This is a genomic window from Alcaligenes sp. SMD-FA (assembly GCF_025960365.1).
GTDB lineage: Bacteria > Pseudomonadota > Gammaproteobacteria > Burkholderiales > Burkholderiaceae_B > Alcaligenes > Alcaligenes aquatilis.
The window spans coordinates 2,570,989-2,627,734 of sequence record NZ_CP110108.1; the positions used below are offsets into that span (position 1 = coordinate 2,570,989).

The following is a 56,746-nucleotide window of genomic DNA, read 5'->3' on the forward strand; positions in this document are numbered from 1 at the left end:
ACCCCGCTCTGCAGGTTTGAATTCAGTAGTGATACGCAACGATGTGGTGTTCAGGCGAAAAAAACCAAACCAGACTGCCAGGGTGTGCCGGCACTCGGCACCAGAACCTCGCAAGCAGGGTTTGTCTGAACGATGAGCGTGAGCCTGCCATCACCGCGCGCTCCCAATAAACTACACACGTCAAACCCAGACGTGTCCTGTTTCAAGCTCACCCATTCCTTCGGGATGCACCCTATTGATCCTGCAAATCGTGCAACTTGAAACAAGGGGCAGGCACCCCGCTCTGTTGGGGTGCCCTTGGAAAAAGCCTAGGAGTTTTAATGACTTGATGTGCGAACCAATCTCTCGAAACGTAAACAAGCATGTCCACATTTTTTTCGTGACAAGCCGGTAACTGTCAGGCCCGCTCTGGCATCATGCGCATTTTCTCGCTCTATACTGAGCACGCTTTAGCGCATGCCCAAGCATGTGCTCCGTTTCTTTTTGGAATGATTTTGTGTTTCAAGCCACTGCCCTCGTCTTCGCTCTATATGTCGCTTGGCGACTAATCAAACCTTTACCGATCAAACCCTGGATCAAGTGGCTGTTAAGTGCCTTGGCCATTGCCGCCACCCTGCACCATTACACCGTCGCCCTGTTTTGGGGCACCCGCGCTTCTCCAGAAATTCCCGCCCCAGTCATCATGGTCTTGGGATGGGCTTTTGGAGCTGTCTTGCTGGCCACCTGCTTGACCTTGATCACCGATCTGGCAGGTTTGCTAATGCGCGTCCTGTACAAACCTGCCGGACAAGTGCTGCTGCGCTCCCCCACCTTGCGCGGTGTGCTAGGTATCGCCGCTGTCAGTCTTTCCGCATTGGGCGTGTGGCAGGCGGTGCAAGTCCCGGAAGTAAAATTCATCGACGTAAAGGTCAATGGCTTACCCCCTAGCCTGGATGGTTTCAAGCTGATGCAACTGACCGACCTGCACGCCAGCCGTCTGCTGCAAGGGCCGTGGGTACAGGCCATCGTGGACAAAACACAGGCCTTAAAACCGGACTTGATTGCAATTACGGGCGACTTGGTCGATGGCACGGTGAAAGCTCGTCGCGAAGATGTCGCCCCCTTGCAAGCCCTGTCTGCCCCCAAAGGGGTTTGGGTCATTGCAGGCAACCACGAGTACTACACCCAGTATCAGCCCTGGATAGAACACTTCAACAGCCTGGGGCTACGTTTGCTCCTAAATGAGCACAGCATTATTGAGCAAGGCGATGCCGCTTTTGCCTTGGCCGGCATCACGGACAAGTCAGCGGCCGTGCATGGGCAGCCCACGCCCGACGTGGCTGCGGCGGTCGCCGGCATCCCGGTCGGCATGCCCATCATCATGCTGGCCCATCGCCCCGATACCGCCAAAGAAAGCGCAGCGGCCGGCGTGGCTTTGCAACTGTCCGGCCATACACACGGCGGCCATATCTTAGGCATGCACAAGATCGTGCAAATGGCCAATGACGGCTATGTAGGCGGACTGTATCAAGTCGATGATATGCAGCTCTATGTCAGCTACGGCGCCGGGCTGTGGCCAGGTTTCCCCCTGCGTCTGGGGCGCGCCTCGGAAATCACCTTGATTACCTTGCGCGCCTCCTGAACCTGAAACGCAAACCGGAGCATCAAGATACGCTGCGCAGTGCCCGTCGACACAGGCGCTGCACAGCCGCATTATCCGGTGATTGCACCTGCCATTGAGCACATAAATCGCGCACCCACTGTGGCTGATCCTTGGCTGCATCATTCAAGAAGTTGGCCACCGAGTCTTGCACATACACACTGTCATCCCGATACAAGGTTTCCAGAATCGGCAACATGCGCTCCGGTTTCTTTTTCAGAATAGCGATATGCGCGCACCACACTCCCCGAGGGCGCAGGGCTTCACACGCAAACCGGCGCAGATACTCCGAGTCTGAACGCGCCCACTGCTGCAAGGTCTGAATCGATACCTCCAGCTCGGCCACCAGTTGAGGCCGTACCGCCATCCAGGCCCATTCGCGCACACCAAAATGCGGATCATCCGCCAAGGGACGCAGTGCGTCCAGACGCTGGGAGACACTTAGCGGCTCGCGCGCTCCCACCATAAAGCAAGCCCAGCCACGCACCACATCGGCCGGATGATTCAGGCAACGCATCCAGGCCATCTCACCATAGGTTTGCAGCAAATATTCCCCTATGGCTTTCATGCGCTTGAGAATGCCCAATTCGGCCAGGGCGTCGATGTGCTGCGCGCCCTGCTCATCCAGTTCCGGAAAAACAGTGGCCACCAGCACACGCTGATCAATCGCCAGCGACTCCGTCAGGGTAGCGCCCTGGATTTCCCCCTTGGACAGGGCCAACAAAATATCAGCGGGTATGTCCGCGACCCTGGCATAACCCTTGCGGTTTTCTGTACTCATGATGCTTGTTCTCCTGCGGCCGCTTTGTTCAACAAGGCGCTTAGCTGCGCGCATTCCGCCTCGGACAAATGCCCGAACAGATTGCCTATCCACTGGGCATGGGTCCCTACCAGGGTCTTGGCCAGCTCCTCCCCCTGAGGACTGAGTTTCACCATGACGGAACGCCGATCCGCCTCGGCCGCAAAGCGTTGCACCCAACCCGCTTTAAGCAGTCCATCCACCAAGGTGGTGACCGTTGCACGCGTAACACCTGCCCGCTCAGCCAGGATATGCGAGGGCATGCCCTCGGGTGCCTCTTTGAGCAAAAACAAAAGCACAAAACGGGCTTCGCTCAAGCCATAGGGTGCCAACAAGGCGGCGCAGTCTCGATCAATACGAGCGGACAAGGACAAGAGCTGAAAACAAAGAGACATTCCCTGTACGTTAACGTCCTGGTGCTGCTGTGCATGCGAGAGCAAGGCCTGATATTTCGCTTCCAGTTTCATAGTTTGAGATCAAATTATTTGATATCAAATCTTAATAGTGGATTCCATCAAAAACAAGAAAAATAAAAGAGACGTACTCATCCGAAATGAAGGTACACGGATTTCATATCATGCCAATCCAAACCACAAAGCGAAATATGCTCAATGGTAAGGAACCTATCCATAAATACAGCCGATCTTCTGACAAAAAGAGTGTCGCCAAAACTCGACAATGCCACATTTTAAGCTTGATGCTTACCAAGCGAGCCCCTCGCATGCGGTAAGGTAGAAGGCTGGTCAGGCATCAGCCCTGCCAACTATCCTCTGCAGCACACATGGAATCCGAGTACCAGCATCATGAATAGCATCAAGAAATCGAACAAATTGGCGAATGTTTTGTACGATATTCGCGGCCCCATCATGGACAGGGCCAAGCAAATGGAAGACGAGGGTCAGCAACTGATCAAGCTGAACATCGGCAATTTGGCGGTATTCGGTTTTGATGCCCCGGAAGAGATCCAGCTTGATATGATCCGCAACCTGCCCAATTCCTCGGGCTACTCGGACAGCAAAGGTATTTTTGCCGCGCGCAAAGCCGTCATGCACTACACCCAGGAACAAGGCATCAAGGGCGTGACGCTGGAAGACATTTACCTGGGCAATGGTGCTTCTGAACTGATTGCCATGGCGACCAATGCCCTGTTGGATGACGGCGACGAGTTACTCTTGCCCATGCCCGACTACCCGCTGTGGACGGCTGTTACCAGCCTGTCCGGCGGTACGCCCGTCCACTACCTCTGTGATGAAGCCAATGGCTGGATCCCTGATCTGGACGATATCCGCTCCAAGATCACCCCACGCACCAAAGGTCTGGTGGTCATCAACCCGAACAACCCCACCGGCGTGCTCTACCCCGACTCGGTGCTGCAAGCACTGATCGATATTGCCCGCGAATTCAATTTGGTGCTGCTGGCCGACGAGGTCTACGACAAGGTCTTGTTTGACGACATGAAGCACACCGCGATGGCCAGCTTGTCCACCGACGTGCTGACCTTGACCTTCAACTCCTTGTCCAAAAGCTACCGCGCCTGTGGTTACCGCGCAGGCTGGCTGGTGATTTCGGGCGACAAGCAGGCTGGCGCTGACTATATCGAAGGGCTGAGCATGTTGGCCAATATGAAGCTATGCGCGAACGTGCCCGGCCAATGGGCTATTCAAACGGCCTTGGGTGGTTATCAGAGCATTAACGACCTGGTTTGCGAAGGCGGACGCCTGCGTCGTCAACGCGATCTGGCATACGAACTGATCACCGCCATTCCCGGGGTCAGTTGCGTCATGCCCCACGCTGCTCTGTACATGTTCCCGCGTCTGGATCCCGAAATTTACCCCATCAAGGACGACCGTCAGTTCTTCCTGCAACTGCTGGAAGCCACCCGCGTGATGCTGGTGCAAGGTACGGGCTTTAACTGGCCTCATCCGGACCACTTCCGCATGGTGTTCCTGCCTCACGAGCCCGACCTGCGCGAGGCCATCGGCCGCATGGCCAAGTTCCTGAAAGACTACCGTATCAAGCACGGTACGGAACGGCCTGAGTTTGTGCAAGCAGCCACTCCAGCCGTCCACAGCGCCGAAGCTGAATAAAAAATCGGACTCAATGAAAAAAGCCAAGGATTCACTCTCCTTGGCTTTTTAATACAGCACTCAAGATACTTGAGATAATTGTTCCGTCACCCAATCAATAAAAACACGCAGCCGAACATTCGTATGCTTGCTGCGATGAAACGCCACATACAAGGGCATAGGGTCCATAGTCCAGTCGGGAAATAGCGCAATCAAGCTCACTGCTTGCACCGCTTCCTTGGCCAGATACTCCGGCAAGCAAACCAGCCCCAAACCTGCTTCGCCCGCTGCCAGATAGGCATTGCCATCATTTACGGCCAAGCCATAACGGCCTGGCAAACAAACCCGCTCTTTCTGGCGACGCAAGGCATAAGGAAACGGTTTGTTCTGATGCTCCCACAGGTATCCCACCATTCGATGCGCAGATCCTTCCAACTCTTTGGGATGCTCAACGGTACCAAACTGCTCCAGATACGACGGCGCAGCATAGATGGCCAGATGCAATTCCCCCACTCTCTTGGCGATCAAGGACTGATCCTGAATCTGGCCACCCCGCACTACACAGTCCATGCTTTCATCCAGCAAATCTACCGTCTTGTCGCCCACCCCCATATCCAGCTGAATATCCGGGTAGCGTGCATAGAACGAAGGCAGGGCAGGCACCAGCACACGGCTGGCTAAAGGGCTGGGCACATCCACCCGCAAGCGGCCACTGGGCGAAGCCAGGGCCTGGGCCAGATCCCGCTCACTGTCCTCCAGATCAGCCAGCAATTGCAAGACACGCTCGAAGTAAAGTGCTCCAGCACTGGTCACGCTGACCTTGCGTGTCGTGCGATTCAGCAAGCTCACCTGCAGGCGTGCCTCCAACTGCTGTATCAGATGCGTAGCCCTAGTTCGATTGATATGCAAAGCCTGAGCCGCCCTGGTAAAGCTGCCCGTTTCCACCACTTTGGCAAAGGTACGCATCGCTTCAAAACGGTCCACGTATTGTCTCCAATCGGTAGCAGGGATTGTTTTGATTATAGAAATAGTGTTGTCTGCCATCCAGCGTTTATCTGCTCATGCCCAGAGCCTACAGTGAATAGTTCAATGAACTTCGCCTGCCCAGCAGGCACAGGAAAGCATGATGACACCCCTACGCCTTGCGGTATTCCCCACCGAACGCCAAGCTTTGTATGAGCGCGGGCATTACTCACCAGCGATTCGCTCCAACGGCTTCTTATTTGTTTCCGGTCAAGTCGGCAGCCGCGAAGATGGCTCACCGGAGCCGGAGCTGGAACAACAAATACGCCTGGCCTTTGAGAACCTCAATACTGTGCTGGCCGCAGCAGGTTGTAGCTTTGCGCATGTGCTGGATGTAACGCTGTTTCTGGTGAATCCGGAGGCAAATCTGGAAACCCTATGGAAAGTTCTGCCGGACTATTGGGGCGACGCTCCCTACCCGGCACTGACAGGCGTAGGAGTGCCTTGGTTGTCAGACTTTCAGTTTGAGATCAAGGTGGTGGCACAACTGCCGGAACAAGCCTGACACGCGAACTATTCAGATAGCTACTTGAATACTGATTACGCGAACTCCGAGTTCATTCACCTCCCCTGCCCTCTGCACAGGGGAGTATTCGGCCGGACATTTCAAGCCTTTCACAGTCTCAAAACGCATGTGTTTAGAAAACGCTTTGAATATGTCGAACCATTCCATGAACGCCTTGTATCGCCTTTCTCGATAGGCCAATCTTTCTAACTGGACTCACTACCAGGCAATGCGGCCAGAACAGCCGCCTGCATACTTTGCGTCAACGCGGTATCACCCATGGCCCGGCTGATCATCCCTGTCCCCAACATGGCGGCAAACAAGAGCATGACTTGCTCTTCGGACTGCTCGGCACAGGCTTGCAAGGCAAGGCGGCGAAACTGCTCAAACAAGTGCTCTACCCCTTCACTGTAAATTGCCGTGGTCTGCGCATCGGCAGACAGGCCGCTAGCCAGGGAAGAAAAGGCCAAAATCGGGCAGCTTTGAGTTTGAGGACGATGCTTGAAGTAACGTCGCATCAAGGCTTGAAAACCTTGTACGGCATCTTCTTCATAGCGTTGGTTGATACGCTGCCAGGATGCCGAAGACTGCGTAAAGGCAAAACGGGAAGCCTCCTCAATCAAGGCCTCTTTGGAGGCAAACTGTTTGTAGAAGGCGCCAGCCGTCAGACCCGCATCGTTCATGATGTCCCCGATCGAGACCCCTTCCACCCCATGTTTGCGAAACAGCCGGCATGCCGTTTCCAGCACCCGTTCGCGGTTGCGTTCGGCCTGCTCGCGCGAGACACGCCCCATTCAAACCTCCGGACGACGAAAAGCAATCAGCTTGGCAATCAAGCGCTGACACACTTCATTATTTTGATTCATGGTGTGAGACTCCACCGTCACCATCCCCCTGTCCGCTTTAGAGCGAGAGGGCTGAATGTCGATGATTTTACTGAGCACATGCAAGACATCACCAGCACGCGTGGGCCGCGGCCAGTCTATCTGCCCGCCGGCACCAATAATTCCCTGACTGAATTCCAAGCTGTCCACCAACAGCTTCATGGTGATGGCAGCAGTGTGCCAACCGCTTGCAGCCAAACCTTGAAAGAACGTGTCCTTGGCCGCTTCCGCATCCAGATGGAAAGGCTGCGGATCAAACTGGCGGGCAAAGCTGATAATTTGCGCCTCATCCAGAGCATGCTCTGCGCTGCGAAACTCCATCCCCAGGGCCAGATCGTCAAGATAAACAACTGCGGTAAGACTCATCCGACTATTCTCCAGAAAGTGTGCGAGTGCGTATTGCTGCCTACATAAATAGATTATGAATAGCAGCTATCCTTGCACAAGCTTTTCTGAAAATCAACAATAGATTACAGTCATACTCTATTTTGAAAATGGTGATTACTCTGCTTTGTTACCTGAAAGCCATTCAGTAGAGCGTTTGAGAAAATGCGCCTTGAATAGGGCATATCGCCCCACAGACCAGCAAGACATAAAGGAAAGCCACCCTTTGCTAGCAGACTGCTCAAGGGGCTGCCTTCATCTGCTGGGCTTTAGCCTGCTAAATCCAGTACCAAGGTCTGCGACATCAAAGACGAGCCTTCACGCAAAGGCTCAGGTTCACCGCTAGGCGAAAAACCATACTTCTTATACAACTGGACGGCTGCCGCATTCGTCAGAGTCACACTCAAACGTATACAAGCCGCCTGCTTACTGTTTGCCCATTTCACTGACGCATCCAGCAGGCCATAGCCTGCCTGTAAGCCACGCGCGGAGGGTGCCACCCACATCTGATAGATATCAGCCACGGCAGGTTCCGAGGCAGACAGCTTGCACCAGACCAGACCACACGCTTGCCCCTCCTTGTCAGCTAACAAGACATGGTCTGCCTCGGATGCACAAGCGGTTTGGATCCGCTCCTGCCAGAAATGCTCAGAATGTGCGGACTCCACGGCATAGGTACTCCCGAAAGCATCGGGAGAATCACGCAAGGCACTGAGGCGCAATGCTTGATACGTGCGCCATTCATGCGCCTGAACCGGACGAATAGAGATCACAACACATCCTTTATAAAGAGAGTCAGGTTCCGATCAGGGACCACAACGCTTAATGCAAGGGCCGCAACAGCAATACAGCGCACAAAGCCAGCATGAAAACAGCGATGCTGGCATCCAGCACACGCCATGCCAAAGGCTGACGAAACACAGGTTGCAACAATCGCGCCCCATAGCCCAAGGCCAGAAACCAGCTAGCACTGGCTGCACAGGCCCCCAAGGCAAAGGCCCACTGCAAGTGGCCAGGATACGGCGTAGACAGGCTACCTAGCAGCACCATCGTATCCAGATACACGTGAGGATTCAAAAAAGTAAATGCCAGACAAGTGAGCAAGATACGACGACGGTTGCGCTCGCTACCCTGCCCAGCCATCAAGCTGCCCTTGCCCGTCCAAGCCCGTTGTGCGGCCAACAGCCCATACCAAGCAAGAAAAGCCGCGCCGCCAAAGCGCAGAACTTGCAGCAAGCCTGGCCATTCCTCTACCAAGGTACCAATGCCAGCCACGCCCCCTAGAATCAAGACGATATCGGCCAAGGCACAGATAGCGACCACCAAGCCCACATGCCTACGCTCCAGCCCTTGCCGCAAGACAAAGGCATTTTGTGTGCCTATGGCCATGATCAGGCCAGCACCCGTCAAAAAACCAGTCGCAAGCACAGAGAAGAACATGCCATCCACCCACGAAATTCAACAATTGCGATAGGATGCTGTCATTTACGATTTAAGAAAAGCTAATTATTCTTTACTTAATTAAGAATTTCTAAATATATAGGCGAATCATGGATCTGTTGCACCCGCAATTAAGAGCGTTTACGGCAGTTCTGGAGGAAGGCAGCTTTGAAGCGGCCGGACGCAAGCTATACATCACCACGTCGGCTGTCTCGCAACGTATCAAAGCGCTGGAGGACAGACTGGGACAGGTTCTGGTCCTGCGCCAACCACCTTGCCGTCCTACACCAGCAGGCGAGTTGCTGCTGCGTCGTGTACGTCCCATGCAAACCCTGGAAGCAGAGGCTGTCGCCGATTTTCTGCCAGAGCGAACTGGCTCACGTAGACCCATCGCCATTGCGGTCAACAGTGACTCGCTGGACACCTGGTTTCTGCAAGCCCTCTCCCAACTAAGCCAGGAACATGGCTACCTGTTTGATGTGCGCGTGGATGACCAGGACCACACGCTGGAACTGATACGCAATGGCTCCGTACTAGGTGCCGTCACCGCCGAACCGACACCCCTGCAAGGTTGCAAAGTTCAAGCACTGGGCATCATGCGCTACCAAGCCATTGCCTCTCCAGAATTTGTAGCCCAGTACTTCAGTTCAGAAGTAGACGCAGGCTCGTTGGCCCAAGCCCCCATGATTGTCTTTAACCGCAAGGACGAATTGCAGTGGCGTTTTATACGTCAGATCACCACTGAATCTGTAACCCCTCCCATCCACTATCTGCCCACCTCTACCGGCTTTGTGAAAGCGGCGGCTTTGGGCCTAGGCTGGTGTCTGGCACCGGACTCCATGGTCAGCAATGCCTTAGCCTGCCAGGAACTGTCCTTGATCGCCCCCGGCCTTTGGCTGGATGTACCTTTGTACTGGCAACATGCCGCTATCCGCTCCGACACCTTGCACAATATGGGCAGGGCCCTTGAGCAGGCAGCCAGCACCTCATTACTGCCAGTTCCAGCGTAATGAGCTCTTTGGCGTCCTTCGCAGGAAAGCAATGGCCAGGGTTTGCCAATCGCAGTAGATGGTAAAAAAGCGGGCTCACGCCAGCTTTTGCAACAGACTTATCAAGAGAATCGAACTCAAGGCGTTCTTTTGGTCTTGGAAGGTCGAGCCTGCTCAGAAATAATGCGCGCCAGTTTCTGCGCCGCTTCCTTCATTTGCTCTGGACTGAACGCACTCAGGCCCAAAATCAGCCCTGGGGGCCCCTCACCGGCGTGATACATGGCAGAGACAGGACGCACGGCCACGCCCTCTTTCATGGCCCGCTGCGCCACCGCCACATCGTCAATCTGTGCGGTCAACCACAAGACCGAGTGCATCCCTTGATCGCTGGGTTGCAGACGCGTCAAATCACCAGGCAAGACATCACGCACAATCTCAAAAAGATGGTTGCGGCATTGCGTGTAGACCCCACGCATACGCCGAATATGCCGCTCCAGATGCCCCTCTGCAATAAAGCTGGCCAGGACATGCTGGTCTGCACTGGGCGGATGCCGATCCAGCAAGACTCGCGCTCCGCAAAAAGCCTGTACCAACGGTGGCGGCACAATCGCATAGCCCAGACGTAGCGAGGGAAACAGCACCTTGCTGAAGGTTCCCAGATAGATCACCCGCTCCGGGTCCAGGCCCTGCATGGCAGGAAAAGGATGGCCGGAATAGCGGAACTCGCTGTCGTAATCATCCTCGACAATCCAGGCGGATTTATCGCGTGCCCAGGCCAGCAAGGCATTGCGTCGCGCCATGCTCATGGGCATGCCCAAAGGGTATTGATGCGAAGGAGTCACAAAGGCGACCCGCGCATCGGCTTGCAACCGTATACCCGCAGCCACATTCAGCCCCTCTTCATCCACAGGCACACGAACCATACGTTCCGGCGAACCTACCGTATTCAAAATCGCGGTAATACCGGGATAAGCCGGGTTCTCTACCCAGGCAAAATCCTGCCTGCTCATCAAGACCAGACAAGCCAGAAACAAACCTTGCTGAGTGCCCGTTGTCACAATTACCTGCTCGGCCTCACAGCGTACCGAGCGGGAACGGCGCACGCATTCCGTGATGGCTTCCCGTAAAGGCAAGGCACCCTGAGGATCACCATAGCCACCTGGCGCGCCCTGACCATGTGCCCGCAAACGATTTCCCAAGCGTCGCCAGATAGGTCCGGGTGCAGCAGCACCCAAGGGAATCGACACAGCAAACGGGGCTGACGGCAAAGGCTGGAATTGAGCCGCAACCGTATTGAATGGCTGGGCAGCGGGTGGCGCAGGCTGGGCAGGCAGCGATGCCGCCCTGCGCTTCTTGGCGGCATCCTTGGGATGGCCCAGCGACGGGGCGATATAAGTGCCTACGCCCGGCAAGGACTCCAAAAAACCTTCGGCAATCAATTGCTCGAAAGCTTCCACGACCGTGCCACGGGCCACACCCAAGGATGCCGCCAAGGCTCGCGTGGACGGTAAGGATTCACCCGGTTTGAGCGCACCGTTTTTTACTGCTTCGCGCAGCTTCTGCGCTAGCTGACGCCCCAGGGTGCCTGCGTTTCGATCCAGCTCACCAAGGGAAGGAATCTTCGGATTATGGGCGGTACGAGACATTGTTTGTGGTCCATGAAAATAGCACCAAACTGGCACAGTTCAATGAGCCAGAATAGACCAATAATAGACACATTGATCCTCAATCCCAAGCCCAGACAGACGACGATGTATATCCCCGCACACTTCAATGAATCCCGACCTGAACCACTGCACGAGCTGATCGCCCAGCATCCGTTGGGCATTCTGGTCGCCAATGGCAAAAGTGGTTTAAGTGCGAATCACCTGCCCTTCATGCTGCATCCTAAAGAAGGCGCACAAGGGGTATTGCACTGTCACGTCGCCAGAAACAACCCCGTATGGCAAGACCTGGAGAACGGCGACGAAGTGATGGTGATATTCCGAGCAGGGGACGCCTATATCTCTCCGCAATGGTTTCCCAGCAAGCTGGAAACACATAAGCAAGTCCCGTCCTGGAACTACATCGTGGCCCATGCCTATGGGCAGGTGACGATACGCGATGAGGAACGCTATGTTCGCGGTGCCGTGGCGCGCTTGACCCGCATCCACGAAGCCAGCCAGCCCGTGCCCTGGAAGATGACGGATGGGCCCAAGGACTATATCGACGCCATGCTCAAAGCCATCGTCGGGATTGAAATTGAGATCACTAGCCTGATCGGCAAAACCAAGCTGAGTCAGAATAAAGAGGCTCGGGATGTGGAGGCGGCATCAGCAGCCTTAATCCGCCAAGGGGACGATTTCATTGGCAGCGCGATGCAGGCGGTGGCAGCAGAAAAACAGGTGCAGGAGAGCAAGGCCTAGAAAAACCGCTCCCCTGCAACGAATAAGCTTAGGTTTATTGTTTGAGCCCTGAATGAGCCTGTGAGACTCCCCAAGGTAGCAACGTGCTCAGGCAGCGGCCTCGGCCACGGCCTTACGCACAGCCTCGCGCGCGCCAACCCGCTCCAGATAGGCACTTAGTTTAGGGAATTGGCTCATATCAACGGCATCCCCCTCCAGCCAGCCACCCACGGTGTACAGATACGCATCGGCCACACTGAATTGCTCGCCCAACGCCCAGGGACCAACAATCAAGGATTCCAGATAAGCCGCACACGCCGTCATGTTTTGCGGAACCTTAGCGCGCATGGCTTCTTCCACAGCAGGATCATCGACCCAACGAGAGCCACGACGCTTGTGCGCGTGGGCCACGTGCACCGTAGATGCCAGGTAGCTGTGCAGCTCCTGCATACGGGCGAATGCAAAAGGATCATTCAACGGTGCCAGCTTGGCAGCCGGAAAGCTCTGTGCCACAAAAGCCAGCAAAGCCGGGGTTTCTGTCAATGTTCCCTGCTCTGTCACCAGTGCCGGAACACGCCCCTTGGGATTGACACGCAGAAACTCCGGGCTTTGCTGTTGATTGGCACCAAAATCCAGCTTGACCACATCAAAGTCTGCCCCTGCTTCATGCAGTGCAATATGGGTTGCGAGCGCGCAGGTCCCTGGCGCGCAATAGAACACCCAACGAGACATATTGATCCCCTCTTGTGTTGTAAATGAAGGGATTATTATGACCCTAAAGCGTTGTTGAGCAAGCAGAAAACAAAAAACCCAACAGCCGTTACGCTGTTGGGTTTCTTGGGATTTCTTGGTGGAGTCGGGGGGAATTGAACCCCCGTCCGCAAGCCGTCCACAGACAGTTCTACATGTGTAGTCAATTAATTTTAAGTTTTAACCTTGGACTATGCCAATTGACAGGCCTTTCCTTGGCGATCCACTAAGTTTTAGAACCGGACTACGTGGCACAGGCCGATTCGATTCTTTGTAAATAACACTGCTGTAGGTTGCCCTACCTAACCCAAAGACAAATTAGTGCAGTGGCCCAGCCTTAAGCGGCTAGAGCGAAACGCTCGTCGTTGGCGTTTGTAGTTTTCCAGTGGATTTACGAGCGTACTGGTGCTCGACACGCCCTGTGCTGCTTCTTGACCCACGTCGAAGCCATGTCGACCCCATGTGGATTAGTAACCATACCACATCGGCTACAAAATGTATAGCGCCTGGTGCTAGAATAACCGTCTTCCGCGCTCTGGCTGAGTCCTCGCCAGGGCGTTTTTCACGTACGTCACACCTACCCTTTTGTCTGGAGTCGCTTTCCATGACCCATCCCGCCAGTCAAGCCAGAGGCCCGTTAGGCTTTATCCTGCACGGCAGTCTTGTTACTCAAATTGTGATCGGTTTGATCGCCGGTATTTTGTTGGGGCACTTTGCACCGGCAGCTGCGCAGTCGATCGCCTTGCTGGGCCAATTGTTTGTCTCTGCCTTGAAGTCGGTAGCACCGATTCTGGTGTTTGTGCTGGTGATGTCCTCTATCGCCAATCAAAAAGCCCAGTCCTCCAGCCGCATGGGCCCTATTTTGCTCTTGTACGTGATGGGCACCTTTCTGGCCGCACTGGTTGCCGTGATCGCCAGTTTCGCCTTCCCCGTCAAACTCAAACTGGATCTGGCCGACACCACACTGAATCCGCCCAGCGATATCACCGAGGTGCTGCTGGATCTGTTGACCAATATTGTGGTGAACCCGATTGATGCCTTGCTTACCGCCAATTACATGGGCATTTTAGCGTGGGCCATTGCCTTGGGCCTGGCCTTGAAACATGGTTCACAAAGCTCTCGTGACCTGCTCACTGATATGGCCAACTCGGTCTCTTCCCTGGTACGACTGGTGATTCGCTTTGCGCCGTTGGGGATCTTTGGTTTAGTGGCTGTAACCGTTGCAGAGTCTGGCTTTGATGCCCTGCGCCAATACGGCCTGCTGCTGATCGTGCTGGTAGGCTGTATGTTGGCGGTGGCCCTGATCGTCAACCCCCTGATCGTATTTGCCAAGTTGCGTCGCAACCCCTACCCGCTGGTCTTTACCTGCCTGCGTGAAAGCGGCATCACGGCTTTCTTCACCCGCAGTTCTGCCGCCAACATCCCCGTGAACATGGCATTGTGCGAACGTCTGGGGCTAAATAAAGACACGTACTCCGTTTCAATTCCATTGGGTGCCACCATCAATATGGCTGGCGCTGCTGTCACAATTACGGTGCTGACACTGGCCGCTGTACACACACTGAACATTCAGGCTGACTTGCCCACTGCCCTACTGCTCAGTCTGGTGGCCACGGTTGCGGCTTGCGGTGCTTCTGGCGTGGCCGGTGGCTCGTTGCTGCTAATTCCATTAGCATGCAATATGTTCGGCATTACCGACGATATCGCCATGCAAGTTGTGGGTGTCGGTTTTGTGATTGGGGTGGTGCAAGACTCAGTCGAAACGGCGTTGAACTCCTCGACGGATGTGCTGTTTACTGCCGCAGCCACACTTGAACCTGGCCGTGCCTGATTTGACACCTTGACGCACAAGGGGCCAGCCAGTCAGGCTGGCCTTTTTTGTATGTAATCCGAACCCGATTGCCTCAGCCCAGACACCAGTCACCGTACTTTGGGGTGTGGGCATCTGCCAGATGCTTGCGCAGTCAGGCGCTTATCAAGGAGTCTTCGTGGATGTAGCCAGTCTTTCTCTGTATATCGTTGCCGTCGCGGCTGTCACCATCATTCCGGGACCAACGATGCTGCTGGCCCTGAATAATGGCGCTCATGGGGGAAAACGAATCGCGGCCTGCGGTATTGCGGGTGCAGCGCTCTCGGACCTGATTCTGATCGCCGCCGTAGGCGGTGGACTGGGAGCACTGCTGCTTGCCTCTGAACAACTCTTCTCGGTCGTAAAATGGATCGGTGCGGCCTACCTGCTGTACCTGGCCTATGGACTGTGGCACGCCCCTGTCCGAACCATCCAGACAGGAGCTCCCTTGAGCAATACCCTGTCAGGTCGCACCGCCTTCCTACGCTCCTTGCTGGTGGCTTTATCCAACCCTAAAGGATTACTGTTCTTCTCGGCTTTTCTGCCACAATTCATCCGCTTAGAAGAGGCCATTGCAGCCCAGTACATCACACTGGCACTGGTCACGGCCCTCATTGATATTGCCCTGATGACGGTATACGCCGTAGGCGGTCATCACGCCATGCGGCTGCTTTCTGGCCAGGCCATGCGTTGGTTAAACCGGGGCTGCGCAGGCATGCTGGCAGGTCTGGGGATTGCTTTGAGCTTGTATCGACGCAGCAACTCCAACTAAGGCTCACAACGCTTTGCAAGGCAACAAGGGACCTGAACTGGTCCCTTTTTCTTGTGTGGCAACCCGGCCTTGCCAGCTACGAAGCGGCCCATCACCATCCGTGACGCCGCAGCAACAGGCAAAACGACAAAGCACAAAACCGGACCAGATACCTGCACCCAGCACCATGTTCAGGCCGATGGGATCGTATATCATCATTCAGGTGGCCACCCCGAATGCCCTGCTACGGTTCAATATCGCCATATCCTCACGAACTCCGGTATACCAAGGCTTAGCGCCTGGACCGGCATAGTTTTCCACTTAGCCCGATGCAACAAGGAGTCAAGATGAAGCGTATCTATTTAGCGGGTCCTGACGTGTTTTTCAGCGATGCCGCCGAGCGTGCCACACTGCACAAGCAATTGGTACGAGACTTTGGCTTCCAACCCTTGCATCCCGTTGATCAGGAAGAAATCGAAGCCTCCTCCATCTATCATCACAATATCCGCCTGCTGGATCAGGCCGATGCAGTACTGGCCAATATCACGCCCTTTCGAGGTGCGGAAATTGATACTGGCACCGCCTTTGAAATTGGCTATGCCGTGGCTCAGGGTTTGCCTGTTTTCACCTACCGTTCTACCGCCGATACGGTTCTGGATACCGTGCGCGAACACTACAGCCCGGTCGTACTGGACCCGGCCACCCAGATATGGCGCGATCGTAATGGCGCACTTATTGAGGATTTTGGCCTGCCCTCGAACTTGATGGTGGCAATCAGCACGGAGTTTGTACATGGCACGTTTACCGATGCCTTGATCGCTGCGCAGGACTATTTCAAAGCCATCGGCTGATTCACACGCAGAGAAAGTTCTGCTTAGCAATCAAGGACAAACTCTCAAACAGGTTTGAAATTAAACGAACCCCATCGAAATTAAACGCCGTAGATTCTCTGGTAGGATGGGGCCTTGAGATCTTCAAACAATACCTACAAGCTGCATAATAAGCCCCCCCGCATCACCCGCTTTTCTTGAATCAAAAAAAAACAGGGCCACGCCCAGTACCATGCCAGACACCAGCAACCTCTCTTTTCTTGACCGCGTACGCGCCATCCTTAGTGACCTCCCCGCTTCCGAGCGACGTCTGGCCCAATTCACACTGGATTTTTCGGGGGATCTGTCCAGCTACAACGCCTCGGAGCTGGCCAGCCTGGCCCAAGTGTCCAATGCCACGGTCACACGCCTGATCCGCCGCCTGGAATACGCCAACTACGAAGCGGCACGCAAACAGATTCGCTCGGAAAGAACAGATGATTCTTTCACCCCCGTCAACTCGCCTCTGTCTCCGGGTGAGACAACCTTGCACTCGCACCTGCAGGAAAGCTATAGCAAGCTGGGCAACACCTACCGGCATCTGTCCCAGTCGGCACTACTGGAAGCCAGCCAGGCTATCAGTCGTGCGCGGCAGGTTTGGCTGATAGGTTTGCAGGCAAACTACTTTCTGGCCGGGCATTTCCACTGGCATTTGTCCAAATTCATGCCGGGGGTCAGACTCATCCCCGGAGCAGGTCAGACAGTCTCCGAATACCTGACTGACATCCAGCACCAGGATGTGCTCATTATTTTTGATTTGCATCCACGCGCCAGCCCAATGCCGGAGCTGATCCAGCACCTGGAAGCACGCTGTGCGGACATCGTGCTGATCACCGACCAGGATTACAAACAGCGGCCCAAGACCCGCTGGTCCCTGCCCTGCCAGCCCGGACGTGAACAGTTACCTGATAATTCGGTGGCCGTTGCCAGCCTGTCCCATCTTCTCCTGTCCGAAGTACTGAAAGTGCGTGGTGCCGACCGCCGCGATGAATCGGCACAAGAGCTTGCCGCCGCTGAAGCGCTGTTTTGAGCAAACAAAGCGCGTTCTTTTGAATCTCTGCGGCCGACTCAGAGCAGAATAGACAAATCTTGTACCTGCAAGGATCCTGCGTCATTTACTTCCCCTCGCCGATTGAAATATCGCATTCTTTTCGTCACACGATATAAGACCACCTTCCTCCCCAAAAAAACCAGCATCGCTTGTCGATTACGGCGCAATGCCGTGCCGTCATCTAGCCAAATCAAGGCTCCGAAACCAGAGCCTTCGCCCCCCATCTACGACCAAAGTCGCCTATTGGGAAACGTTGATTCGTTCTATACATGCTGTACACAGAGCGCCCGCAAGCGCCAACTCTCTGTACACGCCGTGTTTAGAGAGCCTCGATGCCAAGAATCATCAAACCCCATAAGGAGACATAAGAATGAGCTCAGCCAATACTGTCGTGACGGCAGTCACCAAGCACCCTGCCTATCAAGAGCTGCTTAGAAAACGCAACCGCATGAGTCTGATCTTTTTCGGCTTGACCGTGATTGTGTACGCCGGTTTTATCCTGACCCTGGCCTTTGATCCCGAACTGTTCAGCCGCTCCGTTGGCTCCATGACCATGACCATCGGCGTACTGAGCGCTGTCATTGTGCTGCTGAGCGCCGTCGTGCTGGTGTCCGCCTTCGTCTACATTTCCAACAAGGTGTATGACCCCTTGCTGGCTCAAATCATGAAGGACGTGACATGAAGACATTCCTTCTGAGCCTGGGCCTGTTCAGTCTGGCCAGCAACAATGCGATGGCCGCCTCGCCCGGCCAGGCCAATACCTCTGCCATTGTCATGTTCCTGATCTTTATTGCCGGGACTATGGGCATTACCTGGTGGGCGGCCCGCCGCACACGCACCACGTCGGACTTTTATACCGCCGGTGGCGGTTTGACCGGCTTTCAAAACGGCCTGGCCATTGCCGGGGACTATCTGTCCGCCGCCTCCTTCCTGGGGATTGCAGGCATGGTGTACGTCAGCGGTTTTGACGGCATGATTTACGCCATCGGTTTCATGTTCGGCTGGCCGGTTGTGATGTTTCTGATTGCCGAGCGCCTGCGCAATCTGGGCCGCTACAACTTTGCTGACGTGACCTCGTTTCGCCTGTCCCAGAACCCCATGCGGATTCTGGCGGCCAGCGCCTCGCTGCTGATCATTGCCCTATACCTGATCGCGCAAATGGTAGGCGCCGGCAAACTGATCGTGCTGTTGTTTGGTCTGGACTACAACGTGGCCGTTGTGATCGTAGGCTCGCTGATGATGATTTACGTCACCTTTGGCGGCATGACGGCCACCACCTGGGTACAAATCATCAAAGCTGTCCTGATGCTGTTCGGTGCGACGCTGATGACGATTCTGGTTCTGGCCGCTTTCTACTGGGATGTCGATGCCATGCTGGCCGCAGCCGTGGAAACGCACCCCACCGGGCACGCCATTCTTGAGCCCGGCGCTGCCGTCAGCAGCAACCCGCTGAACGTGCTGTCCCTGGGGATTGCGCTGGCCTTCGGTACCGCTGGCCTACCCCATATCCTGATGCGTTTCTTCACCGTGGCCGATGCCAAGGAAGCCCGCAAATCCGTGATCTACGCCAGCAGCTTTATTGGCTACTTCTACCTGCTGACCTTCATCATCGGTTTCGGTGCCATCGCCTTGCTGGTCAAGCACCCCGAGTACTTCCAGACTGGCCCGGATGGCTCTTTCAACATGCTGACCAATCTGATTGGTGGCACCAATATGGTGGCGGTTCATCTGGCCAATGCCGTAGGCGGCAACCTATTGCTGGGCTTTCTGGCAGCAGTAACCTTCGCAACCATTGTGGCTGTGGTCGCAGGCTTGGCTCTGGCTGGTGCCGCAGCTATTTCGCATGACTTGTACGCCAACGTCATCGCCAAAGGACGCGCGACCGAAAAAGACCAGATGCGCATTTCGCGTATCTCCACGGTGGTGCTGGGTGTGCTGGCGATTTTGCTGGGCATTATTTTTGAGAACCAGAACGTCGCCTTCATGGTGGGCCTGGCCTTTGCCATTGCCGCCAGTGCCAACTTCCCGGTTCTGGTGCTGTCAATTGCCTGGCGTGGCTGCACCACACGAGGCGCCACGATTGGCGGCTTCCTGGGTCTGGTCACCGCCACAGTGTGGGTGGTCTTGAGCAGCACGGTGTGGGTGGATGTATTCGGTTTTGCCGAGCCCATCACGCCTTTCCCTAACCCTGGCATCCTGTCCATCCCGCTGGCTTTCTTCTCGATCTGGCTGTTCTCGACCCTGGATAACAGCGCCCGCGCTACCCAGGAACGAGAAGCCTTCGAGGCTCTGACCGTACGCAGTCAAACCGGCATTGGTGCTGCCAGCGCCAGCGCTCACTAAGGCTTTTACGCTGATTTGATCAGCATGCAGGAACAGAAGACAGGGCATTTCGGTGCCCTGTTTTTACGAATGTGCAGCTCATCCTGACAAGCACTATGACAGAAACGTGAACATGGCATAATCCTCACATGAATGAACTGCTCATTGCTGACGATCACCCGCTGTTTCGTGAAGCATTACGAGGCGTCGTAGCCAGCCTGTTTCCCGGCACCACCATTTACGAAGCGGATCGCATCTCCAATTTATACCCCCTGGTCGACGACCATCCGGACGCCGATCTGCTCTTGCTGGATCTGGATATTCCAGGGGCAATTGGCTTTAGCGCCCTGGTTCATTTACGAGCGACCTATCCCTGCCTGCCCATCATTCTGGTTACCGCCCATGAACAGGCCCGCTTCATGCGCCGCGCCATGGATCACGGCGCCATGGGTTTCATCCCCAAATCTATTGACTCTCACACCCTGGGCGTGGCCTTGCAGGTAGTTCTGGACGGCGGCACCTGGCTGCCAGAAATCGGCTCTTGTGCCCCTGGCATCAGCCTGGACGAACGCGAAGTGGCCGCGAAATTGCGCGAACTGACCCCACAACAATTCCGCGTGCTGCAAATGCTCAGCACAGGCCAACTGAACAAGCAGATTGCCTACGAGCTTAACGTCTCGGAGGCCACCATCAAGGCTCACATGACGGCTATTTTGCGCAAATTGGGTGCCTCCAATCGTACCCAGGCCGTCTTGATGGCCAGTCACCTTGGCCTGAACCAGGACGAGCCCCAAGACGCTAATACGTTTTAATTTGGGCGGCCAAAAAAGCGCGCAACGAAGCGGGCTTGACCGGTTTGGTCAGCACCAGGTAACCATATTGCCGAGCTGCCGCTTTCAACTCATCACTACCATCGGCCGTCAACAAAGCACCTTGCGCATGGGGCAAATGCAAGCGCAATAATTGCAGTGCCTGCAAGCCGTCCAATCGATCATGCAAGTGGTAATCCACCAGCAAGACATCGGGATGCAAGTCGATTTTTTCCAAAGCACTATCGACCGTATTGGCGGTAATGATTTGCGCTCCCCACCGACCCAACAGCACTTCCATACCCACCATAATATCCAGATCATTATCCAGGCAAAGTACCCGCAAGCCCGTCAAGGGCAGGCCGTCTGCAGGCTTGCTGGACTCGTTATTTGGATAGCTGCCAGGTTCGGTAGCCTGGCTCAAGGGAACACGGATGGAAAACATGCTGCCGCGCCCCACTTGGGATCGCACATCCAGCGTGTGTCCCAACAGGACGGCAATACGTTGGCAGATAGACAAGCCCAACCCAAGGCCACGACCATCCCAATCGAAGGCTTGCTCATAGCGATGAAACTCTGCATAAATCTGCTGAATATGATGAGACGGAATGCCCTGTCCTGAATCCCAAACCTGAAACTCCAGTTCCTTACCCCGAACCCGCACACCAAACACCACCCTCCCCTCCTGCGTATATCGCAAGGCATTGGCCAGGAAATTTTGCAGCACCCGACGCAGCAAGCGATGGTCGCTATACACCTGCAAAGGTCGTGCATGAACCCGCAGTTGGATACCACGCCGAGCCGCCATGGCCGCATATTGATCCGCCAAATGCTGCAGCAAGTGCTGAACATCGATCACGCCCAAATCCGGCTTCAAGGCCCCAGCATCCAGACGGGAAATATCCAGCAGACCCTCCAGCAATTCTTCCGCCGTACGCAAAGAAGTGTCGACCCGCTCGGCCAGATTAGGCATCTCTGCAAGGTCGTGAGTATCGCGCAATGCCGAGGCAAACAGACGCGCCGCATTAATCGGTTGCAGCACATCATGGCTGACCGCCGTCAGGAAACGGGTACGGGACTCCTGGGCTTTTTCCGCCTCTTGTGTACGCACCGCAACGCGCTGCTCCAGGCTATCATTCATTTCGCGCAATTCGCGCTCCACGCGCTTGTACTGCGTGATATCGCTATAGCTGGTGACGTAACCGCCCCCCGGCAAAGGTCGCCCCCGCAGCTCGATCACCTGCTTGTCATTCAACATGCGTTGAGTCACATAGGAAGAGCCTTCGCGCATGAACTGAATACGACGTTCTATGGCTTGTTCCACCCCTATGCTTTCCACGCCATCGACCTTGCCCCGCTCGGCATTAAAGCGAATCAGGTCCGCCACAGAGCGGCCCACATACAGCATGCTGGATGGATAATCGAACAACTGCTGGTAGCGCTGATTCCAGGCAACCAGACGCATGTCCGCATCCACCACGCTGACGCCCTGATCAATATTTTCCAGCGTAGCCAGCAAAATATCCCGATTGAAGCGCAGCTCCTGCCCCGCCTCGTCCAGTACGGCCATGATGGCGGCCACTTCCATGCCCGATCCACGCAAGGCACTGGTCAGCACCAAACGAGCAGACGCCGCTCCCACCGCTGCCGCCAATAGCAATTCGGTGAAATGCACCCAGGCACTATCAGCCCGCAGACCAGGTTCCAGCACTTGCTTGACCTGCCTGGCCTGCGTCTCAAAAGCACGACGCGCCATTTTTTTGCCGACAATCCGTTCCGCTAATGCCAGTAAATCGTGTACCGACAGATCCCCATAAGAATGCCGGGCCGCCAGCGTCTGTCGCTCTGCATAAGGATCCAGAAAAGGCTCGGCACGCAAACGTTCTCCCAAGCCCGGACGTCTGCGCCACGAAACCCACAAGAAGGCGCTGATATTGCACAGCAAGGACCAGAAAGTGCCATGCGTCAGCGGGTCCCAGCCTTCTACGCCAAACAACTGATAAGGGCGCAGCCAGGACAGTCCCAAAGGCCCTTGATGCAACCAGTCATCTGCCAACAAACCAACCTCGGTCAGCGTTGGCAGGAGCAAGGTATAAACCCAGATGGCAAAGCCCAATAAAAGACCGGCCTCCACCCCTTGCCGACTAGCACCGCGCCAATACAAGCCACCGATCAAGCCCGGCCCAAACTGCGCGACCGCCACAAAAGCCATCAAGCCGTAGGCAGCCAAGGTCGTATCGCTGCCGCTGAGCATGTAATAGCCGTAAGCCACACCGGCCAGCGCCATGATGGCAACACGACGTATCCATAACACCGTGGAAGCGACTGTGCTTTGCTGGTATTGCGCCCAACCTCGGCGCAGCAACAAGGGCATCACCAAGTCATTACTGACCATGGTCGAGAGCGCTACGCTGGTCACAATCACCATGCCGGTTGCTGCCGAAAAACCGCCTATATAAACCATCAAGGCCAGGCCCACCTGGTTTTGCGACAAGGGCAAGGCCAGCACAAAGCTATCGGGTGCCACCCCCTCGCCCCCGACACCAAACAAGCTGACACCTGCCGCAGCAATGGGCACAACCATCACGCTGACCAGCACCAGATACGCGCCGAACAACCAGCGCGCCCGCCGTATATCCACCACATCCCCACATTCCACAATGGCCACATGGAATTGACGGGGCAAGCAAATAATGGCGGCAAAAGCCAGCAAGGTCTGCCCGACAAAGCCCACGGGGGGACTGTTCTCGAACAAGGTGGTGACCGCTCCCACCATATTGAGTTCAGCCTCCCCAAACCAGCGAAACGCGAACACACCAACGGCAACCAACGCCACCAGTTTCACCACCGACTCAAACGCCACTGCCAGCATCAAGCCCGGTCGATGCTCAGTGGCATCCACTTGCCGTGTTCCAAACAGGATGGCAAACAAGGCCATCAAAACGGCAACATACAAGGCCGGATCACCTAATAGACCCACATGAAATTCCGTCCCTGCCAGCACACTCAAACTCAAGGCGACCGCCTTGTATTGCAGGGCTAGATACGGAACGGCAGCCACCACAGCAATCCCCGCCACCATCGCCGCCAAACGCTGCGAACGCCCATAACGACTGGCCATGAAGTCCGCAATGGACACCGTATTCTGGGATTGAGCCACCAGCGCCAGGCGTTCAATAATCCGCCAGCCAAACAGCAGCATCAGCATGGGGCCTAAATAAATAGGCAAAAAACCAATGCCATAGCGCACGGCCGAGCCGACCGCACCATAAAAGGTCCAGGAAGAACAGTACACAGCCAAGGCCAGGCTGTAGACCGTGGGTCGCAGCCAAGGGCGCTGGGTATACAAAGGATTCCTGTCTCCGAACCAGGCAATGGCAAACAAGATGGCGGCGTAAATCAAGGAAGCCAACACGACCCAAGCTGGCGTCATCTGCACTGTCTCCTACTTTGGTATAACGCGATGATTTTTCTCGTGATTGTAAGTAATACTAGGACAGTTCCTGCGGGATCTGGCCATGAAAATCTAGGGCTTATCACCTATACCCAATTTGAATTTCAAGGCAGATCTCCTGGGGCAAGCAACCGCCGCAGCATCATGGGCCACGGTGAAGATCACCTCACCTGCCAAACAGCCCGACACGGTGCCTGTATCCCTGTCGTCATGCCGTATCAAACGACCGCAGCAAAACGATGCGCAAGCGGTACTCAAGCCAGCGCTGCATCACCTGTTCGGACAAGGATTTTTCGTCCGACATCACAAGAAGAAATAGAGCGTTTGAAAGCAAAGAGCATCTGCTCCGGCCCAGAGCACATCTATCACCCAACACCAGAAAAACGCCCCGACAAACAACTATCTTTCATCATCACGCGGGGCACATTAAAGGAGGCAATATGAAGCACTCAACATTGAACTTTGACCGCTACCCCCAGCAGCCGCATGGTGGGACGCTGGTCAACCAGGTCGTCCCGGAAGATCGCGTCAAGGACGAGATCGAACGTGCGCGCTCCCTGCCCAGCATCCGCGTGGATCTGGAGGCGGTCATCACCATCGAGATGATTGCGACCGGGGTGCTCTCTCCCAACAAGGGCTTCATGAACGAGGCCGACTACAACTCCGTGCTCAAAGAGGGTCGTTTGAGTAATGGTGTGGTGTGGCCTGTGCCCTTGAGCTTTGCTCCCATTGGCGATCGCAACCGCGACATTATCAAAGACCTTTCGGTTGGCTCTGAAGTGGCGCTGACCAATAGCGACAACGAACCAGTTGCCATCCTTAGCATCGAGGACATCTTCTCCTACGACAAGGAGCAGCGCGCCCAGCAATTGTTTGGCACGACAGACAGAAACCACCCCGGTGTGGATTCCATTTACCGACGCATGGGCGATGTGTCCCTGGGCGGCACCTTGCACCTGCTGCAGCGTGTGGACTGGGGCCCATTCGAGAAACTGCGGCGCGAACCCAAGGACACCTGGCATCTGTTCTACGAAGAAAAGAAATTCAATTCCGTGGCGGGCTTTATCACCGGCGCAAACCCACTGCACCGGGGCCACGAGTACATTCACCGCAATGCGCTGGAGGGGATTGATGGCCTGTTCCTGCAGCCACTGGTAGAGATGGCCAAGCGTGAATACGTGCGCCATGAGTTCCGCATGATGGCCTACCGGAACGTGCTCGATACCTACTACCCCAAGGACCGCGCCATCCTGTCACCGTTGCGTGTCACCTATATTTTTGCGGGTCCGCGCGAAACCATTTTGCATGCCCTGATCATGAAGAACTACGGGTGTACTCACGCCCTGATTGGGCGGGATCACGCCGGGATTGGCAGCTACTACGACAAGTACGCCAGCCACAGCATTTTTGATCAGTTCAGCCCCAAGGAAATGGGCATTGATGTGCGCCTGTTCCACGAGGTGTTTTACTGCACACGCTGTGCCTGCCATGCCACTTCCGAGACTTGCCCGCACGATGATCGCTTCAGGCTGACCATCTCCGGCACGGGCATTCGTGAGATGCTGCGTCACGGCATCATGCCACCCAAGGAGATTTGCCGCCCCGAATCCATCCTGCCCGCCATGCAAGGCGTGCAACCCAAAGGTCTTTGCGAGGAAGGCGAGGCGATTCAGCCCGTCAGCAAGGTGATCCAGAGCATGTTCCCCTACTACACCCAGTACACCCGCCTGGGCGGGGCCAAGCGCAGCGAACCGCTGGATCCATCTCAACTGACGGTGCGTGATCTAGAAATCGCCAGTCACGACGTCCGACACCATGCGGGGGATATTTATAACGGTGTCTACACCGAGTACAGCGCCGTGGTGGACCACAACCGCAGCATGCAAGCGGCCTGGATTGAAGATGCCCGTGCTGCCTTGCGCTTTCAGCAAGAGCGTCTGATCAGCGATCTGGAAGAAAAACAGCAGCAAGCACCGGAAGAGGCCTCGGACGAGTTCATGTATCAGGACAAGCAAGAGGTCGTGCGGGAACTGCATTCAGCCCGCAGCTTACTGGACGATATTCCGGCGGTGATCTCTGCCAAGCAATTGACCACACGTACCTGGAACGTCCTGCCCTACCAGCGCTATCGTGGGGCGGATAAGGAATAAGGCGGTATCTTGCTACACCGTCCTGCTTGGATTCAGATCGGGCAGGACGGCCCGTGGCAGATGCCTATCTCGATGATGGAAAACCATGTGAGCGAGCAACTCCAGTGACCACTAATGCCGCGACAAGCAGCACCAGCACACTCCACGGAAAGGCAGACACGCTGAAGGTTTCGAGCAAAATGCCGCCGACAATTCCGCCACCAGCAATAGCGATGTTCCAGACCGTCACCATCATGGACTGCGCTACGTCGGTGGCTTCCCCTGCCGTCTTGGCCAAAGCCGTTTGAAAGAGCGTCGCCGAACCACCAAAGGCTAGCCCCCAGACGGCGACAGACGTGTAGACAGCAGCCGGTACGTTGCGGACAAGGCCAAGTGCCAATGCGGCAAGCGCGAACAAGGTCGTGCTGATCAGTACCAGTTCACGCAAGCGGCGGTCGATCAACACACCCACAATCCAGATGCCCAGTAACGCGGCGACGCCAAAAACCAGCAGGACGAGATCGATCCGATCCGCGATGCCAACCGGGACGAGAAAGGGGGCTATGTAGGTGTAGAGGATGTTATGGGCCAGCACATAAACTAGCGTGACAAACAGAATCGGCCGAATGCCCGGTAAAGTAAAAACCGTCCTGAGTGCAAACCCCTTTCCGCGTGCTTGTCCTGGAAAGTCCGGCACCTTGGCAGTCACCCAGACCACGAGAATCACCGTCAGAATGCTCATAAGACCAAAAGTCACGCGCCAACCCCAAGCCGCACCCAGAAAAGTGCCGGCCGGAATGCCCAGGGAAAGTGCAATCGGCGTACCTGCCATGGCGATCGCGATGGCGCGGCCCTTCAGGTGCTCGGGCACCATGCGGGCCGCATAGCCGGCCACCAAGGCCCACAACAGTCCTGCAAATACACCAGCAAAGAAACGGGCGACAAGTGTGATGGTATAGCTGTCAGAAACAGCCGTCACCGCATTGACAACAGCGAAGCCGCTGATGGCGATCAGCAACAATGGCCGACGCCGCCAACTCTGCGTAACCGCCGTCAATGGAATCGCGGCAAGCAGTGAGCCAATCGCGTAAATAGTGACGAGTTGGCCAACCAAGGCCTCGGATACCGTCAGGCTTTGCGCCATCAGAGGCAACAAGCCCGCAGGCAGAGCTTCGGTCAGGATCGTGATGAAGGCTGCCATCGCCAAAGCCAGCAAGGCAGGCAGCGGCAGACGGTCCTGATTACTCACAGGAACCTGATTGCACTCCTGCAAGCAGGCCGAGCGGTTCATAGAGGTAGAACTCATCGTCCAGCCTCCAAGGCACCATAGACCGCATCACGCAAATCGGTGACGAAGCGGCCGGACATCCCCTCGTACAAGGTATTGGTGAAGGCAACCACAGCGAGCCTTTGCGCCCGATCGACGAACCATGAGTGACCGTAGGCTCCGCCCCATCGCCAGGTTCCATTGGACTCGGGCGACGCTGCCTGCGTCCGGTCGCGCAGGACCGAAAAGCCCAGTCCAAAGCCAAACCCCGGCATATCCGGCAGTTCATAGCCATTCGTCTGGTCCCGCCCCATTTCCGCGACCATGTCGCTGGGCAGCAGGCCGCCGCCTCCTTGACGCAAGGCTTCCAGCAAACGCAAAAAGTCGCCTGCCGTACCCGCCATGCCCGCTCCACCGGAAGCAAATGCCTGCGGATCGAAGATGCGCGCAGGACTATAAGGAATACCCACCGCCCCCTCAAAAGGCGAGACCGTTTCGCCTTCTCTCAGTGGATGCGCTTGAGGCGTGCCATTCACATAGGGGGTCGCCACGCGTTGCACATCCCGCACGATAAAAGCGGTATCCTCCATGCCCAGCGGACCCGTCACAAGCTGGCTCACCGCCACATCCAAAGGCGCGCCATATACCTGCTCGATCAAGGCACCCAGCACGTCGATTGCCAAGGAGTAGCCCCAGGCTGTTCCTGGCTCGTACAGGAGCGGCACAGTGGCGATGCGACGCAGGTTCTCCTCCAGACTGATACCAGTCGCATCCATGCCATCCGACACACCCGCCCGTGCATAAGGCCCCTGCGCACCGGCCTCAAGAAAGCGATAGCCCAATCCGGCCGTATGGCTGAGCAGTTGCCGAACCGTGATCTGCGTAGGACGACCGTCAGCTAAACTCGGCCGGAATTCAGGCAGCCACGGGTGAATACTGTCATCAAGCCCCATGCGTCCTTGCGCCACCAATACCAGTGCGGCGGTGGAGACAATGAGCTTGCTCACGGAGGCCAGGCGAAAGACCGTATCCACCGTCATCGCACGACGACTTTCATGGTCGGCCCAGCCGTAAGCCTGGTGATGGTTCAGCTTGCCATCGCGGGCCACCAGCACGACCGCACCGACCAGGCGGCCTTGGTCCAGTGCCTGTTGAGCTATGGTCTGTACACGGGGGGAAAGATGCGCAGGCGGGGCGTCGGCGCATCGCGTAATTACGGAAGTCATTACAGGTAATTCCTTTCATCAGTGGACCCAAACGTCATGATAGAAAGCCTGAAATTAAAGAAAAAGTCAGGTAGAGTTCCGTGTTAAGCGGAACTTTATGTCCGTAATTGAGGGGTGATGATGGACAGTCTCAACAGCTTCGTGGTGTTCGTCCAAGTGGCTGAAGTGCGCAGCTTCGTTGCAGCTGGTCGGCTGCTGGGCGTGTCGGCCTCTGCGGTTGGTAAGAGTGTGGCGCGGCTGGAGGAAAAGCTGGGTGTGCGCCTGTTCCACCGTAGCACTCGCAGTGTCTCGCTGACAGCCGAGGGCTCGCTGTTCCTAGAGCGCAGCCGCCGCATCCTTGCCGAAATCGAGGCGGCAGAACAGGAACTGTCGCAGGCGACGACTATGCCGCATGGCCGGTTGCGAGTCAGCCTGCCTTTAGTCAGCTCGCTGTTACTGCCCGTGCTCGGAGAGTTCATGCGCGAGTACCCGGAGATCGAGCTGGACCTGGATTTCAGCGACCGGCTCGTTGATGTGATCGAGGAAGGTTTCGACGCCGTAGTCAGAACGGGCAACCCCACTGACTCGCGCCTTTCCGCTCGTCGGCTTGGCTCTTTTCGTTCGATGTTGGTCGCCTCACCCGACTATCTGGCGCGGCAAGGAATACCCCAAGTACCTGCTGATCTGCTGAATCACACCTGCCTGCACTACCGCTTTCCCAACAGCGGCAAGCTGGAGCCGTGGGCCTTGCACCGCGCGACCGATGAGCCCGAACTGACGCTACCAACTTCGATGATTTGCAACAACATCGAGACACGCGTGTGCTTTGCCGTGCAGGGTTTGGGCATCGCCTATCTGCCAGAATTCTCGATCAGCGAGCCTCTGGCAGATGGGCGGCTACAAACCGTTCTGGACGACTATGCAGAACGCACTGGCGTTTTCTACATCCTCTGGCCTGCCAGCAAACATCCTTCGCCCAAAGTCAGAGCCTTCGTCGATTTCCTGTGCGCCCGTGTGTTTCCGGCTGCTCTGGACACGTCTCAAACCCAAGCCCGCCGCGTGAGCGGCCAATAAATGCCCACCCTCAATCCGCTCCACTTCCCACGCCTGCACTGCTGCACACCGTTGCGATGCCCCACCCCTGCCCTAGGGCGGACTTTTGACGCGCGCCTGAGCGTATATTGACCTTGTCTCAGCCATTGCTAAACCTGCTGTATAGAGCTTCGACTCAGTGCGACACATGGCGCACTGACAGCATCGCGGACAAAAAAAGCCCCTGATCTACTTGAGATCAGGGGCTCCATTTCTAGCAAAGTCAGCGGATCGCCAAGCTTTGGCCGTTTATCGCGGGCGGCCTAACAGACCTCTTCCAGATTGGCCTCGTTCACCGGCATCAGGCGGCGGTAGAAAGTAGGCAGAGCAAACAAGGCGCCATGAAGATCAGCGTTGTAGAACTGCAGAGAATCCTGATTCTCGCTGCTCATGCGCTGTTCCAGACGTTCCTGGATTTGCTCGGCGCAGAACGCACGCGGGTTCAACTCGTCGGAAGCAATCGCCAGCCCCCAGTAAGAACCGTACAGCGGAATATGCAGACCGTAACCATGCACCTGCGCAAACACGCTGGCCAGGGATGCGCTCAGGTTCTTGACCTGCTGGCTTTCGTGGAAAGGCGAACCCAGGTGCAAGACCAAAGCACCACCGCTTGCCAGCGCGCGTTTGCAGGACTCAAAGAACGCGGCGGTGTACAAAGGACCAGCCGGCGTTTCGGGGTCGGTCAGATCCAGGTAAATCAGATCAAACCGCTCCTGTGTATTGGCCAGAAATTTCGCGCCGTCTTCAATCTGAATCTGCACACGCGGGTTATCAAAGGCCCCCTTATGAATAGACTGCAAGTGCTCGCGAGCCACCTCGATCACTTCGCCATCCAGCTCAACCAAGGAGACTCGTTCCAGGCTGGGGTACTTCAACAGTTCTTCCAGGGCACCACCATCACCACCGCCCACAATCAAGGCGCGACGTGGATTGGGGTGTGCCATGGCGGCCGGGTGAATCAGACCCTCGTGGTAAAAGAACTCTTCGGCCTCGGACGTCATCATGCAGCCGTCCAAGCGCAGGGTCGTACCCAGAGTTTCAGACCGCAACAACTCCAGACGCTGGAAAGCAGTCTGACGCTCCAGCAAACGCTCGGTAAAGCGAAAGCCGTACAAGGCATCCTGGTTCAGGTTTTCCGTCAGCAGTTCGCCTGCATGAGCCGGGCCATCGGCCTCGCCACGCCACAAGCGATTACGCTGGGCCTGGCCGGGCTTGAAAGCCTGCTCAATACCGTTAATCAGGCGGGTCGCCTTGCCTGAGTTGTCTTGCATGAAGTTGCAAACATACACGTCCAGCGTCACGCCGTCGCGCTCTGGCCAGGTATGAATGGCTAAATGAGACTCCGCCAGCAGCAGGACACCGGTGACACCACCGGGCTGCCCTTCAAACTCGGGAAATGCCTGCCACTCTTCACCAACAATCGTCAGCCCAGCATCGATCGTCTGCTGGCGGCAAAAATCAGCCAGTTTCTGGGCATCGATCAGCAGCTCCGGGCTGCATGCACATTGGTAAAGGTCTGCGGTCAAGTGCAAGCCTTGCATAATCGTGTGCTCCTTTAACGGATTTTGCGCTCCCTACCAACGAGATGACCGCAACATAAAAACTTCAAAGCGAGGTGCACCTGAAAAGGCGATCACCTCGCTTCATCGAAAAGAGGGCAAATTGTACCTTATATCAAACTTAAATATATGAAAATAACCCTATTTTAGGGAAGATTAAGGTATATACGACGCGGAAGGCAGCAAAACCAATTCCATGACCAAATGTGCGCCTGCCCCTGGGTGATCCTTGAAGTACACCCTGCCCCCGTGATGCTGGACAATCGAGCGCAAAATGGACAAACCCAAACCACTGCCTTGCACCTGTTGGCCAGGCAGGCGATAGAACTTGTCAAACACCTTATCTTTATAAAGAGGATCAATACCCGGGCCTTGATCCAGGACGTCGATACAGGCCCAACCCGTTTGGCCAGGCCGCAAACGCAAGGTCACCACCGTATCCGCAGCAGAGTACTTCAAGGCATTTTCCAAGGCATTGCGCAGCGCCACTAGCAAAGGAACCACATCCACTCTGGCCCACATGTTGTGCGAAGGTAAATCCAGGCAAATACGGTGGCGCTGTTCATTGAAAGAGCGCAGGCTCAGGCGCAATACCGCACGCAAATCTGACGTGCGCCACTCCCGGCTGCCAACCCCTTCATACTCGATGCGATTTAGACGCGTCAAATCGTCGAGCAGCACATCCACCCCTCGAACTTTTTCTCGTAACTTCATGTAAATTTTGCCAGCCCAGGCTGACGGGGTGGACTCTAACTGCAGCAATTCAATGTAGCCGCTGATGGCCGCCAGCGGAGAGCGTATTTCATGAGCGGCCACTGCAAAACAGTCTGCCCGGTCCCGTTCTTTTTGCATTTGTGCGCTGACATCACGAATCATCAATAAAGTGGCCGTAGCGGGAGCTGGCGCAGCATAGGAGTGAAACTCCAGCGCACGCCGGCGCTCACCTTCGCCATCCCGGTGCATGCAATAAAAGGGATGATGGACGCGGTAAATAGCCTGGCTAATTCCAGGCAGCAAATACGCTAAATCGGCCTGCAGTCCATTTTCAAGACGTTGAAAAAAATCCAGAAAGTCATTTGTGTGATTGACTAACTCCGGCATACCCAACAGGTTGCACATGGCCCGATTACAGCCCTGCAGCATCCCGCTGGAATCAAACATAGCAATCGCATCCGGCAAGGCATCGAGCATTTGCTCCGCACAATGCGATCTTTCATAAGTTAGCCTGGGCCATTTAGGAACACTCGCTTGATTAAACAAGCGTTGCCCCATTAAAAAACTGGTAAATAATGTGAGCAACAAGCCAATCCCCTATTTCTGCCCTAAAACAAGCACTGTGCCTGCCTCAGTGCGTTCTCAATCGCCATGCCGCCAAAGATCAGGCTCCGAAACTACGCCTGCTTTTTTTGGGGATGAGATTATCGACACGCCGATATCCTGCATCGGCCTGGGTGAAACAAACGATCAATTGCCTAATAACTTTATTTCATTACCAATAAGAAAAATGGCGGGAAAGGTATCATTAATTTTAAAAAACCTGGCTCCAAAATGACGCGCCATACTGCTTAAAATCACAAACAGCCGTATCATAAGACGCACAACGCTGATTTTAGAAAACGAGGAGACTTGCATAAAATAGATTCCTATTTATTTCATAAAGGCAGGCTGGGATCAAGGTCAATACCAACAAAAAACACTAGGGTGCAAACACCCTGATTTCCTGGTTTGGCAGCCCCGCCACGATCCCAGACACCTATTTGTTGCGCTAGAGGACAAGTGTGTTCAAGGGCCTACACTGGAAGGTCCGGTAACACGACAGCACAAGGGATACGCGTAAAATCAACAAGGCGAGTCCAGGTTCACAGGCCCGCCAGATTAAAGTGATTCCCTGAAGAAACATGAACATCTGAAAATCGGAGATATTAGAAGCATGTGTGTCAAATACTCTGCCTATCACTGGGCATGAACAGGCCACTTCCCATTGCCAGTATTAGTATTTCAGTACTTACTAATATCGTCTCTACACTCTGCACTGCTACATCGGGGCCCTTTCTTTCACTACCCCGGTCTGGCCTGCTTTCATTTTTTTGACTCCATGAACGACGCCGTTTACTCCACTCGGCAGGCTGCTGATTTACTAGGTGTGTCCGTACGCACCGTACAACTTTGGGTAGAAGCCGGGACCTTGAAGGCCTGGAAAACCCAAGGCGGCCACCGACGCATTGACCGCGACTCCGTGCAAACCATTTTGCAAGAGCGCCAAGGGCGAGGTAATGCGCAACTACCCGATGCCCCCACCCCCTCAAGCCTGCCCGTTGGCAACGATGAGCCTTGTCTGCGCGTGCTGGTCGTTGAAGACGATCTGGATCTGCTGGCTATTTACCGTATGGCCATGGAACATCTGCCCTTCCCGATTGAACTGCGTTGTGAGCAGGATGGGCTCAAAGGTCTGATTGCTGCAGGCAATTTCTACCCCGATGTCCTGATTGTGGACCTGAACTTGCCCAAGCTCGATGGCTTTGCCATGCTCAAAGCCCTGGCGGACGCCCCCGAAACTGGACATACCCAGATCTACGTCATTTCCGCTCTGAGTGCCACCGACATTCACGCACGCGGTGGCCTGCCCGGCAACGCCACAGCCCTGGCCAAGCCCATTCCTATCGCCTTGCTTTTGCAACTGCTCAGCGAAGCCTTCCACGCCCAGTACCTGCCCTCCTGAGCGCCTCTTTCCCCCTGTATCAGCACGGATCAATTTTTTCAGTTTCAACCCATTTGTGACAATTATTTTCATTTGATTATCAATTTTTTATTTTTAGACATAAAAAATGGATCAAATGATACTATTCACGAAAATTCACAACAAGAAATTGATCCGTTTATCGCGCGTCTTTTGCTGATACAAAAATATAAAGGGGAAGGTTATGCGCAAGAACCTACCAATTACCGGCATCGAAACCGAGCTGCTGGACGAACAATATCTCATCTCCAAAACTGACCTGGCCGGGCGCATCATCTATGCAAACCCGGCCTTTGTCGAGGTAAGCGGCTTTAGTCGGGCGGAGTTGATTGGCGAGCCACACAATATCGTGCGCCACCCCGATATGCCCCCCGAGGTTTTTGCAGATTTGTGGCATACCCTAAAGCAGGGGCGTTCGTGGGTTGGAGTCGTTAAAAACCGCCGTAAAGACGGCGGTTTTTATTGGGTTCTAGCCCATGCCAGCCCAATTATTGAACAAGGTGAACTAACCGGCTTTGCCTCGGTACGGGTACGGGCAAAACCTCAAGCTATTCAAGCCGCTGAACAGTTCTATCAGGAACTGCGCGAGGGCCGAAATCGTTCACGGGCCATACGCGCTGGCCATATTACGGTCCGCAGCTGGCAGCGCCCTTTTGCAGGACTACGCTTTTTATTTGGCCCCAGTTTACTGGCGGCTTTTCTGCGCAAAGGCATATTGAATCTGGGTATTACCGGCGGGATTATTGCCATGATCCTGAATACGGAAATGCCACAGCAAAGCATGACTCTGCTGGCCAGCTCCCTGGGCGTGGGCACGCTGATAATTTTGGGCTATCAAGCGATCTTGATGCGGCGTGTTTTGGGATCGTTTAAAACAGCCACGCACATCGCTCAACAAATTGCAGCGGGCAATCTGACAGTCAATACACGTGGGCCTGCTGTCAAAAACCTGGAGACACTGGGTCAAAACCTGGACCTGATGCGCAAAAGCCTGATGAGCATCAGCACGGACGTGGACCAGAGCTGCAGAAACAATCAGCGGGTATCAGGCAAGCTCTCTGACAATAGTGCCTTGCTGGAAGCACGCACTCAAGAACAAGCGTCCTCCATGCAAGAGACTACCGCCAGCATGAGCTCATTTGGACAAACCGTCTTGCAAACGGCAGACAATGCCAAGGCCAGCCATGAACTGGCCAGCCGCAGTGCTGATATTGCCAGTCGTGGCAATGAGGCGGTTCAGAAGGTCAGTTCGTCCATGCAACAGATTCTGGAAAGCTCGCAGCATATTGGCAATATCGTCTCGATGATCAACAACATCGCCTTTCAAACCAATATCCTGTCAATCAACGCGTCGATTGAATCAGCACGGGCTGGAGAAGCCGGTAAAGGTTTTGCGGTGGTCGCGTCTGCCGTGCGTTCGTTGGCCCAGCAAGCAGCCCAAGCGGCCGATGAAATCAAGCAACTGGTCACTCAAACCCAAACACTCAGTGCCGAAGGGGCGAATCATGCAGCGCATGCGGGCCAAACCATGCAGGAAATTCTGACGTCGGTCTCTGAAGTAGCGGGTTTGATGGGTGAAATTTCTACCGCGACCAGTGAACAAAGCATTGGTTTGAGCCAACTGACCCAAGCCCTGAAACAAGTGGATCAAATTACCACCGACAATGCCGCTCTGGTTCATGATTTGAGCGAAACCGCTCAAGAGTTGAATCAGAACGGTGCACAGTTGCAAGAGGCGATCAGTGTCCTGAATCATGGAAAAAGCGCGCCTACCCACTCGCCTGTGCCTTTGACTCTGGCACCCATTGTGAATATGGATACCGCTCGTCGCAGGTCCACCCATCCAGGCCGACTACGGCAAGTGGTATCCAACCCCTAGCTATGCTAGAACCCCAGGCTTTGGGTGCCGCCCAACAGGGCCAGCACACCCAGCACAGCAAAGATACCGGCTGCAATCCGGTGGACCAACTGAATAGGCAAACGGCGGGCGATGCGCTCACCGAACAAAACGGCCGGAGCGTTGGCCAGCATCATGCCCAAAGTCGTACCTAGCACCACAAAACCGAATTCTTGATATTGAGCGGCTAAAGCGACCGTGGCGATTTGGGTTTTATCGCCCATTTCAGCCAGGAAAAAGGTGACCAGGGTGGTCCCGAACACACCAAAGCGAGTACGTGTGGTCTCGGCATCGTCGATCTTGTCGGGAATCAGAATCCAGATGGCCATGGCCAGAAAGGAAATACCCAGCACCCAACGCAGCACTTCAGGATCCAGCAATGCCGGAACCCAGGCACCAATGGCACCAGCCAGACCGTGATTGACTAAGGTTGCTATGAAAATAGCGAGAATAATGGGCCAAGGGCGTTTGTAGCGGGCTGCGAGAATAAAGGCGAGCAACTGGGTTTTGTCCCCAATTTCTGCTAGAGCAACCACACCCGTGGAGATAAACAACGCTTCCATAACAACTCCTGGCCGGATACGAGACGAATGACCACAAACCCTCCCGGCCAAACGCGAAGGTCTATGGTCAAAAGTCTTGCCAGGCTAAGTTGCTACCAGCGCCATGACCCTGTATAGGTCAAGTATGTTGACGCTGATCTTCGCTCATTCGAAGCGGCTACTCCCTAATGACGAAGCGCATCGTAGCCCAGATTAGTGCGCCTGTCCAATCGGTGATTTTCAACGCACTGGAAGTACACTTAATTATTTTTACGCTTTCGTCCTACGCATGATTGCCCAAACCCCAGCGTCTCCCCCATCCGACACCTACCAGCGCTATGTGCTGCTGTATCTGTTATTCATGGTTTTGTTGTGGTCCGTTTTGATGGCTATTAGCCACAAAGCGCCTGACCTGGACGGCATGGAAGAGCTGGTCTGGTCGGCCAGTTTTGAGTTGGGCTATCTGAAACATCCCCCCTTCCCCTCGTGGGTGATGGCCGCCTTGACCAGTATGCTCGGACGCCCGGCCTGGCTGACCTTTGCAGCAGGCATGACAGCCTCGGTGCTGGGACTATGGTTTATCTGGAAATTGGCCTGCGAGTTCCTGAATCCTGAGCGCGCCTTGATGGTCTTGCTGATCAGCTCTGTCAGTATTTACTTTTCCTTGCGCGGCACCATTTTTAATCACAACACGGCCCAGCTGTGGTCCGTAACCGCCGCGACCTGGTTTTTCTATCGTGCCAGCCGGGACCAGAAACCGGCAGACTGGTTATGGCTGGGCGCAGTCGCGGCGCTGTCTACCGTCACCAAATACAGTGCCGTTATTCTGTTCACCGCCTTCTTTTTGTATTTCCTGCGCAGCGGCATGTGGCGTCAACGACAAACCTGGGTAGGCGTGGGTCTGGCCCTGCTTGCCTATGTACTGGTTTTGTCCCCCCACCTGTACTGGCTGGTAAAGCATGACTTCGCCCCCTTCCGATATATGGATGGCTCGCTGGAAACGCATACTCGTTGGCAGGCCTACAAAGAGCTACTGGCTTTTAGCCTGGACCAACTAGGGCGACTGAGCCCCATGATAGTGGCCATGATCGCGCTGGGCATCTGGAACCATCGGGACAAGAAAAAGCGGGCTCAGTCGGATACCGCCCTGCAAGACAAGCAGCGCTATGCCGATGCGATTTCCCGCAGCGATAAGCAGTTTGTGCTATGGGTAGGCCTGACCCCCATGATCAGCACAGTCTTGATTTCAGCCATTATGGGCACCCGTCTGGTGGCCTCTTGGGCCACGACGTTCTTTGTGCTGTATGGCTTTTTTGCCTTGTGGATCCTGCATGGCCAGGACAAGATTCAGTTGCGCCGTATCGCCATTATTGTGATCGTGCTGCAGATTCTGCTGGCATCGGGCTATGCCTTGGCCCGTGGTCCACTGGCCTGGTATACAGGCCGGGATTCTCGCTCCACCTTCCCCGGCCCCGAGGTGTCTGCCCAGATGCAGGCCATCTGGAAAGAGCACATGCCCGGCATCCCCCTAAAGGTCGTGGTAGCGGATACCTGGCTGGGTGGAAATATCGCCGTTCATGCAGGCCAGGACGTCATGGTCTTTATCGATGCCGATCCTGCCGCTTCGCCCTGGCTGAAACTGCCGCAGGATTTGCAATGCGGGGCCCTGATTGTTTACAGCATCCAGACCCGAGGCAAGCCGCCACAGTCCTTGCTCGAACTGTATGAACAAGCCCCCATCAAGGGGCTGGCCGAACAGCGCTGGTCCTCTGAACGCAGCCCCATGATTGATCTGAACTGGGCGATTTTGCCCGCGCAACGCAGTTGTCCCTTTACAGCCACTGCAGGCCACGACGGTTAAATCTGCGGGTGATGCACTGGCAGTTGCTCACCCAGGTAATCCAGAAAATGCCGCACCGCCGGGGCCATGCCTCGGCGGGAGGCAAATACAGCGTGAATGATCCCCGGCAAGGGGGCCCACTGCGGCAGGACCTGCACCAAACGTCCAGCTTTCAAGGCATCGCAGCACATATAGTCGGGCAAGATACCCACGCCTATGCCCTGCTCTACCCCCTCACGCAAGGTCAATAAATCCGAGGCCATATAGCGTGGCCTGTGCGTTACCGTCACGCTGGCTCCCTCGGGACCGTACAACTCCCATTCGTTTTGACCTTGCCGAGCCGACATGGCCACCGTGGGCAATTTAACCAAATCTGCCGGGCCTCGCACCGGATCAAACCGCGCCAGCAAGCTAGGCTGGGCGACCAGAATCGCTCCGGTTTCGCCCAGGCGTTTCACGATATAGCTGGCGCTATCGCTGAGGGTGCTGCGTACTCGCAAGGCCACATCAATTCCATCGGCCACCGGATCGACCACACGGTTGCTGACCTCCACCTCCAGCTCAACCTGGGGATAGCGGATCAGAAATTGGGCGAACACGGTCGACAAGACGGTATGTGCCAAGGTGACCGGACAACTGATACGCAAAAGACCACGCGGCTCTTGCTGCACTTGTGCAACAGCGGCATAAGCCGCTTCAGCCTCGTCGCGCATGGCCTGGCAATGACGCAGGAACACCTCCCCGGCCGGGGTCAGAGACAGGCTACGCGTGGTGCGTTGCAACAGGCGCACACCCACTTCGGCTTCAAGGCGGCTAAGACGCCGCGACACGCGCGATGGCGGCATACCCAGGTGCCGAGCGGCTGCGCTGAACCCGCCGCGCTGCACCACTTCGGTAAACAACACCATGTCATTTAAGTCATACATACAGGGATGCTTTCCAGAATTACAAACAAAATTAGAATAATCTTTCTCAGAAAAGCCGGCTTATCAAAGGTATGAGCATCAAACATAATGACACCATTCCTTCATCGCTTTGGACAACAGACATCATGAAACTGCTACACGTAGACTCCAGCATCACCGGCGCCAACTCCGTCTCCCGCGAACTTTCACAATTTGTGGTTGATCAACTGCGCCAGCAAAACGATCAAGTCCAAGTGGAGCATATCGATCTGGCCCTGAACCCGCCCCCTCACTTCTCGGCTGACTCCCTGGGCATACGCCTGGGCCTGGACCCTGCCACCCTGACCGAACGTCAGCGCGCCGAGAATGCGATCACCGAACAATACCTGAACCAGTTTCTGGCCTCGGACGTCATTGTGATTGGCGCCCCCTTCTACAACTTCACCATCCCTAGCCAGCTCAAAGCCTGGATGGACCGTCTGGCTCAAGCTGGTCGCACCTTCCGTTACACCAGCAATGGACCAGAAGGTCTGGCCGGCGACAAAACGGTATATCTGGTTCTGAGCCGTGGTGGCATCTACTCCGAATCGGAGCAAGGCCAGGCCATGGAGCACCAGGAAAGCTATCTGCGCGTGATGTTCGGCTTCATGGGCATAACAGACCTACGTATTGTGTACGCTGAAGGCCTGGGCAAAGCACCTGAGCTGCGCAACCAGATTGTAGAAAATGCCAAAGCCAGTGTCAGCGCCTTGCTGGAAAAGAGCACCGCCTAAAACAGACGCGGTCCGAGTCAATCAGGCCGCAACACTCGCGCCGTCACGCGGCCTCGCTCAGAATCTGGTGTTGTTTCAACTCCCAAGGCTGAGCACGCTACGCTCTTGCCAGACTGCGACCTCGGTCCAGTCTGGCTTTGTTTTTTGTCGCATCCGGCTTCTTATTCCTGCCCGGCGACGGAAAAGGCCCCCTCGCTACGCCTTCGGCTTGCTGCCCCCCAAGGGGGTGCTTTTCGTCTTGGGACGGCCCGACGACGAAAAGAGCCCCCTCGCTACGCCTGAACTGCACCCCAAAAGTTGGACACTCATCCAACCTTTGGGGTGTTTTTCATGACGAAATACGATGTACGGTTCAAAGTCAACTTGGTCGAGCAGTATCTGTCGGGAAGCAATGGTTATCGAGAGCTGGTCTCAGCCTATGGGATAGAACACTCCCAGCTACGCCGTTGGGTTGCGAGCTATCAGCTACACGGCCTATCCGGATTAGAGAAAAAGCACCGCTTTTACAACGCGGAATTTAAGCTGAAGGTTCTCCAACACATCGCGCGCGAGGGCTTATCCGATCGGCATGCTGCAGCGCTCTATGACATTCGCAGCACAGGTTCTATAGGGAAATGGCGCCGCGAGTATGATAAGGGCGGATTAATAGCGTTAACGCCCCGTCGTAAAGGTAGACCCATGAAGCCCCCAACTTCCCCATCCAAGCTTGAAGCGCCCGATGAAGCGCGCATGCAAAAAGCGCTACTTGAAGAGCTGGCGTACTTGCGTGCGGAGAACGCCTATCTAAAAAAACTGAAGGCCTTATCCGAGGCGGAACGGAACGCAGCGCTGGTGAAAAAGCGCAAGTGCTCCAAGGGTTAAGGTCAGATTATCCGCTGGGGTTACTGCTACGAGCGGCGGGGCTATCTCGCAGCACGTTCTACTACCATGTCAAAGCGATGAGTACACAGGACAAGTACGCTGCCATCAAATCGAAGATTCGTATGCTCTATGAGCGCCATCAAGGCCGCTACGGTTATCGGCGTATAACAGCCGCGTTACGTCAAGCGGGGGAAATGATCAATCACAAGTCGGTTCAGCGTTTGATGCAGCAGCTCGGTTTACAGTCGCTGGTGCGGCCCAAGAAATATCGATCCTATCGAGGGGCGGTGGGTCGAATTGCGCCTAATTTACTTGAACGCCAGTTCCAAGCCGAGCGGCCTAACCAAAAATGGGTGACTGATGTGACAGAGTTCCATGTCAACGGCCAAAAGCTGTACCTCTCGCCGGTCATGGACTTATATAGCGGTGAAATCATCGCCTGGCACACGGAACGGCGTCCTGTGTTCCGCCTGGTGGGCAGCATGCTCCAAAAAGCCTTCTCGCGGCTCAAGCTGTCGGAAAAACCGCTACTGCACTCCGACCAGGGCTGGCTGTATCAACAGGCCATGTATCGAAAACTGCTACATGAGCATGCGGTTGTACAAAGCATGTCCAGGAAAGGCAACTGCCTGGACAATGCTGCGATGGAAAGCTTCTTCGGCACGCTAAAGTCTGAGTTCTTCTACCTGAACCACTTCGAGAGCATTGAGCAACTGCAGACGGGCATCCGTCAATATATCCACTATTACAATCACGAACGCATCAGAACAAAGCTAAAAGGCCTGAGCCCGGTGCAATACCGAAATCAGGCCTTGCTCATCTAATTTAACTGTCCAACTTTATGGGGTCAGTTCAGCCTTCGGCTTGCTGCCCCCCGTGGGGGTGCTTTTTGTCTTGGGACGGCCCGACGACGAAAAGAGCCCCCTCGCTACGCCTTCGGCTTGCTGCCCCCCGTGGGGGAGCTTTTTGTCTTGGGACGGTCCGACGACAAAAAAAGGGCCTATGCATGGCCCTTTATCCTAAGCGTGCAAGTCCAGTCTTAGCCCAATGATCCTTGAACCCGTACAGGCGCTCACAGGGCGTCAGGCTGGCCCCGCGCTTATTCGTCTGTCTCCAGCCAATGCCCCAAACGCAAACGCTTGGTATTGAGGTAGGCCTCGTTAAAGGGATTACCTTCAATTTGATGCGGTACACGTTCCACCACATCAATACCGATGTCCTGCAAGGTTTTTACCTTGCGCGGGTTATTGGTCATCAGACGTAGTTTCTGGATACCAACGTGCTCGAGCATATCCTTGCAAATATCGTAGCGACGCATATCGGCCGGAAAACCGAGCTTCTCGTTGGCCTCTACGGTGTCGGCTCCCTGATCTTGCAGCTTGTATGCACGAATCTTGTTCACCAGACCAATGCCTCGCCCTTCCTGGCGCAAATACATCAGGGCGCCACGGCCAGCCGTCGCAATACGTTCCAGCGCCAGTTGCAGTTGAGGGCCGCAATCACAGCGCAGGCTAAATAAAGCATCGCCTGTCAAACACTCGGAGTGCACACGGGCCAGGACGGGATGGCCATCGGCCACGTCCCCCAGGGTCAATAGGACGTGTTCTTTTTGATTGCTGCGCTCTACAAACACATGAATTTGAAAGACAGCCCAAGGCGTGGGCAAACGGCTGGAGCTGACATAGTCCAGTAAAACACCGGGTTTGGCCTGCTGGGCTGCAAGCGCGGAGCCCGATTCTGACGCCAGTGCGGCATCTGGGGTGGATTGCATAATGAGTCTCTGCTGCGGCGAAGAAATGCGGCTTGGCCCCATCCGGGGCGACTTGGCAATGATAGCCCAATTCAGCCGGTTTCTTTCAGTCTGGGACATGATGCTTTTCAGGGCTAATTACCGCTCTTTGCCCACGACACAGGAGTGGAATAGTCACCTTATGTTCTTATCCTTATAGCGAAAAATTCTGCTATCCGGTATTCTACGCAACAAGAAAATACATAAAATGTTATGAAACTTACAAATACAGACGATCTATGGCACTTTGTGTTTTTCACTGAGTCCTGATCGTCCTCAGCCCTAATTGATCATGCCCGCCCTTAAGGTCTTTATCCGCTACGTTGTCATTGGGCTTGCTTTAGCCCTGCAACCGTTTGTCGCCCACGGCGCGGCAAGCCAGGCCTGGCCTCAACCGCCCTCGCAGCTCAGTCTGGATAGCCCCTACGGCACACTGCAGGTAAGCCAAAGCGATTATGTCTACGAAGCGCGGCTGCAACTGGACGCAAAGACCATAGAGCCAGAGCTAAAAGGGATGATCAATATCCCCTACGCTTTCAAGCAAGCCAACAATCAAACCGCCCTGATTTCAGTCGACAAGGGCCTGGGTGCTTGCTCGATCAATTACCATTGGGTCACCGTATCGTCCCAGGGCTATACCGTCTCGCCAGCCTTTGGCTCATGCAGCGCCAAAATCCGGGTCCGTCATCACGGCCGAACCCTGATTATGGAAACACCCAGCCAGGACAATCCGACCATGATCGACGAATACCGATACGATGGGCGCAAAATCAGTTTACGCAAGCGCCGTCCACTTATGCAGTAAGGGGAACCTGCAAGGAGCAGCGGACTCAAACGGAACACTGACTATAATCAGGTGTTTACGTCTCTCCGGATTTTCCCTATGCAAACCTCCACAACCCGCCCTTTACTCGTCTGGGATTTACCCACCCGTTTGTTCCACTGGCTGTTTGTCATTAGCATTGTGGGCTGTTTTGTGACAATCAAAGTTGGCGGGCTATGGATGGACTGGCACGTACGCTTTGGTCTGCTGGCCTTGGGACTGTTGGCCTTTCGTCTGGTCTGGGGTTTGATCGGTGGCTACTACTCGCGCTTTAGCCACTTCTTCCCCAATCCGATACGCAGCCTGCGTTATTTGCGTGATAAACCTGCCGTCTACCCAGGCCACAATCCTGTCGGCGCCTGGTCGGTCTGGGTCATGCTGATTGTGTTTGGTTTTCAGGCCATCTCTGGTTTGTTTGCCAACGACGATATCTTTACCTCAGGCCCTCTGGCCTATCTCAGCAGCGATTGGTCCAAAACCCTGACCGGTCTGCACAAAGCCAACGAATGGATCATGCTGGCCATTATCGGCTTGCATATCCTGGCTATTTTCCTATATCGCGTCCTGGGTGGTCAGAAATTAACCAGCGTCATGGTCAAGGGCAGCATGCCCGTACCCAGTGAACCTGCGCTACCTGCCAGCAAAGACAACTGGAAAACCCGTTTACTCGCTCTGCTCATTGCCGTACTGATTGCCTGGGGCGTGTACTGGATCACCGGCCTGGCACCGGTAGGCGGCGGCATGGACGACTTTATGTAAGCCTGACTTATCCCCAGAAGCTGTGAATAAACCTGGGGATAATGCGGGGATTGTTTGGGCTGAGCCGCATTTTTACTAGCCGTCTTTTAAACTGGATGGTGACTAGCCGCTTGAACACTCTCTGCACAAAGAGCGACGGCCTCACGATATTTTCAGCGCCGTCGCCAAAATCCCCACAAGACCAGAACCAGCCCCAGAACGGCGGCCAATAAACCGGCCCAGCTAAAGATAGTCAGGCCCAGCCAAGCGGGGCCGCGTGTAACCAGCACCGGCCCCAAAATCAATACAAAGGCCGCCGTCACAATCGCAATGGCCAAACGGGTAGCCGCCTTTTCCAGCGATGAGGCCAGACGCGGCATACCCTCGACTTGAATACGGGCAGAGATCTTGCCTTGCCGGACGCGATGCATCAGCAAACGCAGCAATTGAGGCGCATCCATCGCCAATTGACGGGACTCCAGCAAGCTGCGTTGCAAGTCTGCATAAACACGACGAGGGGAATACTGCTTACGCATCAAAGCCAGAATGACCGGTTGTGCAACCTCAACCACATCAAATTGCGGGTCCAGACGTTTCAATACGCCATCCGCGGTGATAAAAGCCTTGAACAGCAAAGCCAGATCCGGCGGCAAAATCAAATGGTTCTCACGCGCCAGCGCCATAAAATCCAGCAAAGCAACCGAAATGGACAAAAGCCCACTACTTTGTCGGGCAACATAGCGCTGGGCACTTTCTTCCAGCCGGCTCCAATCAAAATCTTCCGCACCCGACCAATCCAGCAAGGTGGTAGCCACCCCATCGGCCTGCCCGTCCACAATTGCGCGCAATAGAACCAGCAATTGCTGACGACGACGTTCCGTCAAATGACCGACCAGACCGAAATCAATAAAGGCGACCTGATTGCCCGGCAACGCCATCATATTGCCGGGGTGCGGGTCGGCATGAAATAGCCCATCCTCCAGAACCATATGCAAGAACGCCAAGGCTCCCCGGCGCGCCAGCAAGGGGCGATCCACTTCAATGGCTTGCAACTGCGCCTCTTGAATTGGTGAGACTCCGGGCACAAACTCCTGCACCATGACGGTGGCACTGGTCCACTCCATATAAACGCGCGGCACCACAATGTCTTTAAAGGGCTGCATATTCTCGCGCACAGCCACGGTATTGGCTGCTTCGCGCGTAAAGTCCAGCTCATCGGCAATGGCTTCGGCCAAGGCGCGCACAATATCGTAGGGGCGATACTCAGGCAACAAACCCTGCTGCTGCACCAAGCGGGCAATCTGTTTCAGCAAACGCAGATCAGCCTGGATCAAAGACTCAAGACCGGGGCGCTGCACCTTCACCACCACTTCAGTACCGTCCCGCAAACAGGCACGATACACCTGCGCCATAGAAGCCGAGGCCAGCACCTGGATATCAAAACGCGCAAAGGCTTGGTCTACGGTTTGCCCTAAAGCCAGTTCCAATTCGGGTCGAATAGTCTCCCAAGGCACCGGCGCGGCATGACCTTGCAGCTTTTCCAGTTCCTGGGTCCACTCCAGAGGCAGCAGGTCATTGCGTGTGGCCAGAATCTGACCGAGTTTGATAAAGGTAGGCCCCAGCTCCTCCAGGGCACGTCGCAAACGTTCAGGCGCCGAGCGTTCGGGCATTTCTGTCGCCACCGGGGTTTTGTTACCGGGCAGCAGCTCCGACAGACCCAGACGATGCATCACATCCCCGATTCCGTATCGAGCAATGACCGATCCGATGGCACGCACGCGCGCATGGTCGCGCAAGGCCAACAAGGTTCCTCCCAACATACTCGCTCTCCAGTAGGCTACGCCCTGAGAAAAGTAGCATACCGCAGCGTCCGGGTGACTTACTTATCCACTTATCCACATTTTCAGTGGGCAAGCGCGGGGATAGCCTTTGGACAAGTCGCATTACCCCAAGTAATTCAAAGACTTGTCATGATGGGGTAATTAAAGCCCCCCCTCCCTTTAGAAGATGACAAGAATCGAAAATGCCCCTGCTTTGGCCCGCAAATCAGAGTACATTGACGTTTTCAAATTCAAGGAGAGCGTGATGCGTCTGGATAAATCTCGCTCCAGCCGTAATGTCGAGGACCGCCGTGCCAATGGGCCACGCCTGAGCGGCGGCAAGATCGGTTTGGGGACAATCGTGCTGGCCTTGGTAGCCCTGTACTTTGGGGTCGACCCCAATGTGGTGCTGAACCTGGCCGGTGGCCCCACCAGCGCCCCGCAATCTCAACCGATTGCCGCCTCGGATACACAGGGCCAAACCATCGCCAAAATCCTGGGTGAAACCGAGGATGTCTGGCGCGATATTTTTGCCAAGCAAACCAATGGCAGCTACCGCGATCCCGTACTGGTTCTGTATCGCGGCGCGACTCCCACGGCTTGTGGCGCAGGCCAATCGGCCATGGGCCCGTTTTACTGCCCGGCCGATCAAAAGCTCTATATAGACCTGGGCTTTTTCACCGAGATGGAGCAAAAGATGGGCGTCAAGGGAAACTTTGCCCCTGCCTACGTGATTGCGCATGAAGTGGGCCACCACGTTCAGAACCAATTGGGCATGATGCGCCGTGTGGATGAAGCCCGTCGCAGCGGCTCGGCCTCGCAAGCCCGTCAGGCGTCCGTACGTCTGGAACTGCAGGCAGACTGCTACGCCGGCATCTGGGCCAATCACGCCGATGCACAACGCCAGATTCTGGAACCGGGCGATATCCGTTCTGCGCTAGACGCGGCTCAAGCGGTAGGTGATGACACCTTGCAAAAGCAGTCTCAAGGCTATGTGGTTCCAGACTCTTTTACCCATGGCAGCGCGCAACAACGCATGGCCTGGTTCATGCAAGGCTATCAAACCGGGCAACTGAACATGTGCGATACCTTCACTCGACCTGATCCCGCTTCCTGATAAACGTAAAATTATGTAACTCGTCCTTGCGCTACATAATTTCCGTTCTATAATCATTTTCTTCGCAGGAAACGGGGGTCGTTAGCTCAGTTGGTAGAGCACTGGACTCTTAATCCATTGGTCGACAGTTCGAGTCTGTCACGACCCACCAGATATCCTGCTGTTTGCGGTACACCATGCCGCAACACCGTAAATTAGCCCGCTGCTACAGCGGGTTTTTTTGCGTCTGGACGCATCGATCCAGCACATCGCTACCCCAATTTTGCGCAGCCATCTTCTGGTCATAGTTGTTTACTTCGCCCACTACAAAAACCCGCTAGGCTAACAGATCATCACATCAGGAGATTGTCATGCTGATTGCCATTGATCCGACCAAGGCCCCCGACACCACACCTCCGGGCAAAACGCCGAACCCCGAACCCGACCCGAAGAAAATCCCGGGCAATGAGCCGCCTAGCAAAGCCAGGAACTAACAGACCCCGCCCACTCAAGCATCCTGCACCCCTGCCATGTAGGCGCAATCCAGGGCAGCGCGGAAAATGTCGCTGCCCTGCCAGCGCCTTGCCCCACATTTGAATCATGCTTTGGCAGCAGGAAAATGTTGCAAAGTTAAGACTATTTAAAAAAAAAATGCACACAATGCGCACTTGTTGCGTTGCAACATATATTATTTTTCCATAGTCGTTGTTCCTGCGGTGGTGAGATGAGCGGAGACAGGCGTCACAGAGCGCTGCTGTTATCTTGCTGCCCACCGACTAGGCAAGACCGGGGTCACGTGCCTAGCTAGCTTACTCGCCTTGCCGGAATTGTGTTGCTCTTCAACCTACAACACAGGTCCGCTTGCCTACCACTTGCGTTCGCGCTGTCGCACATCCTGCTGACAGCCGGAGAGTCGCTCAAACCGGCGCTGCCGGTTGCACTCAAGCCATCCACCAGGATTACCCATCCCGGTCGGCCCCCTCTCAACCGTCTCCTACCCCCCTCGGTGTTCCATTGCATCCGCAAGGCCAGCTTGCCTGTGTTTACTTCAGGAACACCTATGAAATTAATTACCGCCATCGTCAAACCCTTCAAGGTTGACGAGATACGCGAGGCCCTTTCCGATCTGGGCATACAGGGGATGACACTGACCGAGGTCAAAGGATTTGGTCGCCAGAAAGGCCACACTGAGCTGTACCGCGGTGCAGAATATGCAGTCGACTTCCTGCCCAAGATCCGCATTGAACTGGCTATTCCCGACGAGCAGTTGCAAAGCGTTCTGGAAGCCATTCAAAGCAGCGCCCGCACCGGTCGTATTGGTGACGGCAAGATCTTTGTCCAGCCGCTGGACCACGTCATCCGCATCCGCACCGGCGAATGCGATGAACAAGCCCTGTAATCGGAGACTCCATCATGAACAACGCTGATCTCTCGTGGATGCTGGTCTCCACGCTTCTGGTACTAATGATGGCCGCGCCGGGCCTGGCCCTGTTTTACTCAGGGATGGTGCGTCAAAAAAATGCCTTGTCCATGTTGTCCCAAACCTTGCTGGTGTTCAGTTTGGGGGTGGTGCTGTGGTTTATCTATGGCTACTCGCTGGCTTTTACCGCTGGCAATCCCTTGATTGGTGGTTTCGACAAGGTCTTGTTCAATGGCATGTTTACTGCCGCTGACCAACAGTTCTCCATGTCGGGCACCCTGCCTGAACTGCTGTTTGCGTCTTTCCAGGCCACGTTTGCCGGTCTGACATGCGCCCTGGTTGTCGGCAGTCTGGCAGAACGTACCCGTCTGTCCGCCATTTTGGTCTTTACTGTGATCTGGTTCACCCTGGCCTATCTGCCTATCTGCCATATGGTCTGGTTTGCCGATGGACAGAACGGCGGTTTGCTCAACACCCGTGGCGCGTTGGACTTTGCAGGAGGAACGGTCGTACACATCAATGCCGGTATTGCGGGTCTGGTCGGTGCCTGGATGATTGGCCCACGCTTGAACTACCGTCGTGAAGCCATGCCACCTCATAACCTGCCCTTGACCTTTATTGGTGCGGCTCTGCTGTGGGTAGGCTGGTTCGGTTTCAACGCTGGCTCGGCTTTGTCTGCCAATGAAAATGCCACGCTCGCCTTCTTCAACACCATGTTGGCCGCTGCCATTGGCGTTGTGGCCTGGACATTGGGCGAATGGATCAGCAAAGGTCATCCTTCCTTGCTGGGTGCTTGCTCGGGTGCCATTGCAGGTTTGGTCGGCATTACCCCAGCAGCCGGTTTTGTGGCTCCCTCCGGTGCACTGGCCATTGGCTTGATTACTTCCCTGGCTTGCTTGTGGGGCGTTAATGTTCTGAAGCGCTGGCTGCGTGCCGACGATACATTGGACGTGTTTGGCATTCACGGTTTGGGCGGAATTGTGGGCGCGTTGCTCACGGGTCTGTTCAACGCACCTGTTCTAGGTGGTCCCGGCACCGCTGCTGGCAACAGTATCTGGATGCAGTTGTGGATTCAGCTCGAAGGCGTCTTGCTGACTCTGGTCTGGTCCGGTGTGGCCGCCTGGATTGCCTTCAAGATTGCCAAAGTCGTCTGCGGTGGTTTACGTGTCGATGCTGACCATGAACGCGAAGGTCTGGATATCCGCACCCACGGTGAAACGGGCTATCAACACTGAGATCCCATCATGATTCTTGACTATCTTGCCCACAGGCAAACAGCCCCCTTCAAACACAGGTACAAACCTAAAAGAAAAAGCCCTCTCTCGAGGGCTTTTTTTATAAGCAAAACGGCTGCTTATTTTTCTTTGCGGTAAGCGTCGTGACAAGTCTTACAGGACTTGCCCACATTACCAAAAGCCACACGGAAGGCATCAAAGTCGCCTGAATCGGAAGCCACTTTCAGCTTGTCGATTGCCGTGGTGAAATCGTCTGTGGCTTGCTTGAAACCCTGAGCATCGCTCCAGGCTTCTGCTTTGGTCTCGCCGCCTTCAGTACCGGCACCAAACGCGCTCCAAGGCAAAGCAGCCAAAACAGTCAGCACTTCCACGTTCTTGGCGATCGCAGCCGCGTCATAAGGAGCTTCCTTTTTAGCGACGGGAGCCATACGACCAAAATGCGAACCGATCAAGGCCATGCTGGCTTGACGGTAGTCCACCGCTTGCTCAGGCTTGGCGAATTGGGCTGTAGCTGGCGTGACAAACGCGGCGCACAAAGCGGCAGCGGCAGTCAAAAACGCAAGTTTTTTCATGGGAACTCCTGTGTGATGAAACATAAAACACTTCATAAAGCACTGGCTCAAAAAACCCGACCTGGCTGTGCCCTTGTGCAAGAGCACAGCCGTTTGGATTTAGATGGCCTGGGCCAACTGTACCGCCACACCCAGATAGCTGCGTGGAGTTAACTCAAGCAAATAGTTTTTAGCGTCTGCGGGCAGCTCCAGGCCGCCAATAAACTCGCGCAACGCTTCCTCGGTAATACCACGGCCACGTGTCAGAGCTTTGAGTTGTTCGTAAGGCTGAGGCAAACCGTAGCGACGCATCACGGTTTGAACTGGTTCGGCCAGGATTTCCCAGCAAGCATCAATGTCCGCATCCACAGCGGCAGCATTCAGTTCCAGTTTGCCGATACCACGCAGGCAGGCGTCGTAGGCCACCACGCTGTAGCCCAGGGCCACGCCCAGATTACGCAGCACGGTCGAATCCGTCAGGTCTCGCTGCCAACGAGAGATAGGGAGCTTCTCGGACAGGTGACGCAGCATGGCATTGGCCAGGCCCAGATTGCCTTCCGAGTTTTCAAAGTCAATCGGGTTCACCTTGTGCGGCATGGTGGACGAACCGATCTCGCCTTCTTTCAGGCGCTGCTTGAAGTAGCCCAGGGAAATGTAGCCCCAAACGTCACGGTTGAAGTCCAGCAGGATGGTGTTGGCACGGGCGATCGCGTCAAACAGGGCAGCCATCCAATCATGCGGTTCGATCTGAATGGTGTAGACGTTTTGCGTCAGACCCAAACCACCCAGCACTTTCTTGCTGAATGCTGGCCAGTCAATTTCGGGGTAAGCCGAGAAGTGCGCATTGTAGTTACCGGTTGCGCCGTTCAATTTAGCCAGAGGCTGAACAGCGGCGATAGCGGTAATGGCGTTTTGCAAACGCGCGGCCACGTTGGCGAACTCTTTGCCCATGGTGCTGGGGCTGGCAGGCTGGCCGTGGGTGCGCGACAGCAAGGGCTGCTCGGCATGCAGACGGGCCTGGGCCTTGATGGCATCGCACACTTCCTGCAACTGAGGCAGGATGACCTGCTCACGAGCACGCGTCAACATCAGGGCGTGCGAGGTGTTGTTGATGTCCTCGGAGGTGCAGGAGAAGTGAATGAACTCGGCCGCGGCGGACAGTTCGGCGTGGTCGGCCACTTTTTCTTTCAACCAGTATTCCACGGCTTTCACGTCGTGGTTAGTGGTGCGTTCAATGGCTTTGATGCGGGCAGCATCGTCTTCCGAGAAGTTCTGCACCAGGCTCTTGAGTACCTCGCGGGCTTCGGCAGAGAAAGTAGGCAGTTCAGGCAGACCCGCGTCGGACAGGCCGATCAGCCAGGCCACTTCGACCTCCACGCGATGCCACATGAATGCGGCTTCGGACAACAGGCCACGCAAGGGGGCGGTACGGCTGCCATAACGCCCGTCCAATGGCGACAAGGCATTCAGAGTGCTCAGGGTATCGGCTATGTGCATCGTTCTACAGAAAAGAAGGGGGAATAAAGTCAGCCCGCATTCTAACATTGCAGGCCGACACCCGTATGCCACGCGTTCAGCACGGGGGTAGAAAGCGACGGCAGTCCCAGGCTTTGACGAATAAACCACAGTTTTCCAACATTGTTTCCAGCGACAGGGTCAGGCCCGGCCTGCGGGGCGTTCGCCCATAGGTTCCTGCTATACTTTTTGAGCCTGCAACTTTTGATAGCTTTTTATGAAACTTATAGCTTCCCTCACCAGCCCATACGCGCGCAAAGTGCGTGTTGTCATGGCGGAAAAAAAGCTCGATTACGAGCTGATTCTGGAGGATGTGTGGGCCGATGACAGCGATATTCTGAAACACAATCCACTGGGCAAAGTTCCCTGTCTGATTATGGATGATCAGGCAAGCTTGTTTGACTCCCGCGTGATCGTCGAATATCTGGATACCCTCTCGCCCGTCGGCCGCCTGATCCCCCAAGCCGGACGTGATCGCGCTGCAGTCAAATGCTGGGAAGCCATTGCCGATGGCTTGCTTGACGCCTGCGTTGCCATCGTGGTGGAAAATCGCCGCCCCCAAGAGCTACGTCTGCCCGCCTGGATTGACCGCCAAAACAGCAAAATCACCGCTGCCCTGCAATCGATGAACAACACCCTGGGTGACCAGTCCTTTTGCATGGGCACCAGCTTTAGCCTGGCCGACATTGCCGTAGGCTGCGCACTGGGTTATCTGGACCTGCGCTTTCCTGAGCTGGACTGGCGCTCGCAGTACGGCAATCTGCAACGCCTGGATGAAAAACTCCAAGCGCGTCCCTCGTTTGCCAGCACCTTACCGCCTACGCAGTGAGCGTTGCGCCAGCAAGCAAGGGCCCATTCTTTTGAATGGGTTTTTTTATGTCTGCCACCTCAGGACTTACCCAGCAAACGATACATCCAGAAGGCCTCATCGGTCTTCATGCGCTGGGCAAACTGGGCCGGCGAAAAGCCGGAAATTCGTTTGACCTCTCTGCCAAAATGAGACTGGTCGCTATACCCGGCCTGCAGCGCCACATCGGACCAGACCGGATTTTCCTGCTGCTGCACCAGGGCAAAAGCACGCTCTGCACGCACATAAAGCTGTAGCTCACGCTGACTCTGCCCAGCCCAACGCTTGAATTGCCGTTGCATCTGACGCAAGCCCGTTCCCGTGCAAGTTGCTGCTATTTTCATCCCCAAAGCCGTCAACCAATGGTTCAAGGTAGCAGCACCGCCTGTTGCCAGACCGCCATGGGCGCAACGTTGGATTGCTGACTCCAGCTGCTGAAATAAAGGGCCATCTTCAGTGCCTACCTGTCCAAGGGCCTGACAACTAGAAGCAGGCAAAACCTGCTCCATAGGCAGTACCAGATCCATCAAGTCGCTGGCCTCTATACCAAACACACGCTTGAAGGCATCGGGGTAAAGTCCAATCGAAATCGCATGGACAGATCCCGGAGACCAGCTAATGGACGGTGTACGCGACGGCCCGGCAAACAACATGCTGGGAAGGGCCTCTGACAGTACCGGAGCCCCCCCATTCGCTGGCGTCTGAACCATGTGCAGTTGGCCATGAAAAACCCACGACAAAACCACCAGGGGCGAGGCTGGATAAAAATTCAAACGCTGCTCCGACGGCAGAGCCAAACCACGGGTATCACGCTCCACCCCCAGATGGATGCTGGCCGCGGTTTTTCGGCTGGGGCGATGCAAACGGGCACAAGGCAAAGCAGACATGGCAAGTCGTTTCCGTTCTATCCGGCCCAGGCAAGACGGGCCACACTGAAAGTCCCTTTATCCTACTTCAGCCCCGCCCTCTTATGCCTAAAACTATTTTGCAAGGATCCTGGTCTCATCGTTGCCGAAGCGCCCTCACCCTCTGGGCCACCACCATAGACGTACTGGCCCGACGTATCATCGCCAAGCCGCTGGTGTCCGGCTGGTCTGTGCCTTTTGAAATCGCCACCCTGTTCTATCGCAAGCAGTTCAACCACGCCTTCCGCTTGCCAACCCTAGCTGAAGGCCGCGCCTATTTCGACAGCCTGTACACGATTGCCGAACCAGACTTGCCCGTCCAGATGCAGGCCAGCACGTCCCCAGAACCACGGGGAGACTGGTTCATTCCAGATCGCCCGAACAGCAGCAAAACCATCTTGTACTTTCATGGCGGCGGCTATGCGTTCTACCCAATCGTGTCGCGCCACTTCACTCGTCTGCTGGCCCACAAGCTGCAAATACCCATCTTCGCCGTGGACTATCGCCTGACCCCGGAACATCCTCACCCAGCCCAACAGGAAGATGCGCTAGAGGCCTACCGCTATCTGCTCAAACGTGGCATCCCCGCGCAGGATATTGTCCTGGCAGGCGACTCGGCAGGCGGACACCTGGTGCTGATGACCCTAGTCAGCCTGCGCCAGGCCGGACTGCCCCAACCTTCTCTGGCCTTGGCACTAAGCCCCTGGACGGATATAGGACGACGCGGCGCCAGCCAGTTTGGCTATGATCGCTACGATATGGTGCAGGGCTATCAAACACTGCAATACGGTCAATGGCTGAAGGGCAACGGCCTCTGGAGTGACGATCAACTCTCTCCCATTGCCCAGGATCTTCGCCATCTAGCCCCCATCTACATTCAGGCAGGCGGCAAGGAGATTCTGGTGGACATGATTCGCGATTTTGCCCAAGAGGCGCATAAGCAAGGAGCCGGCATTCGGCTGGATGTCTGGCCGGACATGACGCACGAGTTCCATGCCTATGGCCGCACACTGCCGCAAAGCGAGCAGGCGATTGCCGCGCTACGGACAGCGATTCAATGGACTAAAGGGGGCGTGTTTGAGCCGGCAGAAGAAACCGAATTGAATGGACTGGACTCTGCCTTTGGCAAAGCCCAGCGTAAAGACATCAAAGCTGTGTAATGGCCTGCGTAATCATATAGATCGCCAGCACAGTCAGCATGCTGGCAAAAATACGCTTAAGCGTCACCTGGTCAATTTTGTGGGCCAGGCTGGCGCCCAAGGGCGCGGTACAAATACTGGTGGCCGAAACAATCAACAAGGCAGGCCAGTAGATAAAGCCAATCATGCCGGGATGGCTGCCGAAAGTGGCCTGACCGGACCAGATATAGCCCACGCTATTGGCCAGCGCGATGAAAAAGCCCAGTGCAGCCGAAGTGGCGACGGCCTGTCGCACAGGCACATTGCCACGCAGCATGAAAGGGACGGACAAGAAGGCCCCGCCCGCACCCAACAGACCGGAGACGAAACCGATCAAGGCGCCCATGGCAGCGATCCAAAATGGGGCAGGCAAGGAGCGGCCTTGCACCGGGGCCGACTTGCGCGCCATTTTAGAGGCCGAATACAAGACGAACACACCGAACACAATCGCCAGCGCCGTGCTGTTGATCATGGCAAAAATCGCGCCGCCCGACAGCAGCCCGCCCACGATCAAACCGGGCACCATCACCTTGACCACGTCCCAACGGATAGCGCCATGTTTATGGTGCGCCCGCACGCTGGACAAGGAAGTAAACAGAATCGTAGCCATGGCCGTGGCAATGGAGGCGTGCACGGCCAACTCTTGCGGCACGCCAAACAAGGGCAGCAGGAAGGTCAGGAATGGCACCAGAATCATGCCCCCGCCAATCCCCAACAGACCCGCGGCCAACCCTATACCGGCACCCAGCACCAGCAAACTGATGACAAGAATGGGATCCATGCCCGCCTCTTATTGAATAATGCCGCCGCCCAGGCAGCGGTCACCGTCGTACAAGACCACGGACTGACCGGGGGTTACAGCCCACTGAGGCTGATCAAAATGCAGAGACAGGCTATCACCTTCAGCCGCCAGCACCGTGCAGGCGGCATCAGCCTGGCGATAGCGGGTCTTGGCATGAATCGGACCCAGCGCCGGCGGATGGCCTGCTACCCAGCTAGTCTGCTCAGCCTTCAATTCGGACTGCAACAGCCAGGGGTGATCGTGCCCTTGCACAACATACAAGGTGTTTGTAGCCAAGTCTTTACGGGCGGCATACCAGGCGTCGGCGGTACCGTCTTCGCGCTGCTTGCCCTTGACGCCACCAATGCCCAAACCCTTGCGCTGACCATAGGTGTGGAAAGCCAGGCCCACGTGCTGACCCAGCACCTGCCCTTCCGGTGTCTTGATCGGACCGGGTTGAGTAGGCAGATAGCGATTCAAAAATTCGCGGAAAGGACGCTCGCCAATAAAGCAAATGCCGGTTGAGTCTTTTTTAGCCGCATTGGGCAGCTTCAGTTCTTCGGCAATACGGCGCACTTCCTGCTTGTTGATCTCGCCCAAAGGAAACAAGGTGCGCGACAACTGCGCCTGATTCAGGCGGTGCAAAAAATAGCTTTGGTCTTTAGACGCATCCAAGCCTTTGAGCAACTGGTAGTCTGTACCGCCCCCGGTCATGGGCACACCACGCACGCGAGCGTAATGGCCAGTCGCAATCCAATCAGCGCCCAAGGTCATGGCATGGTCCAGAAAGGCCTTGAATTTAATTTCCGCATTACACAGAACATCGGGATTCGGGGTACGGCCCGCCGAGTATTCCCGCAAGAACTCCGCAAACACGCGGTCTTTATATTCTGCTGCGAAGTTGACCGCCTCAATCTCGACCCCGACCAGATCGGCCACGCTGGCCGCATCCAGCCAATCCTGGCGCGAGGAGCAGAATTCGGAATCGTCGTCGTCTTCCCAGTTCTTCATGAACAGGCCCACGACTTCATAGCCTTGCTCTTTAAGCAACCAGGCCGAGACAGAGGAGTCCACGCCGCCGGACATTCCGATAACGACGCGACCTTTTTTGGTGGAAATAGTCATTGCAGTGATGATGAAAGGTGTCGCAGCAGGCAGACCGATGGTCCGGCGCACACCTGACTAACTAAAAAAGGCATTGTACGCCTGCCCTGACGCATGTACAGGCCGACGCTGCCAGTGCCTGGGGTTTCTGGAAAACGGTACTGCCCAA

Annotated in this window: 52 protein-coding genes, 1 tRNA gene, 1 other RNA gene and 1 riboswitch; of the genes, 29 read left to right on the forward strand and 25 right to left on the reverse strand. The window is 55.5% G+C overall.

The window, feature by feature from the left end; genetic code table 11:
- Positions 1–496: 496 nt before the first annotated feature.
- Complete coding sequence (locus OKX01_RS11870; RefSeq protein WP_230017795.1) at positions 497–1,621, forward strand: metallophosphoesterase; 1,125 nt, start codon at positions 497–499, stop codon at positions 1,619–1,621.
- A 22-nt stretch (positions 1,622–1,643) separates the two neighbouring features.
- Here the strand turns inward: OKX01_RS11870 and OKX01_RS11875 are convergent, their stop codons facing one another.
- Together OKX01_RS11875 and OKX01_RS11880 are read right to left on the reverse strand one after the other, a co-directional pair.
- Positions 1,644–2,420 (reverse strand): HEAT repeat domain-containing protein, encoded by a 777-nt coding sequence (locus tag OKX01_RS11875; protein ID WP_264671781.1) that lies wholly within the window; start codon positions 2,418–2,420, stop codon positions 1,644–1,646.
- A complete protein-coding gene (locus tag OKX01_RS11880; protein ID WP_230017793.1) occupies positions 2,417–2,905 on the reverse strand; it encodes a MarR family winged helix-turn-helix transcriptional regulator in 489 nt (162 codons plus the stop codon). The genes OKX01_RS11875 and OKX01_RS11880 overlap by 4 nt, the downstream gene beginning before the upstream one ends.
- Positions 2,906–3,241: 336 nt before the next feature.
- Between OKX01_RS11880 and OKX01_RS11885 the strand changes: the two genes are divergently transcribed.
- Entirely contained in the window at positions 3,242–4,525 is a 1,284-nt protein-coding gene (locus OKX01_RS11885) for a pyridoxal phosphate-dependent aminotransferase (RefSeq protein WP_249459616.1), read from the forward strand.
- Positions 4,526–4,585: 60 nt separating this feature from the next.
- Here the strand turns inward: OKX01_RS11885 and OKX01_RS11890 are convergent, their stop codons facing one another.
- Positions 4,586–5,488 carry a LysR family transcriptional regulator gene (locus tag OKX01_RS11890; protein ID WP_264671782.1) on the reverse strand — a complete coding sequence of 301 codons (903 nt, stop codon included), beginning with the start codon at positions 5,486–5,488 and terminating at the stop codon, positions 4,586–4,588.
- Positions 5,489–5,630: 142 nt separating this feature from the next.
- Here OKX01_RS11890 and OKX01_RS11895 point away from each other — a divergent pair, with 142 nt between their 5' ends.
- Positions 5,631–6,032, forward strand: a complete 402-nt coding sequence (locus tag OKX01_RS11895; protein ID WP_264672877.1) for a RidA family protein — start codon at positions 5,631–5,633, stop codon at positions 6,030–6,032.
- 206 nt (positions 6,033–6,238) lie between these two features.
- Here the strand turns inward: OKX01_RS11895 and OKX01_RS11900 are convergent, their stop codons facing one another.
- The 4 genes from OKX01_RS11900 to OKX01_RS11915 form a co-directional block, all read right to left on the reverse strand.
- Positions 6,239–6,826: a TetR/AcrR family transcriptional regulator gene (locus tag OKX01_RS11900; RefSeq protein ID WP_264671783.1), complete on the reverse strand. Its 588-nt coding sequence runs from the start codon at positions 6,824–6,826 to the stop codon at positions 6,239–6,241.
- A complete protein-coding gene (locus OKX01_RS11905) occupies positions 6,827–7,282 on the reverse strand; it encodes a MaoC family dehydratase (protein ID WP_108727686.1) in 456 nt (151 codons plus the stop codon).
- Between the two features lie 287 nt (positions 7,283–7,569).
- On the reverse strand, positions 7,570–8,073 hold the full coding sequence (locus tag OKX01_RS11910; protein ID WP_125276646.1) for a GNAT family N-acetyltransferase: 504 nt from the start codon (positions 8,071–8,073) through the stop codon (positions 7,570–7,572).
- A gap of 49 nt (positions 8,074–8,122) precedes the next feature.
- Positions 8,123–8,740: a LysE/ArgO family amino acid transporter gene (locus OKX01_RS11915; RefSeq protein ID WP_094197146.1), complete on the reverse strand. Its 618-nt coding sequence runs from the start codon at positions 8,738–8,740 to the stop codon at positions 8,123–8,125.
- A 110-nt stretch (positions 8,741–8,850) separates the two neighbouring features.
- On the opposite strand from OKX01_RS11915, the gene OKX01_RS11920 reads away from it, so the two are divergent.
- Positions 8,851–9,750 carry a LysR family transcriptional regulator ArgP gene (locus OKX01_RS11920; protein WP_125276645.1) on the forward strand — a complete coding sequence of 300 codons (900 nt, stop codon included), beginning with the start codon at positions 8,851–8,853 and terminating at the stop codon, positions 9,748–9,750.
- Between the two features lie 116 nt (positions 9,751–9,866).
- On the opposite strand, the gene OKX01_RS11925 is transcribed toward OKX01_RS11920, so the two are convergent.
- The gene (locus OKX01_RS11925) at positions 9,867–11,375 is read right to left on the reverse strand and encodes a PLP-dependent aminotransferase family protein (protein WP_264671784.1); all 1,509 of its coding nucleotides are present in this window, start codon (positions 11,373–11,375) and stop codon (positions 9,867–9,869) included.
- Positions 11,376–11,480: 105 nt separating this feature from the next.
- On the opposite strand from OKX01_RS11925, the gene OKX01_RS11930 reads away from it, so the two are divergent.
- The gene (locus OKX01_RS11930; protein ID WP_094197149.1) at positions 11,481–12,134 is read left to right on the forward strand and encodes an FMN-binding negative transcriptional regulator; all 654 of its coding nucleotides are present in this window, start codon (positions 11,481–11,483) and stop codon (positions 12,132–12,134) included.
- A gap of 87 nt (positions 12,135–12,221) precedes the next feature.
- Here the strand turns inward: OKX01_RS11930 and OKX01_RS11935 are convergent, their stop codons facing one another.
- Positions 12,222–12,845, reverse strand: a complete 624-nt coding sequence (locus OKX01_RS11935) for a glutathione S-transferase family protein (RefSeq protein ID WP_094197150.1) — start codon at positions 12,843–12,845, stop codon at positions 12,222–12,224.
- A 116-nt stretch (positions 12,846–12,961) separates the two neighbouring features.
- Positions 12,962–13,323: a transfer-messenger RNA gene (ssrA, locus tag OKX01_RS11940) on the reverse strand.
- A 144-nt stretch (positions 13,324–13,467) separates the two neighbouring features.
- Here ssrA and sstT point away from each other — a divergent pair.
- Both sstT and OKX01_RS11950 read left to right on the forward strand, forming a co-directional pair.
- A complete protein-coding gene (sstT, locus tag OKX01_RS11945; RefSeq protein WP_094197189.1) occupies positions 13,468–14,694 on the forward strand; it encodes a serine/threonine transporter SstT in 1,227 nt (408 codons plus the stop codon).
- A 157-nt stretch (positions 14,695–14,851) separates the two neighbouring features.
- Positions 14,852–15,484, forward strand: a complete 633-nt coding sequence (locus OKX01_RS11950; protein ID WP_264671785.1) for a LysE family translocator — start codon at positions 14,852–14,854, stop codon at positions 15,482–15,484.
- Between the two features lie 3 nt (positions 15,485–15,487).
- Here the strand turns inward: OKX01_RS11950 and OKX01_RS11955 are convergent, their stop codons facing one another.
- Positions 15,488–15,682 (reverse strand): hypothetical protein, encoded by a 195-nt coding sequence (locus tag OKX01_RS11955; RefSeq protein ID WP_094197191.1) that lies wholly within the window; start codon positions 15,680–15,682, stop codon positions 15,488–15,490.
- A gap of 128 nt (positions 15,683–15,810) precedes the next feature.
- Here OKX01_RS11955 and OKX01_RS11960 point away from each other — a divergent pair, with 128 nt between their 5' ends.
- The 5 genes from OKX01_RS11960 (at position 15,811) to OKX01_RS11980 (ending at position 20,517) form a co-directional block, all read left to right on the forward strand.
- Positions 15,811–16,314 carry a nucleoside 2-deoxyribosyltransferase gene (locus OKX01_RS11960; protein ID WP_094197192.1) on the forward strand — a complete coding sequence of 168 codons (504 nt, stop codon included), beginning with the start codon at positions 15,811–15,813 and terminating at the stop codon, positions 16,312–16,314.
- Positions 16,315–16,525: 211 nt separating this feature from the next.
- Positions 16,526–17,362 (forward strand): MurR/RpiR family transcriptional regulator, encoded by an 837-nt coding sequence (locus OKX01_RS11965; RefSeq protein ID WP_264671786.1) that lies wholly within the window; start codon positions 16,526–16,528, stop codon positions 17,360–17,362.
- Positions 17,363–17,753: 391 nt separating this feature from the next.
- The gene (locus tag OKX01_RS11970; RefSeq protein WP_264671787.1) at positions 17,754–18,065 is read left to right on the forward strand and encodes a DUF485 domain-containing protein; all 312 of its coding nucleotides are present in this window, start codon (positions 17,754–17,756) and stop codon (positions 18,063–18,065) included.
- The gene (gene actP, locus OKX01_RS11975; protein ID WP_094197195.1) at positions 18,062–19,726 is read left to right on the forward strand and encodes a cation/acetate symporter ActP; all 1,665 of its coding nucleotides are present in this window, start codon (positions 18,062–18,064) and stop codon (positions 19,724–19,726) included. The genes OKX01_RS11970 and actP overlap by 4 nt, the downstream gene beginning before the upstream one ends.
- Before the next feature lie 128 nt (positions 19,727–19,854).
- Positions 19,855–20,517 (forward strand): response regulator transcription factor, encoded by a 663-nt coding sequence (locus OKX01_RS11980; protein ID WP_230017775.1) that lies wholly within the window; start codon positions 19,855–19,857, stop codon positions 20,515–20,517.
- Here the strand turns inward: OKX01_RS11980 and OKX01_RS11985 are convergent.
- A complete protein-coding gene (locus tag OKX01_RS11985; protein ID WP_264671788.1) occupies positions 20,504–23,947 on the reverse strand; it encodes a PAS domain-containing hybrid sensor histidine kinase/response regulator in 3,444 nt (1,147 codons plus the stop codon). The genes OKX01_RS11980 and OKX01_RS11985 overlap by 14 nt on opposite strands.
- A 30-nt stretch (positions 23,948–23,977) precedes the next feature.
- On the opposite strand from OKX01_RS11985, the gene OKX01_RS11990 reads away from it, so the two are divergent.
- Both OKX01_RS11990 and OKX01_RS11995 read left to right on the forward strand, forming a co-directional pair.
- Complete coding sequence (locus tag OKX01_RS11990) at positions 23,978–24,412, forward strand: hypothetical protein (protein WP_249459701.1); 435 nt, start codon at positions 23,978–23,980, stop codon at positions 24,410–24,412.
- Complete coding sequence (locus OKX01_RS11995; RefSeq protein ID WP_094197198.1) at positions 24,409–26,118, forward strand: sulfate adenylyltransferase; 1,710 nt, start codon at positions 24,409–24,411, stop codon at positions 26,116–26,118. The genes OKX01_RS11990 and OKX01_RS11995 overlap by 4 nt, the downstream gene beginning before the upstream one ends.
- 64 nt (positions 26,119–26,182) lie before the next feature.
- On the opposite strand, the gene OKX01_RS12000 is transcribed toward OKX01_RS11995, so the two are convergent.
- Together OKX01_RS12000 and OKX01_RS12005 are read right to left on the reverse strand one after the other, a co-directional pair.
- Positions 26,183–27,403, reverse strand: coding sequence for an MFS transporter (locus tag OKX01_RS12000; protein ID WP_413544452.1), 1,221 nt, complete (start codon positions 27,401–27,403; stop codon positions 26,183–26,185).
- Positions 27,400–28,590, reverse strand: coding sequence for a serine hydrolase domain-containing protein (locus tag OKX01_RS12005; protein WP_264671789.1), 1,191 nt, complete (start codon positions 28,588–28,590; stop codon positions 27,400–27,402). The genes OKX01_RS12000 and OKX01_RS12005 overlap by 4 nt, the downstream gene beginning before the upstream one ends.
- A gap of 120 nt (positions 28,591–28,710) precedes the next feature.
- On the opposite strand from OKX01_RS12005, the gene OKX01_RS12010 reads away from it, so the two are divergent.
- Positions 28,711–29,643, forward strand: a complete 933-nt coding sequence (locus OKX01_RS12010; protein WP_125276892.1) for a LysR substrate-binding domain-containing protein — start codon at positions 28,711–28,713, stop codon at positions 29,641–29,643.
- 281 nt (positions 29,644–29,924) lie between these two features.
- Here OKX01_RS12010 and speE read toward each other — a convergent pair whose 3' ends face one another.
- The gene (speE, locus tag OKX01_RS12015) at positions 29,925–31,202 is read right to left on the reverse strand and encodes a polyamine aminopropyltransferase (RefSeq protein WP_108727698.1); all 1,278 of its coding nucleotides are present in this window, start codon (positions 31,200–31,202) and stop codon (positions 29,925–29,927) included.
- Between the two features lie 174 nt (positions 31,203–31,376).
- Positions 31,377–32,411 (reverse strand): PAS domain-containing sensor histidine kinase, encoded by a 1,035-nt coding sequence (locus OKX01_RS12020; RefSeq protein WP_257502672.1) that lies wholly within the window; start codon positions 32,409–32,411, stop codon positions 31,377–31,379.
- 904 nt (positions 32,412–33,315) lie between these two features.
- Here OKX01_RS12020 and OKX01_RS12025 point away from each other — a divergent pair.
- Positions 33,316–33,939 (forward strand): helix-turn-helix domain-containing protein, encoded by a 624-nt coding sequence (locus OKX01_RS12025; protein ID WP_125276587.1) that lies wholly within the window; start codon positions 33,316–33,318, stop codon positions 33,937–33,939.
- A 202-nt stretch (positions 33,940–34,141) separates the two neighbouring features.
- Positions 34,142–35,836 (forward strand): methyl-accepting chemotaxis protein, encoded by a 1,695-nt coding sequence (locus OKX01_RS12030; RefSeq protein ID WP_264671790.1) that lies wholly within the window; start codon positions 34,142–34,144, stop codon positions 35,834–35,836.
- 5 nt (positions 35,837–35,841) lie between these two features.
- Here OKX01_RS12030 and OKX01_RS12035 read toward each other — a convergent pair whose 3' ends face one another.
- Entirely contained in the window at positions 35,842–36,417 is a 576-nt protein-coding gene (locus tag OKX01_RS12035; RefSeq protein WP_121739168.1) for a TMEM165/GDT1 family protein, read from the reverse strand.
- Position 36,418: 1 nt separating this feature from the next.
- Positions 36,419–36,595: riboswitch (yybP-ykoY riboswitch) on the reverse strand.
- 90 nt (positions 36,596–36,685) lie between these two features.
- Here OKX01_RS12035 and OKX01_RS12040 point away from each other — a divergent pair.
- A complete protein-coding gene (locus tag OKX01_RS12040; protein WP_264671791.1) occupies positions 36,686–38,257 on the forward strand; it encodes a glycosyltransferase family 39 protein in 1,572 nt (523 codons plus the stop codon).
- Here the strand turns inward: OKX01_RS12040 and OKX01_RS12045 are convergent.
- Positions 38,254–39,162 carry a LysR family transcriptional regulator gene (locus tag OKX01_RS12045; RefSeq protein ID WP_108727701.1) on the reverse strand — a complete coding sequence of 303 codons (909 nt, stop codon included), beginning with the start codon at positions 39,160–39,162 and terminating at the stop codon, positions 38,254–38,256. The two genes, OKX01_RS12040 and OKX01_RS12045, sit on opposite strands and share 4 nt — an antisense overlap.
- A gap of 125 nt (positions 39,163–39,287) precedes the next feature.
- On the opposite strand from OKX01_RS12045, the gene OKX01_RS12050 reads away from it, so the two are divergent.
- Complete coding sequence (locus OKX01_RS12050; RefSeq protein ID WP_264671792.1) at positions 39,288–39,914, forward strand: FMN-dependent NADH-azoreductase; 627 nt, start codon at positions 39,288–39,290, stop codon at positions 39,912–39,914.
- A gap of 330 nt (positions 39,915–40,244) precedes the next feature.
- Positions 40,245–41,599 (forward strand): IS3 family transposase gene (locus OKX01_RS12055; protein WP_264671793.1). Its coding sequence is split into 2 segments (ribosomal slippage): positions 40,245–40,734 and positions 40,734–41,599, totalling 1,356 coding nucleotides; the frame shifts between segments, so codons are not numbered across the junction.
- Positions 41,600–41,874: 275 nt separating this feature from the next.
- Here the strand turns inward: OKX01_RS12055 and ribA are convergent.
- Positions 41,875–42,546, reverse strand: a complete 672-nt coding sequence (gene ribA / locus OKX01_RS12060) for a GTP cyclohydrolase II (RefSeq protein WP_094197208.1) — start codon at positions 42,544–42,546, stop codon at positions 41,875–41,877.
- Positions 42,547–42,856: 310 nt separating this feature from the next.
- On the opposite strand from ribA, the gene OKX01_RS12065 reads away from it, so the two are divergent.
- Together OKX01_RS12065 and OKX01_RS12070 are read left to right on the forward strand one after the other, a co-directional pair.
- Complete coding sequence (locus OKX01_RS12065) at positions 42,857–43,369, forward strand: hypothetical protein (protein ID WP_125276581.1); 513 nt, start codon at positions 42,857–42,859, stop codon at positions 43,367–43,369.
- A 78-nt stretch (positions 43,370–43,447) separates the two neighbouring features.
- Positions 43,448–44,146, forward strand: coding sequence for a cytochrome b/b6 domain-containing protein (locus OKX01_RS12070; protein WP_108727702.1), 699 nt, complete (start codon positions 43,448–43,450; stop codon positions 44,144–44,146).
- A gap of 152 nt (positions 44,147–44,298) precedes the next feature.
- Here OKX01_RS12070 and OKX01_RS12075 read toward each other — a convergent pair whose 3' ends face one another.
- Entirely contained in the window at positions 44,299–45,945 is a 1,647-nt protein-coding gene (locus OKX01_RS12075; RefSeq protein ID WP_094197211.1) for an ABC1 kinase family protein, read from the reverse strand.
- 265 nt (positions 45,946–46,210) lie between these two features.
- On the opposite strand from OKX01_RS12075, the gene OKX01_RS12080 reads away from it, so the two are divergent.
- The 5 genes from OKX01_RS12080 to OKX01_RS12100 all read left to right on the forward strand — a co-directional run bounded on the left by OKX01_RS12080 (position 46,211) and on the right by OKX01_RS12100 (position 49,696).
- Positions 46,211–47,062, forward strand: coding sequence for a neutral zinc metallopeptidase (locus tag OKX01_RS12080; protein WP_094197212.1), 852 nt, complete (start codon positions 46,211–46,213; stop codon positions 47,060–47,062).
- Positions 47,063–47,137: 75 nt separating this feature from the next.
- Positions 47,138–47,213, forward strand: a tRNA-Lys gene (locus OKX01_RS12085).
- Positions 47,214–47,412: 199 nt separating this feature from the next.
- On the forward strand, positions 47,413–47,535 hold the full coding sequence (locus OKX01_RS12090) for a hypothetical protein (RefSeq protein ID WP_257502692.1): 123 nt from the start codon (positions 47,413–47,415) through the stop codon (positions 47,533–47,535).
- A gap of 566 nt (positions 47,536–48,101) precedes the next feature.
- On the forward strand, positions 48,102–48,440 hold the full coding sequence (gene glnK, locus OKX01_RS12095; protein WP_009456229.1) for a P-II family nitrogen regulator: 339 nt from the start codon (positions 48,102–48,104) through the stop codon (positions 48,438–48,440).
- Between the two features lie 14 nt (positions 48,441–48,454).
- Positions 48,455–49,696 carry an ammonium transporter gene (locus tag OKX01_RS12100; RefSeq protein WP_094197213.1) on the forward strand — a complete coding sequence of 414 codons (1,242 nt, stop codon included), beginning with the start codon at positions 48,455–48,457 and terminating at the stop codon, positions 49,694–49,696.
- A 119-nt stretch (positions 49,697–49,815) separates the two neighbouring features.
- Here the strand turns inward: OKX01_RS12100 and OKX01_RS12105 are convergent, their stop codons facing one another.
- Positions 49,816–50,268 carry a c-type cytochrome gene (locus OKX01_RS12105; RefSeq protein WP_125276580.1) on the reverse strand — a complete coding sequence of 151 codons (453 nt, stop codon included), beginning with the start codon at positions 50,266–50,268 and terminating at the stop codon, positions 49,816–49,818.
- Between the two features lie 99 nt (positions 50,269–50,367).
- Positions 50,368–51,744, reverse strand: coding sequence for an adenylosuccinate lyase (gene purB / locus OKX01_RS12110; protein WP_249459723.1), 1,377 nt, complete (start codon positions 51,742–51,744; stop codon positions 50,368–50,370).
- A 235-nt stretch (positions 51,745–51,979) separates the two neighbouring features.
- Between purB and OKX01_RS12115 the strand changes: the two genes are divergently transcribed.
- Positions 51,980–52,591, forward strand: coding sequence for a glutathione S-transferase family protein (locus tag OKX01_RS12115; RefSeq protein ID WP_094197216.1), 612 nt, complete (start codon positions 51,980–51,982; stop codon positions 52,589–52,591).
- Positions 52,592–52,650: 59 nt separating this feature from the next.
- Here OKX01_RS12115 and OKX01_RS12120 read toward each other — a convergent pair whose 3' ends face one another.
- Positions 52,651–53,496, reverse strand: coding sequence for a helix-turn-helix domain-containing protein (locus OKX01_RS12120; protein ID WP_230017762.1), 846 nt, complete (start codon positions 53,494–53,496; stop codon positions 52,651–52,653).
- Positions 53,497–53,579: 83 nt separating this feature from the next.
- On the opposite strand from OKX01_RS12120, the gene OKX01_RS12125 reads away from it, so the two are divergent.
- The gene (locus OKX01_RS12125) at positions 53,580–54,674 is read left to right on the forward strand and encodes an alpha/beta hydrolase (RefSeq protein WP_094197218.1); all 1,095 of its coding nucleotides are present in this window, start codon (positions 53,580–53,582) and stop codon (positions 54,672–54,674) included.
- On the opposite strand, the gene OKX01_RS12130 is transcribed toward OKX01_RS12125, so the two are convergent.
- Together OKX01_RS12130 and mnmA are read right to left on the reverse strand one after the other, a co-directional pair.
- Positions 54,661–55,473, reverse strand: coding sequence for a sulfite exporter TauE/SafE family protein (locus tag OKX01_RS12130; RefSeq protein WP_230017759.1), 813 nt, complete (start codon positions 55,471–55,473; stop codon positions 54,661–54,663). The genes OKX01_RS12125 and OKX01_RS12130 overlap by 14 nt on opposite strands.
- Positions 55,474–55,482: 9 nt before the next feature.
- Positions 55,483–56,598, reverse strand: coding sequence for a tRNA 2-thiouridine(34) synthase MnmA (gene mnmA / locus OKX01_RS12135; protein ID WP_108727707.1), 1,116 nt, complete (start codon positions 56,596–56,598; stop codon positions 55,483–55,485).
- Positions 56,599–56,746 lie beyond the last annotated feature (148 nt).

What these genes read in the sequence shown, in the direction of transcription:
- glnK (WP_009456229.1), top strand. Translation starts at nt 48,102, where the DNA reads ATGAAATTAATTACCGCCATCGTCAAACCCTTCAAGGTTGACGAGATA.
- OKX01_RS11925 (WP_264671784.1), bottom strand. Translation starts at nt 11,375, where the DNA reads ATGTCTCGTACCGCCCATAATCCGAAGATTCCTTCCCTTGGTGAGCTG.
- OKX01_RS12065 (WP_125276581.1), top strand. Translation starts at nt 42,857, where the DNA reads ATGCCCGCCCTTAAGGTCTTTATCCGCTACGTTGTCATTGGGCTTGCT.
- OKX01_RS11885 (WP_249459616.1), top strand. Translation starts at nt 3,242, where the DNA reads ATGAATAGCATCAAGAAATCGAACAAATTGGCGAATGTTTTGTACGAT.
- ribA (WP_094197208.1), bottom strand. Translation starts at nt 42,546, where the DNA reads ATGCAATCCACCCCAGATGCCGCACTGGCGTCAGAATCGGGCTCCGCG.
- OKX01_RS12025 (WP_125276587.1), top strand. Translation starts at nt 33,316, where the DNA reads ATGAACGACGCCGTTTACTCCACTCGGCAGGCTGCTGATTTACTAGGT.
- OKX01_RS12100 (WP_094197213.1), top strand. Translation starts at nt 48,455, where the DNA reads ATGAACAACGCTGATCTCTCGTGGATGCTGGTCTCCACGCTTCTGGTA.
- OKX01_RS12030 (WP_264671790.1), top strand. Translation starts at nt 34,142, where the DNA reads ATGCGCAAGAACCTACCAATTACCGGCATCGAAACCGAGCTGCTGGAC.
- OKX01_RS11905 (WP_108727686.1), bottom strand. Translation starts at nt 7,282, where the DNA reads ATGAGTCTTACCGCAGTTGTTTATCTTGACGATCTGGCCCTGGGGATG.
- OKX01_RS12035 (WP_121739168.1), bottom strand. Translation starts at nt 36,417, where the DNA reads ATGGAAGCGTTGTTTATCTCCACGGGTGTGGTTGCTCTAGCAGAAATT.
- OKX01_RS12105 (WP_125276580.1), bottom strand. Translation starts at nt 50,268, where the DNA reads ATGAAAAAACTTGCGTTTTTGACTGCCGCTGCCGCTTTGTGCGCCGCG.
- OKX01_RS11990 (WP_249459701.1), top strand. Translation starts at nt 23,978, where the DNA reads ATGATTTTTCTCGTGATTGTAAGTAATACTAGGACAGTTCCTGCGGGA.
- OKX01_RS11960 (WP_094197192.1), top strand. Translation starts at nt 15,811, where the DNA reads ATGAAGCGTATCTATTTAGCGGGTCCTGACGTGTTTTTCAGCGATGCC.
- OKX01_RS12125 (WP_094197218.1), top strand. Translation starts at nt 53,580, where the DNA reads ATGCCTAAAACTATTTTGCAAGGATCCTGGTCTCATCGTTGCCGAAGC.
- OKX01_RS12020 (WP_257502672.1), bottom strand. Translation starts at nt 32,411, where the DNA reads ATGCTCGATGCCTTGCCGGATGCGATTGCTATGTTTGATTCCAGCGGG.
- OKX01_RS12075 (WP_094197211.1), bottom strand. Translation starts at nt 45,945, where the DNA reads ATGTTGGGAGGAACCTTGTTGGCCTTGCGCGACCATGCGCGCGTGCGT.
- OKX01_RS12050 (WP_264671792.1), top strand. Translation starts at nt 39,288, where the DNA reads ATGAAACTGCTACACGTAGACTCCAGCATCACCGGCGCCAACTCCGTC.
- OKX01_RS12115 (WP_094197216.1), top strand. Translation starts at nt 51,980, where the DNA reads ATGAAACTTATAGCTTCCCTCACCAGCCCATACGCGCGCAAAGTGCGT.
- OKX01_RS12130 (WP_230017759.1), bottom strand. Translation starts at nt 55,473, where the DNA reads ATGGATCCCATTCTTGTCATCAGTTTGCTGGTGCTGGGTGCCGGTATA.
- speE (WP_108727698.1), bottom strand. Translation starts at nt 31,202, where the DNA reads ATGCAAGGCTTGCACTTGACCGCAGACCTTTACCAATGTGCATGCAGC.
- OKX01_RS11985 (WP_264671788.1), bottom strand. Translation starts at nt 23,947, where the DNA reads ATGACGCCAGCTTGGGTCGTGTTGGCTTCCTTGATTTACGCCGCCATC.
- OKX01_RS11875 (WP_264671781.1), bottom strand. Translation starts at nt 2,420, where the DNA reads ATGAGTACAGAAAACCGCAAGGGTTATGCCAGGGTCGCGGACATACCC.
- OKX01_RS11900 (WP_264671783.1), bottom strand. Translation starts at nt 6,826, where the DNA reads ATGGGGCGTGTCTCGCGCGAGCAGGCCGAACGCAACCGCGAACGGGTG.
- OKX01_RS11880 (WP_230017793.1), bottom strand. Translation starts at nt 2,905, where the DNA reads ATGAAACTGGAAGCGAAATATCAGGCCTTGCTCTCGCATGCACAGCAG.
- OKX01_RS11935 (WP_094197150.1), bottom strand. Translation starts at nt 12,845, where the DNA reads ATGTCTCGTTGGGTGTTCTATTGCGCGCCAGGGACCTGCGCGCTCGCA.
- OKX01_RS12000 (WP_413544452.1), bottom strand. Translation starts at nt 27,403, where the DNA reads ATGAGTTCTACCTCTATGAACCGCTCGGCCTGCTTGCAGGAGTGCAAT.
- OKX01_RS11980 (WP_230017775.1), top strand. Translation starts at nt 19,855, where the DNA reads ATGAATGAACTGCTCATTGCTGACGATCACCCGCTGTTTCGTGAAGCA.
- actP (WP_094197195.1), top strand. Translation starts at nt 18,062, where the DNA reads ATGAAGACATTCCTTCTGAGCCTGGGCCTGTTCAGTCTGGCCAGCAAC.
- purB (WP_249459723.1), bottom strand. Translation starts at nt 51,744, where the DNA reads ATGCACATAGCCGATACCCTGAGCACTCTGAATGCCTTGTCGCCATTG.
- mnmA (WP_108727707.1), bottom strand. Translation starts at nt 56,598, where the DNA reads ATGACTATTTCCACCAAAAAAGGTCGCGTCGTTATCGGAATGTCCGGC.
- OKX01_RS12120 (WP_230017762.1), bottom strand. Translation starts at nt 53,496, where the DNA reads ATGTCTGCTTTGCCTTGTGCCCGTTTGCATCGCCCCAGCCGAAAAACC.
- OKX01_RS12010 (WP_125276892.1), top strand. Translation starts at nt 28,711, where the DNA reads ATGGACAGTCTCAACAGCTTCGTGGTGTTCGTCCAAGTGGCTGAAGTG.
- OKX01_RS11915 (WP_094197146.1), bottom strand. Translation starts at nt 8,740, where the DNA reads ATGTTCTTCTCTGTGCTTGCGACTGGTTTTTTGACGGGTGCTGGCCTG.
- OKX01_RS12045 (WP_108727701.1), bottom strand. Translation starts at nt 39,162, where the DNA reads ATGTATGACTTAAATGACATGGTGTTGTTTACCGAAGTGGTGCAGCGC.
- sstT (WP_094197189.1), top strand. Translation starts at nt 13,468, where the DNA reads ATGACCCATCCCGCCAGTCAAGCCAGAGGCCCGTTAGGCTTTATCCTG.
- OKX01_RS11965 (WP_264671786.1), top strand. Translation starts at nt 16,526, where the DNA reads ATGCCAGACACCAGCAACCTCTCTTTTCTTGACCGCGTACGCGCCATC.
- OKX01_RS12070 (WP_108727702.1), top strand. Translation starts at nt 43,448, where the DNA reads ATGCAAACCTCCACAACCCGCCCTTTACTCGTCTGGGATTTACCCACC.
- OKX01_RS12080 (WP_094197212.1), top strand. Translation starts at nt 46,211, where the DNA reads ATGCGTCTGGATAAATCTCGCTCCAGCCGTAATGTCGAGGACCGCCGT.
- OKX01_RS12040 (WP_264671791.1), top strand. Translation starts at nt 36,686, where the DNA reads ATGATTGCCCAAACCCCAGCGTCTCCCCCATCCGACACCTACCAGCGC.
- OKX01_RS11930 (WP_094197149.1), top strand. Translation starts at nt 11,481, where the DNA reads ATGTATATCCCCGCACACTTCAATGAATCCCGACCTGAACCACTGCAC.
- OKX01_RS11970 (WP_264671787.1), top strand. Translation starts at nt 17,754, where the DNA reads ATGAGCTCAGCCAATACTGTCGTGACGGCAGTCACCAAGCACCCTGCC.
- OKX01_RS12005 (WP_264671789.1), bottom strand. Translation starts at nt 28,590, where the DNA reads ATGACTTCCGTAATTACGCGATGCGCCGACGCCCCGCCTGCGCATCTT.
- OKX01_RS12090 (WP_257502692.1), top strand. Translation starts at nt 47,413, where the DNA reads ATGCTGATTGCCATTGATCCGACCAAGGCCCCCGACACCACACCTCCG.
- OKX01_RS11995 (WP_094197198.1), top strand. Translation starts at nt 24,409, where the DNA reads ATGAAGCACTCAACATTGAACTTTGACCGCTACCCCCAGCAGCCGCAT.
- OKX01_RS11955 (WP_094197191.1), bottom strand. Translation starts at nt 15,682, where the DNA reads ATGATGATATACGATCCCATCGGCCTGAACATGGTGCTGGGTGCAGGT.
- OKX01_RS11920 (WP_125276645.1), top strand. Translation starts at nt 8,851, where the DNA reads ATGGATCTGTTGCACCCGCAATTAAGAGCGTTTACGGCAGTTCTGGAG.
- OKX01_RS11895 (WP_264672877.1), top strand. Translation starts at nt 5,631, where the DNA reads ATGACACCCCTACGCCTTGCGGTATTCCCCACCGAACGCCAAGCTTTG.